Origin of the sequence: Streptomyces sp. NPDC001717, assembly GCF_042892775.1 — a bacterium.
GTDB lineage: Bacteria > Actinomycetota > Actinomycetes > Streptomycetales > Streptomycetaceae > Streptomyces.
On record NZ_JBIAUK010000005.1, the window covers coordinates 183301 to 240405 of the forward strand.

Here is a 57105-nt window from a genome sequence, read left to right on the forward strand (position 1 = left end):
GGCCCAGTCCGCTTCCGCGGCTGCGGCGACGAGTTCCTCGTAGCCGTGGGTGTGCTCGCGGATGAAGGTCTCGTCGGTGGCGCCCTCGGTCTCGATGACGAGCTTGTTGAGGAGGCGGAAGAGGGCCTGGTCGCCGCCGATGCGGATCTGGAGGAAGAGGTCGTTGAGGGCGGTGCCCTTGAGCATGCCGACGGGGGTCTGGGGGTTCTTGAACCGCTCCATGCCGGCCTCGGGCAGCGGGTTCACCGAGATGATCTTCGCGCCGGCCGTTTTGGCCTTCTCCAGGGCGGAGAGCATGCGCGGGTGGTTGGTGCCCGGGTTCTGTCCGGCGACGATGATCAGGTCGGCCTGGTGGAGGTCTTCGAGGGAGACGCTGCCCTTGCCGATCCCTATGGTCTCCGTCAGTGCGGAGCCCGAGGACTCGTGGCACATGTTGGAGCAGTCGGGCAGGTTGTTGGTGCCGAACTCGCGGGCGAAGAGCTGGAAGAGGAACGCGGCCTCGTTGCTGGTGCGGCCCGAGGTGTAGAAGAGGGCCTCGTCGGGGGAGTCGAGGGCGGTCAGCTCCTCCGCGATGATCGCGAAGGCCCGTTCCCAGGTGACGGCCTCGTACCGGTCGGAGCCCTCGGCGAGGTACACGGGTTCGGTGATGCGGCCCTGCTGGCCGAGCCAGTACCCGGAGCGCGTGGCGAGGTCGGGGAGGGGGTGCGCGGCGAAGAAGGCGGGGGTGACGCGGCGCAGCGTGGCTTCCTCGGCGACGGCCTTGGCGCCGTTCTCGCAGAATTCGGCGGTGTGGCGCTTGTCGCCCTCGGGCCAGGCGCAGCCGGGACAGTCGAAGCCGTCCTTCTGGTTGACCTTGAGCAGGGTGCGGGCGGTGCGGGCCAGGCCCATCTGCTGCTGCGCGATCTTCAGGGTGTGCCCGATGGCGGGCAGGCCTGCTGCCGCGTGCTTGGGCGGTGTGACCTGCGGTGCGTCCTGTACCGGATCACCTGTGGGCGGCTTGGTCGCCATCGCGCTCCCCTTCGAGCGTACGTACGGGCGCAGCACGTGTGGCCGCGTCCGTCGATCCTTGCACGCCGCACGGGGATCGGGGAGGGCGGTTCGGTGCTCGGCGGGCTCCGGTCGGGTGCGCCGGGGGCGTCCGGTGGGGCGGATGCGCCGGGGGAGGTTGCGGGCCGGAATTGTCGGTGGGGGCGCCTAGGATCGGGGGCGTGGCAGATTCAGCATCGAAGAAGACCGACCAGACGACCGCAGCGGACCGCCCCCGCCTGATGCTCATGGACGGGCACTCCCTGGCGTACCGGGCGTTCTTCGCGCTGCCCGCGGAGAACTTCACGACCGCGACGGGGCAGCCGACCAACGCCATCTACGGCTTCGCGTCGATGCTGGCGAACACGCTGCGCGACGAGGCGCCCACGCACTTCGCGGTGGCGTTCGACGTGTCCCGCAAGACGTGGCGTTCGACGGAGTTCCCCGAGTACAAGGCGAACCGTTCCAAGACGCCGGACGAGTTCAAGGGGCAGGTCGAGCTGATCGGCGAGCTCCTCGACGCGATGAAGGTGCCGCGGTTCGCGGTCGACGGCTTCGAGGCCGACGACGTGATCGCGACGCTGGCGACGCAGGCGGAGGCCCTCGGCTTCGACGTGCTGATCGTCACCGGCGACCGGGATTCCTTCCAGCTCGTCTCCGAGCACACCACCGTGCTGTACCCGACCAAGGGCGTCTCCGAGCTGACCCGGTTCACGCCGGAGAAGGTGGAGGAGAAGTACGGCCTCACCCCGCAGCAGTACCCGGACTTCGCGGCGCTGCGCGGTGACCCGTCCGACAACCTGCCGGGCATCCCCGGCGTCGGCGAGAAGACCGCCGCCAAGTGGATCACCCAGTTCGGGTCGTTCGCGGAGCTCGTGGAGCGTGCGGAGGAGGTCAAGGGCAAGGCCGGGCAGAACTTCCGGGACCACCTGGAGGCCGTCAAGCTGAACCGGGTCCTGACCGAGATGGTCAAGGACGTCGAGCTGCCCAAGACGCCGGCCGACCTGGCCCGCGCGCCCTACGACCGGTCCGCGGTGACCGGTGTGCTGGACGTGCTGGAGATCCGCAACGCCTCGCTGCGCGAGCGGCTGCTCGCGGTGGACCCGGGCGCGCAGGAGGAGCAGGCGCCGGCGCCGACGGCCGCGGGCGTGGAACTCGACGGCTCCGTGCTGGGCGCGGGCGAGCTGGCTCCGTGGCTGGAGGCGCACGCGGGCGGTCCGCTCGGTGTGGCGACGGTCGACAGCTGGGCGCTGGGCCAGGGCAACGTCGCCGAGATCGCGCTGGCCGCCGCCGGGGGCGCGGCCGCCTGGTTCGAGCCGTCCGGCCTGGACGAGGCGGACGAGCGGGCGTTCGCGGCCTGGGCCGCCGATGTGGCGAAGCCGAAGGTCGTGCACAACGCCAAGGGCCTGATGCGGGTGTTCCCCGAGCACGGCTGGTCGCTGGACGGCGTCACCATGGACACCGCGCTCGCCGCGTACCTGGTCAAGCCGGGCCGCCGGTCCTTCGCGCTGGACGTGCTGTCCAACGAGTACCTGCACCGCGAGCTGGCGCCGGCCGCCGCCGACGGGCAGTTGGCGTTCGGCGCCGACGACACGGCCGAGGCGGAGGCGCTGATGGCGCAGGCCCGCGCGGTCCTGGACCTCGGCGACGCCTTCACCGACAAGCTCGACGAGGTCGGCGCGGCGGAGCTGCTCCACGACATGGAGCTGCCGACGTCCGAGCTGCTGGCGCGGATGGAGCGGGCCGGCATCGCCGCCGACCGCGATCACCTGGAGGCCATGGAGCAGCAGTTCGCGGGCGCCGTGCAGCAGGCCGTGAAGGAGGCGCACGCGGCGGTCGGGCACGAGTTCAACCTCGGCTCGCCCAAGCAGCTCCAGGAGGTGTTCTTCGGCGAGCTGGACCTGCCGAAGACGAAGAAGACGAAGACCGGCTACACCACGGACGCGGACGCGCTGGCCTGGCTGGCCACGCAGACCGACCACGAACTGCCCGTGATCATGCTGCGGCACCGGGAGCAGGCCAAGCTGCGGGTCACCGTCGAGGGCCTGGTCAAGACGATCGCCGCCGACGGTCGGGTGCACACGAGCTTCAGCCAGACGGTCGCCGCGACCGGCCGGCTGTCGTCCACGGACCCGAACCTGCAGAACGTGCCGGTGCGCACGGACGAGGGCCGGGCGATCCGCCGAGGGTTCGTCGTCGGCGAGGGCTTCGAGACCCTCATGACGGCCGACTACAGCCAGATCGAGCTGCGCGTGATGGCGCACCTCTCCGAGGACGAGGGCCTGATCGAGGCGTTCGCCTCCGGTGAGGACCTGCACACCACCGTCGCCTCCCAGGTGTTCGGCGTGGAGCGCTCGCAGGTCGACGCCGAGATGCGCCGCAAGATCAAGGCGATGTCGTACGGTCTGGCGTACGGGCTGTCCGCGTTCGGTCTCGCGCAGCAGCTGAACATCGAGCCCGCCGAGGCGCGCGGTCTGATGGAGACCTTCTTCGAGCGGTTCGGCGGGGTCCGCGAGTACCTCCAGCGCGTGGTCGACGAGGCCCGTGCCACCGGCTACACGGCCACGATCTTCGGCCGTCGCCGGTACCTGCCGGACCTCAACAGCGACAACCGCCAGCGCCGAGAGGCCGCCGAGCGGATGGCGCTCAACGCCCCGATCCAGGGCACCGCGGCGGACATCGTCAAGGTCGCGATGCTGCGCGTGGACAAGGCGATCGTCGAGGCGGGGCTGGCGTCGCGGATGCTGCTCCAGGTCCACGACGAAATCGTGCTGGAGATCGCCCCGGGCGAGCGGGAGCGGGTGGAGGAGCTGGTGCGCCGCGAGATGGGCGCCGCCGTCGAGCTCCGGGCGCCGCTGGACGTGTCCGTGGGCGTCGGCTCCGACTGGGAGTCCGCCGCGCACTGATCGTCGTACGGCCCGCCGACGCCCGTCCCCGCCTACGCGGTGGGGACGGGCGTTCGCGTTTCCTCATCCGAGTCCGAGTCCGAGTCCGAGTCCGACCGGTCCCGGGTCGGGCGGTGGCGCAGCCGTACGAGGGTCCCGTACAGGAGCAGGCCCACGGTGAGGCCGCCGCCCGCGCCGAAGCAGATGGTGGGGATGATGTCGAGCGGGGTGTGGATCGCGTCGAAGAAGGTGAAGAAGCGCAGCACGCGCATCGTGATCCCGACGGCCGTGCACACGAGGACCAGCCCGAGCGCGCCCCACAGTTCGGCCCGGCCGAGCACGGGGACGGAAGCCGGCTGCGGGGAGGCCGGCAGCCGCCGCAGCGCCGTCGCCGTGAACCACAGCAGGACGCAGGCCGCGATCGCCGAACCTCCGTACTGCAGGTACAGGTAGAGGGGGAAGCCGAACGCGAGGGGCCTGCCCAGGTCCAGCGCGTTGGTGCCCCACCGGTCGAGGTGCGTGAAGCTGTCCCACACCACGTGCGTGCAGGAGCCGATGACCGCCGAGAGGTAGAACCACAGCGCCAGCGAGGGGAGTCGACGGCCGCGCCAGTCCTCACCCCGTACGAAGGCGTGGACCTGGCCGCGCCGGCCGCGCGGGAGCAGCGCGAGCAGCGGTTCGCGCAGCAGCAGCCAGCACGCCGCGAGGGCGGCGGTGAGCGCGGCGTCGACGGTCACGATCCCGGGCAGCGAGTGCGCGAAGACCCCGTACGGCTTGAGGCTCGCGACGAGGGTGGCCGCGAAGTAGAAGGTGTCCGGGGCGAAGGATCCGAGGACCAGCGCGGAGCCGACGAGGGGACCGCGCGCACGCCCGGTGCGGCGGACGGCCGGCAGCACGGCGGCCGCGTGGCTCAGGGTGAACGGCATGGCGCGTCTCCTCGGTGAGTAGTGCCCGGTCAGTATGCGGCGACCCGTCCGTGACATCGGAAAGGACGCGTACGCGGCCCCGCGGGCTCCCGGGAGCGTCATGGGCCACGTCACATTCGCGGCCCGTCCGGTCGGACGGTTCTCATCTCGCGCCCGCGTTGCTACGGTGCCTCCGCCCTGACGCCCTATCAGATTCCGGAGGCCCGGCATGCGCGCAGTCATCGCCGCCGCCAGCGGGCTCGTCCTCGCGGTGCTCCTCGTCCTCGCCGTCACGGCGTTCGGGGCGCCCGAAGGAAAGACCTCACCCAAACCCCTGCTCACCACCGCGCCCGCCGCGCCCGGAAAGTAAAGAGGAGGGCCCGGCCGTGCGACGCAGAGCGAGCCTTGTCCTGTTGGCCCTGGCGGTCTTCTTCGCGGCCCTCGCGCCGCTGCTGCGCTGGTACGCGTACCCGCGGCTCGCCAAGATCCCGCCCGAGCAGTACCAGGAGATGGTCCTGGAGGCGAAGGACGCCACCCTGCTCGACTACACGGGCGGGATGCAGCCGAAGAAGGTCGACAAGGTCACCATCGTCCAGACCCTCAAGGGCAACGTCGAGGCCTCCAAGGAGATCGAGGCCGGCGCGGGCAAGGACGTGGTCGTCTGGGACACGCTGTCCTACATCATCGGCCCGGACGGGAAGATGGTCTCCCAGATCCCCGAGCGCTACATCTTCGACGCGCACACCCAGGCCCCGGTGCACGCCACCGGCGAGATGGTCGACGGGGACCCCGTCAAGCGCGAGGGCATCGAGTTCAAGTGGCCGTTCTTCACCGAGCCGCGCGACTACCTGTACTTCGACGCGCAGACCCGCACCTCGTCGCCCATGCACTACGTCGGCCCCCGCACCTACCGGGGCATGGAGGTCTACCTCTTCGAGCAGACCGTCCCGTGGACCAAGGTCCCCATGCCCAAGAAGATGCCGATCGAGGGCATCGACCCCTCCACGATCGAGGCCGCCACCGGCACCACCCTCTGGTACACGGTCAAGGCCCGGTTCTGGGTGGACCCGGTCACCGGGGCGCCGGTCAACGCCGAGCAGGACATCCAGCAGGAGATGCGCGGCGGCATCGCCGCCAGTGGCCCCGACGGCAAGCTCACCGCCTTCGCCGGGCACGTGACCATGCGCGAGGACTACGCCGCGTACACGCTCGACCTGGTCGCCGCCAACCGCACGAAGGTCCTCGCGCTCCACACGTACGCGCCGATCGGCCTGGCGGCCGGCGGGCTCGTGCTGCTCGGCCTCGCCCTGTGGCTGGAGGCCCGCGGCCGGCGGCTGCGGGACCCGGCGCCCGGGCTCAGCGCCTGAGCCGGGCGTTGGTGTGGCGGGTGGGCTCGGCGGTCGCCGGGTCCTCCGGCCACGGGTGCTTGGGGTAGCGGCCGCGCAGCTCGGCGCGTACGGCCTTGTAGCCGCCCTGCCAGAACGAGGCCAGGTCGGCGGTGACGGCGGCGGGGCGTCCGGCGGGCGACAGCAGGTGCACGAGCACCGGCACGCCGGCCACCTTCGGGGTCTCGGCCAGCCCGAACAGCTCCTGGAGCTTCACCGCGAGCACCGGCTGCCCGTGCTCCGCCGCGTAGTCCAGCCGGATCCGGGACCCGCTGGGCACCTCCAGCCGCTCCGGGGCCAGCTCGTCGAGGCGGGCGGCCTCGCCGGTGGCCCAGGGCAGCAGCCGGTTCAGGGCCTGCCCGGCGTCGATCCGCCCCAGGTCGGCGCGGCGCCGGGCACGGGACAGCTCGGGCTCCAGCCAGTCGTCGGCCCGCTCCAGCAGGGCGTCGTCGTCCTGTACGTCGGGCCAGGCGCCGCCGAGCGTGCGGTGCAGGAAGGCCAGCCGGGCCCGCAGCGCGTGCGCGTCCGCGGACCAGCGCAGCAGCCCGAGCCCCTCGGCGCGCAGGCCGTCGAGCAGGGCGGCCCGGACGAGCGCCGGGTCGGGCTCGCGCAGCGGACGCACGGCCAGCTCGATCGCCCCGAGCCGCTCGGCGGCCCGCGCGACGAGCTCCCCTCCCTCCCACCGGACCTCCTCGCCCTCCGTCAGCAGATGCCCGGCCGCGGCCCGGGCGGTCGCCTCGTCGACGACGGCGGCGAGCCGGATCCGCGCGGAGGCGGCATGCGGGGGCCGGTCGGCGACGGCCACGGCCAGCCAGGGCATCGTGCGCAGCGCGGATCCCTCCGCGACCTCGGCGGCGGTGCCGTTGGCCATGAGGAAGGCCGTCTCGTTCTTGGCGCGGGCCACCCGCTCGGGGAACGCGAGCGCGGCGACGAGCCCGGCGACGAGGTCGTCGGCTGCGGCGCCGCTGCCGGGGCGCTGCCCCGGACCCCGCTCCTCGAACGCCGGAGGGGCTGGATCTTGCCCGCCGCCGTCGGCAAATCCAGCCCCGCCGGCGTTTGAGGAGCGGGGGTTCGGGGGCGGAGCCCCCGCCGGGTCCGGGGCGGCGCGCTCCAGGCGGCGGGCCTCCGCCCGCCAGCGCGGGGCGTAGCCGTCGCCGCCCCGACGGGCCGCGCGCCACGCGGCCGCCAGATCGTCCCCGTACTCCCGCGGCGGCTCCTCGCTCAGCAGCGCCACCACCTCCGCCGCCCGCCGCGCCCCCACCGCCTCGGCGCCGTCCAGCAGCGCACGCGCCAGCCGCGGGTGCAGCCCGAGCCGCGCCATCCGCAGCCCCCGCCCGGTCGGCCGCCCCGCGGGGTCCACCGCGCCGACGGCCACCAGAACCTCCCGCGCGGCCGCCATCGCCCCGGCCGGCGGCGGGTCGGGCAGTGCCAACCCCGAGGCGTCCGGGTCACCCCAGCACGCCGCCTGCAAGGCGAACTGCGCCAGGTCCGCGATCTGGATCTCCGGGGAGGGGAAGGCCGGCAGCCGCCCGTCCTCCGCCTCGGCCCAGCACCGGTACACCGCGCCCGGCGCCTCACGCCCCGCCCGCCCGGCCCGCTGGCGGCCCGCCGCGCGCGAAGCCCGTACGGTCGCCAGCGCGCCCAGCCCCCGCGCGTGGTCCACGCGGGGCTCGCGGGCCAGCCCGCAGTCCACGACCACCCGCACCCCCGGAACGGTCAGGCTCGACTCGGCCACCGCCGTGGAGAGGATCACCCGGCGCCGCTCCGAGGCGGTCAGCGCCGCCTCCTGCACCGCCGCCGGGGCCCGGCCGTGGAGCTGCAGCACCTCCGCGTCCACCCCGCCCAGCAGGCCGGCGACCCGGGAGATCTCCCCGACCCCGGGCAGGAAGCACAGCACGTCCCCGGAACGTTCCGCCAGCGCCCGCCGCACCACCGACGCCACGTGCGTCAGCAGCGCGGGATCCACCCGCATCCCGTGCGGCGGCCGCACCGGCCGGGCCGGCGGCGCCCACACGGTCTCCACCGGGTACGAGACCCCGGCCGCCTCCACCACCGGAGCCCCGCCGAGCACGCGCGCCCACCCGGCCGCGTCCGTGGTCGCCGACGCAGCCACGAGCCGCAGCTCAGGCCGCAGGGTCTCCCGTACGTCGACGAGGAACGCGGCGACGGTGTCGGCGTCCAGGTGCCGCTCGTGGCACTCGTCCAGGACGACCACGTCCACGCCGGCCAGCTCCTGGTCCCGCTGGAGCCGCTGGAGCAGCACACCGGTGGTGACCACCTCGACCACGGTGTCGCGGCCCACGACCCGCTCCCCGCGCACCGTGAAGCCCACGGACCCGCCGACGGACTCGCCCAGCAGCCACGCCATCCGCCGGGCCGCCGCCCGGGCGGCGATCCGCCGGGGTTCGGCGACCACGACCCGCCGCCGCGGCCCGTCGCCGGCCAGGCCCGCCAGCGCCAGCGGGACCAGCGTGGTCTTGCCGGTGCCGGGCGGGGCGCAGAGCACGGCCGCGCCGTGCCCGTCCAGGGCGGAGGCGAGCGCGGGCACGGCCTCCCGTACGGGAAGGGAGTCGAGCGCGGACCGGCGGAGCCGGGAGGGCCGGCGGGTCAAGGGATCAGGCCCTCTCGCACACGAAGATCGCCGTACCGGGGATCAGGTTCCCGCGCAGCGGGGACCAGCCGCCCCACTCCTGGCCGTTCCAGGCGGGCCACTCCGGCTCGACCAGGTCGAGGAGGCGGAAACCGCCCGCCACCACGTCGCGGACCCGGTCGCCGAGGGTGCGGTGGTGCTCCACGTACACGGCGCGGCCCTGCTCGTCCTGCTCGACGTAAGGGGTCCGGTCGAAGTAGGAGGCGGCGACGGACAGCCCCTCGGGCCCCGGCTCGTCGGGGAAGGCCCAGCGGATGGGATGGGTGACGGAGAAGACCCAGCGGCCCCCGGGGCGCAGGACGCGGTGGACCTCGCGCATGACGTTCACGGGGTCGGCGACGAAGGGGACGGCCCCGTACGCGGAGCAGGCGAGGTCGAAGGAGCCGTCGCGGAAGGGCAGGTTTCCGGCGTCGGCCTCCACGAGGGGGACGTCGTCGCCGATGCGCAGGGCGTGCTGGAGCTGGCGGTGGGAGAGGTCGAGGGCCACCGGGCGGGCGCCCTGGGCGGCGAGCCAGCGCGAGCACTGGGCCGCGCCGGCGCCGATCTCCAGGACGTCCTTGCCCTTGAGGGAGGCGGCCGGGCCGAGCAGGGCGGCGTCCGCCTCGTCCAGGCCCTCCGGCCCCCACACGAAGCGGTCGTCGCCGAGGAAGGCGCCGTGCTCGCTCTGGTACTCGTCCGCGTTGCGGTCCCACCAGCCCCGGCTGGCCCGGCTGCTCTCCGCTTCGCCTGCCTCACGGCGCGTGGCCTCGGCGTCGTCGAAAGCGTCGTCGAAGGCGTCGGCGGGGTCGGGGGCGGAGCCCGGATCGGCCTCGTACGCGTCTTCGGGGGCGTAGTCCTCTTGGTTCATGGGGCCCGTCGTCGTAGTGTGCGGATGTCGGTGCACGTCCGTGGTATGCGGCGGACGTCGCCGGGTGGCTGCTGCAAACGTGTCGGGAGAGTCATCACGCCCTCCCAGCACACGAATTGTGCCGGATATGCGGCGATCCGCCGGGGGTGTGCGCCTTCGCGCATTGACCCTGTCCGGCGGCCCCCGTATGCTACAAGTTGCGCTGCGAGCCTGTGCTCCTCAGACCTAGCAGGCTGCGCTTGCATCTGTTGATGTCCCCTCGGTTTTCGAGGCCCTCCCCGCTTCGCGCGGATCAAGGGCTTCCTTGGCTGTCCGGCTTCATCGGCAGATGCCGATAAGGGCTCCCGGCGTAGCAGTACCTACGACTTTCTGTCCGTAACCGGAGCCCTTTCCCACATGACGAGCAGCACCGAGACCACCTCTACCACCCCGCAGGTAGCGGTCAACGACATCGGTAACGAGGAAGCCTTCCTCGCCGCGATCGACGAGACGATCAAGTACTTCAACGACGGCGACATCGTCGACGGCGTCATCGTGAAGGTCGACCGGGACGAGGTCCTGCTCGACATCGGTTACAAGACCGAAGGCGTGATCCCGAGCCGCGAGCTCTCGATCAAGCACGACGTCGACCCGAACGAGGTCGTCAAGGTCGGCGACGAGATCGAGGCCCTGGTTCTCCAGAAGGAGGACAAGGAAGGCCGTCTGATCCTGTCCAAGAAGCGCGCTCAGTACGAGCGTGCCTGGGGCACGATCGAGAAGATCAAGGAAGAAGACGGCATCGTCACCGGTACCGTCATCGAGGTCGTCAAGGGTGGTCTCATCCTCGACATCGGCCTCCGCGGCTTCCTCCCGGCCTCTCTCGTCGAGATGCGCCGTGTCCGCGACCTCCAGCCCTACGTGGGCAAGGAGCTCGAGGCGAAGATCATCGAGCTGGACAAGAACCGCAACAACGTGGTCCTGTCCCGCCGTGCCTGGCTCGAGCAGACCCAGTCCGAGGTTCGCCAGACGTTCCTCACCACCCTGCAGAAGGGTCAGGTCCGCTCCGGCGTCGTTTCCTCGATCGTCAACTTCGGTGCCTTCGTGGACCTGGGTGGCGTCGACGGTCTCGTCCACGTCTCCGAGCTGTCCTGGAAGCACATCGACCACCCGTCCGAGGTTGTCGAGGTCGGCCAGGAAGTCACCGTCGAGGTCCTCGACGTCGACATGGACCGCGAGCGCGTCTCCCTGTCGCTGAAGGCGACGCAGGAAGACCCGTGGCAGCAGTTCGCCCGGACCCACCAGATCGGTCAGGTCGTCCCGGGTAAGGTCACCAAGCTGGTTCCGTTCGGTGCGTTCGTCCGCGTGGACGAGGGCATCGAGGGTCTGGTCCACATCTCCGAGCTGGCCGAGCGCCACGTGGAGATCCCGGAGCAGGTCGTCCAGGTCAACGACGAGATCTTCGTCAAGGTCATCGACATCGACCTCGAGCGTCGCCGGATCTCGCTGTCGCTGAAGCAGGCCAACGAGTCCTTCGGTGCCGACCCGGCGTCGGTCGAGTTCGACCCGACCCTGTACGGCATGGCCGCGTCCTACGACGACCAGGGCAACTACATCTACCCCGAGGGCTTCGACCCCGAGACCAACGACTGGCTCGAGGGCTACGAGAAGCAGCGCGAGGCCTGGGAGACCCAGTACGCCGAGGCGCAGCAGCGCTTCGAGCAGCACCAGGCCCAGGTCATCAAGAGCCGCGAGGCCGACGAGGCCGCTGCCGCCGAGGGCGCTGCCGCCCCGGCCGCCGGTGGCAACGCCGGTGCGGGCATCTCGGGTGGTTCGTACTCCTCGGAGTCGGACGAGACCTCCGGCGCCCTGGCGTCGGACGAGGCCCTGGCCGCGCTCCGCGAGAAGCTGGCCGGCGGCCAGAGCTGATCGCAGCGCGCACCACGCCCCCGGGCGTGAGCCGAGCTGGTTGAGTTGAAAGGTGAGGCCCGTCCCCTTCGGGGGGCGGGCCTCACTTCGTTGCCAACTGGGGAATGGCGGGGCCCTCTTGGACGTTCTTTCCAGAGAACGCAGCGAGGGAGGAGTGGTGACGGTGCTCGATCCACAGGGGTTGTACGAATGGGACGCCAAGGGCCTGGCGGTGGCCGACCTGGCGCTCGCCCAGGACTCGGCCGGGTTGGTCATGCTGTACCACTTCGAGGGGTACATCGACGCCGGTGAGACCGGCGAGCAGATCGTCGAGCGGCTCCTGGACACCCTGCCCCACCAGGTGGTGGCCCGCTTCGACGCCGACCGGCTGGTGGACTACCGGGCCCGCCGCCCCCTGCTGACCTTCAAGCGCGACCACTGGACCGAGTTCGAGGAGCCCCGGCTGGAGGTCCGGCTCGTCCAGGACGCCACCGGAGCCCCCTTCCTGCTGCTCTCCGGCCCGGAGCCGGACGTGGAGTGGGAGCGCTTCGCCGTCGCCGTCCGGCAGATCGTCGAGCGCCTCGGCGTGCGCCTCTCGGTCAACTTCCACGGCATCCCGATGGGCGTCCCGCACACCCGTCCCGTCGGCATCACCCCGCACGGCAACCGGACCGACCTCATGCCGGGCCACCGCAGCCCCTTCGACGAGGCGCAGGTCCCGGGCAGCGCCGAGTCGCTCGTCGAGTTCCGGCTGGCCCAGGCCGGGCACGACGTGCTGGGCGTCGCCGCGCACGTTCCGCACTACGTGGCCCGTTCCTCCTACCCGGACGCGGCGCTGACGGCGCTGGAGGCGATCACGGCGGCGACCGGGCTGGTCCTGCCGGCGGTGGCGCACGCGCTGCGGACCGAGGCGCACCGTACGCAGACGGAGATCGACCGGCAGATCCGCGAGGGCGACGAGGAGCTCGTCAACCTGGTGCAGGGGCTGGAGCACCAGTTCGACGCGGCCGCCGGCGCCGAGACCAGGGGCAACATGATCGCCGAACCGGCCGAGATCCCGTCGGCGGACGAGATCGGCCGCGAGTTCGAGCGGTTCCTGGCGGAGCGCGAGGGCGAGGGCTGAGCGGGCCGCCGAGGGGCGGCGGTGCAGGAGCCGGCGGTGCAGGGGGCTGTGGGCCCGGCACGGGCGGGGGCTAGGCTGCGGGCATGCTGAAGGTGGGCCTGACGGGCGGAATCGGTGCCGGCAAGAGCGAGGTCTCTCGACTGCTGGCGGGGTACGGGGCGGTCGTCGTGGACGCCGACCGCATCGCACGGGAGGTCGTGGAGCCGGGCACGCCCGGGCTCGCGGCCGTCGTGGCGGCGTTCGGGGAGTCGGTGTTGACCCCGGAGGGCACGCTGGACCGGCCGAAGCTCGGTTCCGTTGTCTTCGCGGACCCGGCGAAGCTCCAGACGCTGAACGCGATCGTGCACCCGCTGGTCGGGACCCGGTCGGCCGAGCTGGAGGCCGCCGCGGGAGCGGACGCGATCGTGGTGCACGACGTACCCCTGCTCACGGAGAACGGCCTGGCGCCGCTCTACGACCTGGTGATCGTGGTGGACGCGGCGCCGGAGACCCAGCTGGCGCGGCTCACCGCACTGCGCGGAATGCCGGAAGCCGAGGCGAAGGCCCGGATGGCCGCACAGGCCGGCCGAGAGCAGCGGTTGGCGGTGGCGACCCTCGTCATCGACAACGACGGGCCGCTGGAGGCGCTCGAACCGCAGGTGCGCAAGGTGTGGGAGGAACTCACGGAGCGGGCGGCGGCGACGAGGTAGGAGCCGCCCGAGTCGGCGCCGGCCCGCATCGGCTGACGTGTGCATGGAATAGCGGTCGGGGCGGGGGCGTTGAACGCGCCCGTAGAGGGAAGGATCCATCCGTGTCCGAGTCCACGCGCCCCACGCCGCCCAGCAGCCCCGAGACCCACGTCATCGACTACCGGGCCGCCGAGCAACTCCTCGCCGCCCGCGACCCGCGCGGCGCGGTCAAGCTGCTCGACTCGGTCATAGCCGCCCACCCGGAGAACACGGCGGCCCGACTGCTGCGGGCCCGCGCCTTCTTCGCGGCGGCCCAACTGAGGCCGGCGGAGCTGGAGTTCGAGCTCGTGCTGGAGCGGGAGCCGGACAACGCCTTCGCGCACTTCGCGCTGGCCCGCACCCATGAGCGCTCCGGCCGCCACGACCAGGCCCGCAAGCACTTCCGGCTGGCGGCGGCGCTCGACCCGCAGCCCGAGTACCTGGAAGCGGCCCGCTTCGAGGACTGAGCCTCCGCTTCGAAGGCCGCGCCCCGCTTCGAAGGTCGGGCCCCGCTTCGAAGGCCGCGCCCCGTTTCGAACGCCGCGCCCCGCTGCGAGGGTCGAGCCTCAGCGGCCGCTCGGCGGTTCGTACGGGGGGATGTTCCGGCCCGGCTGGTAGTGCGGGCCCTGGTGGATGTGCCGGATGACGACGATCATGTCCACCGCCGCCAGTACGAAGACCACCGCGCAGGCCGCCGCCCATCCGACACGGCCGACCAGCGAGAAGGCGGTGGCCCCGGCGGCGCTCCAGACCAGCCCCCACAGGCTCAGCCAGAACCGCAGCCGCAGCGGACTGCGGGCGGTCACCGGCTCGTTTCCGGAACGCACGACCATCGCTCATCGCCTCTCGGTTCCATGGTCCCACCAGAGGCGCGGCAGGTGCGGCGCCTCCCCTCCCCGACGCCTGCTCTCCCTCGGTGATCCGCAGGTCAGAGGCGTTGTCAGTGGTCTTGCCTAGACTCGACGGCAGAGGGTTTCCGTCAGACATCGACCGGGGGAGGGGGACGCATGACGTCACAGACGTCCGCGCAGGCTCTGCTGCGGCACGCCGCCGTCTTCCTGCCCGCCGCCGTCCCCCGCGAGGGCCGGGTCGCCTTCTGGGCACCCGACGGCGACCCCCTGCCCGCGATGGGTACGCCGACACCGCTCTGCGTCGTGCGTCCGCACGGTGACGGCGTCCGCGGTCGGACGGTGCCCGCGGTGACCTTCTCCGTGGCCTCGGCCCTGCCGTTGCTGGCGCGGGCGGCCCGGAGTCGGGCCGCGCATCCCGCCACGCGGGCCTGGGGCACCGCCGCCGTGCAGGCCCTCTCGCTGGCGGCGCGCGGCCGCCTGCTGCCCGGTCTCACCCCCGAGGGCGTCGACGCCTGGCGTGCCGGGCCGCTCGACGCCGCCGATGTCGACCACCTCCGCGCGGTCGCGGCAGCGCTGCCGTACGAGGGGTACGCGACACCGCTGGCGGGCAGCCGCCCGCTCCTGCTGCCCGAGCCGGAGGCGCTGGTCCGGGCCTTCCTCGACGCCGTCGCCGACAGCCTGCCCCGCACCCCGGCGGCCGCCGTGGCCGCCGGCCGGCCGTTCGCCGCCCGGGAGCCGCAGCAGGTGGCCGGGATGGAGGAATGGGCCGCCCAGGTCGCGGCCGGCGCCGACACGGGCGTCGGGATCTCGCTCCGGCTCGACCTGTCCTCCTTCGCCCTCTTCGACGAGGCGGCGGAAGAGGACGCGCGCCGCGCCGGAGCCGCCGTCGTGCAGGTGCACAGCCTCGCCGACCCGACCCTGGTCGCCGATGCCGCGCAGCTGTGGGCGGGCACCGCGGCCGCCGGGTTCGGACCGCGCGCCCGGATCGACGCCGTGCTCGCGCTGCGCCGGGCCGCCCGCGTCTGGCCGCCGCTGCTGCGCCTGCTGGACCAGCCCGTTCCCGATGCCCTCGCCCTGTCCGACCCGGAGCTCGAAGACCTCCTCGGGGTGGCCGCGAGCCGGCTGGCGGGCGCCGGGGTCCTGGTCCACTGGCCGCGCGAACTGGCTCGTACGTTGTCCGCGACCGCCGTCGTACGGTCCACGGCCCCCGGATCCGCCACCGACGGCACCGCATTCTTCGACGCCGACCACCTCTTCGACTTCTCCTGGGAACTGGCGCTGGGCGGCGACCGGCTGACCCCGGGCGAGATGGACGCCCTCGCCGAGGCGCACCGACCGGTCGTCCGCCTGCGGGACCAGTGGGTGCGGGTCGATCCGGAGCTGGTGCGCAAGGCCCGCAAACGACAGCTCGGCCTGCTCGACCCGGTCGACGCGCTGGCCACCGTGCTGACGGGGACGGCCGAGGTCGACGGAGAGCCGGTGGAGGCCGTCCCGGTGGGGGTGCTGGCCGCCCTGCGGGAGCGGCTGACGGGGGAGTCGGCCCTGCTGCCGCAGCCCGCCGCGCTCAAGGCCACCCTGCGCGACTACCAGGCGCGCGGCCTGGCCTGGCTGGACCTGATGACCTCCCTGGGGCTGGGCGGTTGCCTCGCCGACGACATGGGCCTGGGCAAGACCGTCACGCTGATCGCGCTGCACCTGCACCGCGGCCGTCCCGAGCCGACGCTCGTGGTGTGCCCGGCCTCGCTGCTCGGCAACTGGCAGCGGGAGATCGAGAAGTTCGCCCCCGGCACGCCCGTGCGCCGCTTCCACGGCGGCGGTCGCAGCCTCGACGACCTGACGGCGCCCGAGGGCGGGTTCGTGCTCACCACGTACGGGACGATGCGTGCCAGCGCACCGTTGCTGGCCGAGCAGAGCTGGGGCATGGTCGTCGCCGATGAGGCCCAGCACGTCAAGAACCCGCATTCGGCGACGGCGAAGGCGCTGCGCACCGTTCCGGCGCCGGCCCGGGTGGCGCTGACCGGTACCCCGGTGGAGAACAACCTGTCCGAGCTGTGGGCGCTGCTCGACTGGACGACGCCGGGGCTGCTGGGTCCGCTCACCACCTTCCGGGCGCGCCACGCCCGCCCGGTGGAGCACCAGCAGGAGGAGGACGGCGGGAACGAGGCGGCGGTCGCCCGGCTCGCGGCCCTGGTGCGTCCCTTCCTGCTGCGCCGCAAGAAGTCCGATCCGGGCATCGCCCCCGAGCTGCCGCCGAAGACGGAGACCGACCATCCGGTCTCCCTCACCCGCGAACAGGTCTCGCTGTACCGGGCCGCGGTGGACGAGGCGATGGCCGTGATCGAGGCGAGCGAGGGCATGGAACGCCGCGGCATGATCATGAAGTTGCTGGCCTCGCTCAAGCAGATCTGCAACCACCCCGCGCAGTACCTGCGGGAGGAGCAGCCCCGGATCCCGCACCGCTCGGGAAAGCTCGCCCTGCTGGACGAGTTGCTGGACACGATCCTCGCCGAGGGCGGGTCGGTGCTGGTCTTCACCCAGTACGTGACGATGGCCCGGCTCATCGAGCGGCACCTGACCGCCCGGGGGATCGCGCACCAACTGCTCCACGGCGGGACGCCGGTGGCGCGCCGCGAGGAGCTCGTGGACCGGTTCCAGGCGGGCGAGGTCCCCGTCTTCCTGCTCTCCCTCAAGGCGGCCGGCACCGGGCTGAACCTCACCCGCGCCGGGCACGTCATCCACTTCGACCGTTGGTGGAACCCGGCGGTGGAGGAACAGGCCACCGACCGCGCCTACCGGATCGGCCAGACGCAGCCCGTGCAGGTCCACCGGATCATCGCCGAAGGCACCGTCGAGGACCGGATCGCGGAAATGCTGGAGGCGAAGCGGGCGCTGGCCGAGGCCGTACTCGGTTCGGGCGAGGCGGCGTTGACCGAGCTGACCGACCGCGAGCTCGCCGACCTCGTGTCCCTCCGGAGGCCGGAATGATCACCGCGCGCGACGACCGCCGTCGCACCTTCGAGACCGTGCCGGCCGGGGTGGAAGCCGTCAGCTGGTGGGGGCGGGCCTGGGTGTCGGCCCTCGAAGGGACCTCCTCCGACGCGGCCCGCCTGGCCCGGGGCCGTTCGTACGCCGAGGACGGGCACGTCGAGGCGGTCACCGTCACCCCCGGCAGGATCGTGGCGTACGTGCGGGGCAGCAGGGCCCGCCCGTACCGCACCGAGCTGTCCCTGCCCGCCCTCGACGGCGCGCGGTGGAGGGAGCTCCTGGAGGCCGTGGCGGCCGATCCGGCGGCGCTCGCCGCGCTGTTGGAGCGGGAGGTACCGCAGTCGCTCGCGGATCGCGTGCTGCCCGGTGCGGGCGAGCTCGTCCCGCGCTGCTCCTGCCCGGACCACGGACGTCCGCCGTGCAAGCACGCGGCGGCGCTCTGCTACCGGGCGGCCCGCCTCCTCGACGCGGACCCGTTCGTGCTGCTGCTCCTGCGCGGCCGGGGAGAGCGGGAGCTGCTCGACGAGCTCGGCCGCCGCAGCGCCGCCCACGCCGCGCGTGAACAGCCCGACTCCGCCCCGGACTTCCCCGGCGTTCCGGCGCGGGAGGCGCTCGCGCGCACCGGCCTGCCGCCGCTGCCCGCGCCGCTCGCCACGCCCGCCGCCGTGGGGCTGCCGCCCGCCTACCCGGCCGAGCCCGGTGGCCCGGACCCACTCGCTCTGGACCAGCTCGCCTCCGATGCGGCCGCCCGCGCCCTGGCCCTGCTCACCACCGGGGAGGACCCGATCGAGGGGCTCACCCTGTGGCAGGACGCCGTCCGGCTGGCCTCCGTGCACCCCACGGCCGGCCTCACGGGGGCCGCGCGCACCCTCTACCGGGACCTGGCCCGCGCCACCGGCCGGACCACCACCGACCTCGCACGGGCCGCCGCGGCCTGGCGCCAGGGCGGCCGCCCCGCCCTCGCCGTCCTCGAAGAGCCCTGGGACCCTCCGGCGGGCCCCTTCGACCGCGCCCGCCCCGCCCTCCTCGCCGCGGACCAGGGCTCCTTCCGTCCCGAGCGCAACCGCCTCACCCGCGACGACCGCCAGCTCCGCCTCGGCCGCGACGCCCTCTGGTACCCCTACGAGTCCCGACTCGTGGGCGAGGACTGGTGGCCGATGGGCCCGCCGTCCCCGGACCCGGTCACCGCGCTGCTGGGCTGAGCCCCGCCGCCCAGCGGGTCAAGGTGGTGAAGTCGCGGTCGCGCAGGCCGTGGCGGGGGTGGATGCGCAGGAGGAGGGCCGGGGCGGGGTGGTGGGCGGCGACCCACTCGCGGTCGCGGGGGGTGATCATGTCGTCGACCCAGGCGAAGGGGCGACCGGCCGCCCAGTCGACGAGGGCCCGGGTCTTCCAGGAGAGGCCGTCCGGATCGTCCACGAAGAGTTCCGGCCATTCGACCACGGGCAGATCACCGGGCAGTCCGATGTGCGGTGCGATCAGCGTGTTGGCCTGGTGGGTCCAGGCGGTGGCCCAGGTGAGTTCGAAGGGCAGGGCCAGCAACCGGGCCCCGTGGGAGGGGTGGAGGCGGACGCGGGCGCCGCGGCGGGCCTTGCGGGAGTCGGGGTCGCGGTAGGCGAGCCAGACGTCCGGGCGCATCCGGTGGGTCGTGTAGCCGCGCAGGCCGGCGCTGAGCGAGCGGAACGGGTTGAGCGGGCCGTCCACATCGAGGAGGAGCACGGGTCGATCGGTCATGAAGTAGGCACTACCCAGTACACGATGGAGTGAAATGCCTACCGGCTCTATAACCCGTATGGGTTCGAAGCGTTGTCTCCGGTGTGGGTGCAGCGCCCGCGAACTCCTCCGGAAAGCAGGGAAATCTGATGCGTCACAGTCGTCGAAACGGTTTGATCGCGGCGGTGGTCGCGGGAGGTGGGCTGGCGGTCGCGGGTGTGAGCGGTTTCGCCCACGCCGATGCGGACGCGGCGGGCCGGGCCGAACGCTCGCCGGGGCTGCTGTCCGGGAACCTGGTGCAGTTGCCCGTGAACGTCCCGGTGAACGTGTGCGGGAACACCGTCAGCGTGGTCGGCGTACTCAACTCCGCGGCCGGCAACCGCTGTGCCAACGGCGCGCCCGGTGGCGGTGGCGGGAATCCGGAGCCACGGCCCTCGCACCCATCATCGAAAACGGGGGCAGGAGGGGGCGCGTCGGCCGATGGGCGTGGAAAGGATTCGCCCGGCGTGCTCTCGGGCAACGGCATCCAGCTGCCGATCGACCTCCCGCTGAACGTCAGCGGGAACTCCGTCAACGTCGTGGGCATCGGCAACCCCGTCCACGGGAACACCTCCGTCAACGGCGGGACGCCCGGCGAAGCCGTCCCCACCCCGCCGCCCGTGACGCAGCCGCCCGTGACCCCGCCGGCCCCGCAGGTTCCGCCCGCCCCGCAGGTCCCGCCGGTGTCGCAGGTCCCGCAGGGCCACAGCGGAGCGCTCGCCCACACCGGCTCCGACGGCGTCGGCTACCTGCTGCCCGGCGGCGGGGCCCTGCTCCTCGGAGGCGTGCTCCTCTACCGCCGCTTCCGCCTCAACCAGGCCTGATCCGCCAGCCGTCCAGGATCGCGTCGATCCGCGGGGCCAGTCGGGCCCGGGCCGCGAACCGCGGTACCCCCGCCATCAGCAGGGCGTCGTACTCGGTGTCGGTGTGCCGCACGGCGGCCCGCACCGCGACGGTGACCGCCAGTTCGTCGAGGGCCCGACCCGCCGCGGTGCGGCCCACCCGGCCGCTACCGCGCAGCGAGGCGTGCGTCGCGATCGCCACGGCCCGGTCGGCCGGGCAGCCGGGGAACAGCCGCACGATCTCGGCGGCGAAAGCCGCCGTGAACCGGGTGTCCTCGGCCGCACGCCGCACCCGGTCACGCTCCCGGCGCCGGGCCCGCGCCTCGGAGTCCACGAGGCAGGCGCGTTCCGCGCGCGCCAGCGCGGCGTCCTCGACGAACAGGCCCTGCCGTTCGTAGCGGCGGCGGCGCTTGTTGAAGCGGACGACGACGGCGGAGAGCGAACTGGCCTCGCGGGAGCGGCGGGTGAGCGCGGCGTCCCCGCGCGGCAGGTACACCAGGTGTCCGAGATCCGCGCAGTCCAGGCAGCGCGGCACGCCGGCCTCCCGGACGAGGTGCCGCAACGGCCCCTGCCGGCACTCCGCACAGTGGATCTGCTTCGCGGACTCGAACACCACCAGGCTCATGCAGGTGTGATACCGCCGTTGGGTCCTCATATCACCTGACGAGGGGCGGCGGTTGACGTTTCCGCAATCTCTCCTCGACTCCGTGGCTCCCTCCTACCGTGATGCGGTGGCCCACCAGCGGTCCACGGAGGAGGGGTACATGCGTGCACTGCAGGTGAGGGCCGCGAAGCCCCGTACGACCACCCCCAGACCGAAACCGAAGCCGCAGCCGAAGTCACAGGCGAGGGCACAGCCGAAGCCGAAGGCGAATCCGCGGTCGAAGGCCAGGGCGAAGAATCCGGGCCGGGCCCGGGAGGTCGTCATCCCGCCGGGCGGCTGCACCGGCTGGCACTTCCACCGGGTCCCGCTGGACGCCGTGGTCCTGGCGGGGACCCTGACCCGGGTCCTGTCCGACGGGACGGTCGAGATACACCCGGCGGGAACCGCCTTCGTGGAACCCGCCGGCATCGACCACATCCACCTGGGCCACAACCTCGGCTCCGAACCGGTCGTCCTCCACATCACCCCCGCACTCCCGGCGGGCGCCCCCTTCGCCATACCCACCCCGCCCCCACCGGGGGTCACCGGGGCGGCCTGCTGCCGTTGACAATGGACCGGTGCAGTTCGAAGCGATCACCTGGCAGCGGATGGCCGAGCGGCTCGCCGGTCACCTCGACGACACCCCCGCCCCGACGAGTTGGCAGCGGGTCGGCATCGACGGGGCGCCCGCCGCCGACACCGGAGTCCTCGCGGGGCACCTCGCGGAGGAACTGCGCCTGCGCAGCCGGCCCGCGCTGGTGGTGGCGGCCGAGGGGTTCCTGCGGCCGGCCTCGCTGCGCTTCGAGTTCGGGCGCGAGGACGTGGACTCGTACCTCGGCGGCTGGTACGACACCGCGGCGCTCTGGCGGGAGGTGTTCGGCCCGACGGACCCCGGGGGCACCGGGCGGGTGCTGCCCGACCTGTGGGACCCGGCGACCGACCGTGCGACCCGCAGCCCGTACGTCGAACTCCCGCCCGGCGGCGTGCTGATCGTGCACGGACCGCTGCTGCTGGGGCACTGGTTCCCCTTCGACCTCAGCGTCCACATCAGGCTGTCGGCCGGAGCGCTGGCCCGGCGCACCGAGGAGTCGGCGCGCTGGACGCTGCCCGCCTTCGCCCGCTACGAGGCGGAGACCGACCCCGGGTCCGGGGCCGACGCGGTGGTCCGGGCCGACGACCCCCGCCATCCCGCCTGGACCGGTCTGCCCCGCTCCGCTCGCTGACCTCCGCGCACCCCGCCCGCGCCGGACGTACGGGATCCGTAACAGAGCCGTCCGCGCGCGGCGACGAACCGGTTCCGGCCATGGTCCCGGCCGGAACCGAACGCTACGTTGACGCCGGACTTGGGCGGACGCCACCCGGTGGCGCCTTGGCGGAGGGGGACGGCGATGGACGCACGCGGCAGGGCGGTCACCGGTCCGAGACGGCGGTTGCGGCTGAGGGCGTGTGCCGCACTGGTGGTGTGCGGGGCCCTGGTCCTCACGGCGTGCAACGGCGACGACGGAAGCGGGGACGCGGGAGCCGTGGGTACGACCCCGGGCGCGAGCCCGGCGAACCCGTCGGCCACCGCCACGGTCACGCCTCCGGCCACGCCCACGGCCACCGCCGGCGCGGCGACACCGTCCGCCTCCGCGAGCCCGTCGAAGGGGCCGAAGCCGCCGGCCACCGCCGCCCCGACCGGCAAGCCGGAGCCGCCGGGCCCCGCTCCCGCCCCCACCTGCGGCAGGCCGCCGGTCGCGGACGACGAGATCGCCGTCTACCGCTGGACCCCGGAGGGCGGATCCGCCCACCTGGTCGTCAAGCACGGGAACTGGGGCTGCGCCGTCAAGGACGGCAGGACGCCCTTCGTGACGGTCGGCGCGGAAGTCGTGATCCCGATCGCCGAGGACGCGAGGATCACCGCCTTCAGTCCGATCACGTCCTCGTCCGTGAGCAGGCCGATCACCCTGCACGAGCTCACGTCATGGCTGGAGTCCCACCCGAACAGGGGCCTGGTCTTCCACTACAACGCGAACCACAGGGGCATCATCGACACCCTCGGCCAGGAGGAGTACCTGCTGTAGCCCGGCCGCTCGCCCGGCCGCTCGCCCGCAGGCCCGGCCGCGCAGTCGCCCGCCGCTGCCCGCTAAGGTCGCCCGCCCAGCCGGGCGACGGCCCGAGCGGCGGCACGGCACCCCGCCCGGGCCGCGTCCGCCGGGGTCGCGCCCGCGAGCCGGGCCGCCAGGAAGCCGCCGGTGAAGGCGTCCCCGGCGCCCGTGGAGTCCAGCGCCTCCGCCGGCTCCGCCGGGACCTCGGCGGTGATCCGGCCCCGCTCGGCGACCAGTGCTCCCGCCGCGCCCAGGGTCACCACCACCAGCGGAACCCGCCTGCTCAGCTCCACCGCCGCCCGGGCCACCCCCGCCGGTCCAGGGAGCCCCGCCAGCAGCCGGGCCTCGTCCTCGTTGGGCAGCAGTACGTCGACCCCCGCCACCGAGTCGAGGAAGCGCCGCGGCCCCAGCGCGACCAGGAACCCGGCCGAGGCCGGGTCCACGCTCACCGGCACCCCGCGCGCCCGGGCCGCGCGCAGCGCGACCAGTGCCAACTCCCGACTGCTGTCGGCGAAGAACAGGTACCCGGACAGGTGCAGGTGGGCCGCCCCGTCCAGCAGGGACGGGGTCCAGTCGGCGGGGCAGAGCCGCAGCGCGGCCCCGCTGTCGGTGAGGAAGGTCCGCTCGGCGTCCTTGCCGACCAGCGCGACCACCGTGCCGGTCGGCTCGTCCGGGTCGACCACCAGCCGCGGCCGCACCCCCGCCGCGCGCAGCGCGTCCTCGTGCCAGCGCGCCGAATCCGCGCCCACCCGCGCGAGCAGCCGGACCTCCGCCGCCCCGGTACGGGCGGCCCAGCAGGCCGCGTTGGCCCCGGCGCCGCCGGGCAGGGTCCGGATGCGGGCGGCCGTGTCGGTGGCCGGGGCCAGTGCCTCGGTGTGCACGGCGACCACGTCGGTCACCACGTCCCCGACTATCAGCAACGCGCCCGTCGCGCCCGTCGCGCCCGTCACGCCCGGGCCGCCCAGGCCCCCGCGATCCCGGCCCCGAGCCGTACGTTGCCCCGTACCGCCGCCAGGTTGGCCTCCAGCGAGGCCCCGTCCGTCGCCCGTACCAGGTACCCCAGCAGGAACGGCGTCACCGCCTGCCTCGTGATCCCCCGCTCCCGGCACTCCGCGAGGGCCTCCGCCAGCACCCGGTCGTGCAGCTCCGGATCCAGCTGCTGCGCCTCCGCCACCGGGTTGGCCACCAGCAGCGCCGACTCCGGCCCGCCCAGCGCGTCCTGGGCGGCCATCACCGCCGCCACCTCCTCCGGCCGCTCCACGGTCCAGTCCACCGGTTCGCCCGAATCGGCCAGGTAGAAGCCGGGGAAGCGGTCCGTCCCGTACCCGAGGACCCCCACCCCCAGCGTCTCCAGCCGCTGCAGCGTGGCCGGCACGTCCAGGATCGACTTCACGCCCGCGCACACCACCGTGATCCGCGTCCGCGCCAGCAGCGACAGGTCCGCGGACTCGTCCTGGGTCTGCGCCCATTCGCGGTGCACGCCGCCGAGCCCGCCCGTGGCGAAGACCCGCAGGCCCGCCCGGGCGGCCAGGAAGGCCGTGGCGGACACCGTCGTCGCCCCGGTCGCACCCGCGGCCAGGGCCGGTGCCAGATCCCGGTGGCCGAGCTTGCGGACCCCTTCCCCGCCGGCGATCCGCTCCAACTGAGCCTTGTCCAGGCCCGCGTACGCCACTCCGTCCACGACCGCGATGGTCGCCGGAACGGCGCCCTCCGATCGGACCAGAGCCTCCAGTTCCAGGCCCACCGCCAGATTGCGCGGGCGGGGCAGACCGTGCGCGAGGATCGTCGACTCCAGGGCCACGACGGGCCTGCGCCGGGCGAGTGCCTCACGTACCTCTTCCGACAGGACCGGGAGCTCATCCGCTGTGTGCTGTGACATGTCCCCATCCATGGCACGCGATCGGCGCGCCCAAACGCGCTCCCGCCCCTCGCGCCGCAAGCTGTCCGAACAGCGTCCCCACTGGACAGGGTGACTCGTCGGCGGGGTCGTTCCTGGACGCTCCGCTCACCGTGTCGTGCCGGTGGCCCGGACTACGCTGGCGCGCCATGAGCACCAGTGACCACTCCGCAGCCCCCGCCTCCTTCGCCGTCTCCGTTCCCGACGTACCGGACGCCGAACTGGAGGCCGATGACCTCGACCCCGACCAGATCGTCTCCGGGGACCCCGTCGTGACGGGCAAGGTGCTGTGGGAGTCGCCGGACGGCAAGCAGCTGCGCGGGATCTGGCAGATCACCCCCGGCGTGGTCACCGACGTCGAGGCCAACGAGCTGTTCGTGGTGGTCAGCGGCCGCGCCACCATCGAGGTCGAGGGCGGCGCGACCCTGGAGGTGGGCCCTGGGTCGGCCTGCGTCCTGCGGGAGGGTGACAAGACCACCTGGACCGTGCACGAGACGCTCCGCAAGGCCTACCACATCAGCTACTGAGGCTGCCGAACGCCCTTCGCGGGAACGGGGTGGCGGCGCGCGGTGAACAGGGCGAGCGCCGCCAACGGCAGCAACAGCGCGGCCCCGATGGCGTTCAGCCAGCCGTAGCCGGCCTGAGACATGACCAGGCCGGCGGCCGCGCCGCCCAGGCCCGCGGAGGCGTTCATCGTGAGGTCGCTCAGGCCCTGTACGGCGGCCCGCGCGGGCTGCGGGACCGAGTCGGTCAGCAGCGCCGAGCCGGACACCATGCCGGCGGACCAGCCCAGGCCGAGCAGGAAGAGGCCGAGCGCGCTCTGGGCGTGACTGGGCCCGGCGGTACCGGCGAGCAGTGCGGCGGTCGACAGGAGCCCGGCCGCGAGGCCGATCACGGCGAGCCGGCCGAGGCGGTCGGCGAGCCAGCCCATGACGGGCGAGAAGGCGAACATGCCGGCGATGTGGCCGCTGATCACCAGCCCGACGAGCTCCAGGCCGGCGCCGTGGTGACCCAGGTCCATCGGGGTCATCACCATGATCGAGACCATGACGGTGTGCGACACCGCGACGGTGACGAGCGCGAGCCGCGCCCGCGGGGAGGCCTTGACGGCAGCGAACCCGGCACGCAGCGAGCGACCCTCGCGGGACCGCTCCTCCGGCGAGGCCAGCTCCCGGGCCGTCAGCAGCGGATCGGGTCGCAGGAGCACGGCTATCAGCGCGGCGGTCAGTACGAAGACGGCGCCGGCCCACACGAAGGGGCCCGCCGTCTCGGGTATGGAGGTGCCGGCGAAGCTGCGGCTGGCGGGGGCGGAGAGGTTCGGGCCGAGCACCGCGCCGAGGGTGGAGGACCACACGACGACCGAGATCGCCCGGGCCCGGTGGTCCGGGGCGGCGAGGTCGGCGGCGGCGAACCGGGCCCCGAGATTGGCGGAGGAGGCGGCGCCGAAGGCGGCCATGCCGATCATGAGCAGCGGGAAGCTCTCGACGACGGCGGCGAGGACGACGAGGGCCGCGCCGACCGCACCGATCCCGTAGCCCAGCACCAGCCCGGGACGGCGCCCCCGCGCGGTCATCAGGGCGGCGAGCGGGAGCGAGACCACGGCGGTGCCGATCACCGCGGCGGTGGAGGCGAAACCGGACAGCGCCTCGGTGCCGCTGATCCGCGTCGCCAGCACGGGGGCCAGGGCGATGCTGATGGGCACGCCGAGGCCGCCGAGCACCTGGCTGGCCATGAGCACCCCGGACGTGCGCCGCTGCAGCCGGGCGAGCTCCGCCTCGGTCCGCACGAGCGGCACGGCCGACCGGTCGGTGCCGGAGGAGGCGGTCACGCGGTACACCCCCCTCGCGACGGCGGGACGGGGGACGGGATCCGGCCGGGTGCGGCGGCAGAAGTAGTCACCGCCGCAGTTTCCCACCCCTTACCCGCCGGCGGTACCGGGAATACCGCACCGGTCAGAACGACCGCACCGGTCAGAACAGGGGCTGCGGCAGGACGCCCTCCAGTTCGAGCAGCCGCCGCTTCGTCTCCACGCCGCCCCCGAAGCCGCCGATGCCCCCGTCGTTCTCCACGACCCGGTGGCACGGCACGACCACCGGCAGCGGATTCGACCCCATCGCGTTGCCCACGGCCTGCGCGGCCCCCGGCTGGCCGGCGCGGGCGGCCAGCTCCCCGTAGCCGACGACCGCGCCGTACGGGACGGAGCGGTCCAGCTCCCGGAGCACCTGCCGGTTGAAGCCGGAGCTGAGGCGCCAGTCCAGCGGCAGCTCGAACCGCCGCAGCGAACCGGCGAAGTACGCGGACAGCTGGCGTATCGCCTCGGCCAGCAGCACCTCCTCGCCCGGCGCGGGCCGTCGGGCGTCCGCTCCGAGCCGGGAGACGAGCGAGTCGATCATCGCGTCGACCCGCTCCGGCGCGGCATGGAACTCGACCCGGACCAGGCCCACCGGGGTCGCGGCCAGGAGGAGGGGCCCGATGCCGGTGCCGCCGCTCGTGACGACGGTCCATTCGAGGTGCGGCCCGCGGGGCCGCTCGGTGCTGTCCACGCCTCCACCGTACGGGCCCCCACCGACAGTGCCGCTCTCAGAAGCCGCCCACCGCGTCGCGGACCACGTCCGGGGCGTTGGTGATGATCCCGTCCACCCCCATCGCCTGCACCTTCCGGGCGGTCGCCGCGTCGTCGACGGTCCAGGTGTCCACCTCCATCGCCTTGCCGTGGGGTCCCCGCAGGCCGTGCACCGCGGCGACCCAGTCGGCCGAGATCGTGGTGTGCCACGGGTTGATCCGGTCCGTGAACTCGGCGTACGCGGGCAGGTCCGCCACGGTCGGGGTGCCCAGGAAGGCCGTCACCAGGTCCGGGCGCAGACCGTGCACGACGCGCACGGAGTCGGCGCTGAAGCTCTGCACCACCAGCCGTTGCGACACGTGGCGCTCGTCGAGCCAGCCGGCCTCGCCGAGCACCTTGAGGGTCTGCTCCTCGATCCCCGGGTAGAGCCCCGGATTCTTGATCTCCAGCAGCAGTCGCTGCCGGTTGCGCTGCACCCGGTCGAGGTACTCCCGCAGGGTCGGCACGAAGGCGCCCGCGTACTCCTCGCCGAACCAGCTGCCCGCGTCCAGCCGGGAGATCTCCGCCGCCGTGAAGTCCTTGACCCTCCAGGGCTTGCGGTCGGGGAAGACCTGTTCGACGTCGGTGGTCCGGGCGAGGGTGTCGTCGTGGATCACCACGAGCTCCCCGTCCTTGGTGCGCTGCACGTCGTTCTCGACCCAGTCGAAGCCCAGCCGCCTCGCCAGGTCGATCGAGTCGAGGGTGTTCTCCGGGGCGTACGCCGCGGCCCCCCGGTGGGCGTACACGACGGGTTCTCCCACTTCCGCCCGGCGGGTGGCGGGGCCGGTGGGGGAGCCGGTGCCGGGGCCGGGGGCGGCGGCCTGGGCCGTACCGCCCAGCAGGGTGAGGGTGAAGCCCAGGAATGCGGCGGCGGTCGCGGCGGCGGGTCGGACGTACATGTGCGTTCTCCTCGGGTCGTGAGCCCTGTTCCTGCGTCAAACGGGTGCGGAGCGGCAGACGTTGTGGGATGCACTTCACGGCGGTTGGCGGCGGTTCACGGCGGTGCCTCCACCGCGATCATGGGGTTGAAGATCACCGAGCCGCCACCGAACTACGACAAACGGACCAGAACGGGTGAGGTCGGCCGTGGCCCCGCGCCGCCCGCGCGCGGCGCGTCCCCTGTACGGGCGCGTGAGTGTCAGTGGCGGGTCGTACGGTTGACTCATGCGGCCCGTATCGAAGATCGAACGCACGGTGGCGCCTTTCGAGGTCGTCAGCCCCTACCAGCCCAGCGGCGACCAGCCGACGGCCATCGCCGAGCTGGAGAAGCGCATCCGTGCAGGTGAGAAGGATGTCGTCCTGCTGGGTGCGACCGGCACCGGAAAGTCGGCGACCACCGCCTGGATGATTGAGAAGCTCCAGCGCCCCACCCTGGTGATGGCGCCGAACAAGACGCTCGCCGCCCAGCTGGCGAACGAGTTCCGCGAGCTCCTGCCGAACAACGCGGTCGAGTACTTCGTCTCGTACTACGACTACTACCAGCCCGAGGCGTACGTACCGCAGTCCGACACCTACATCGAGAAGGACTCCTCGATCAACGAGGAGGTGGAGCGGCTGCGCCACTCCGCGACCAACTCGCTGCTCACCCGGCGCGACGTGATCGTCGTCGCCTCCGTGTCCTGCATCTACGGCCTGGGTACCCCACAGGAGTACGTGGACCGCATGGTCTCCCTCAAGGTCGGCGAGGAGATCGACCGGGACCGGCTGCTGCGCCGCTTCGTCGACATCCAGTACACGCGCAACGACCTGGCCTTCACGCGCGGCACCTTCCGCGTGCGCGGCGACACGATCGAGATCTTCCCGGTCTACGAGGAACTGGCCGTCCGCATCGAGATGTTCGGCGACGAGATCGAGGCCCTCTCCACGCTGCACCCGCTGACGGGCGAGGTCATCAGCGAGGACCGCGAGCTCTACGTCTTCCCCGCCAGCCACTACGTCGCCGGACCCGAGCGCATGGAGAAGGCCGTCCGCGGCATCGAGGCGGAGCTGGCCGAGCGCCTCGCCGAGTTGGAGAAGCAGGGCAAGATGCTGGAGGCCCAGCGGCTGCGCATGCGCACCACCTACGACCTGGAGATGATGCGCCAGATCGGGTCCTGTTCCGGCATCGAGAACTACTCGCTGCACATGGACGACCGCGAGCCCGGGTCCGCGCCCAACACCCTCATCGACTACTTCCCCGAGGACTTCCTCCTCGTCATCGACGAGTCGCACGTCACGGTGCCGCAGATCGGCGCGATGTACGAGGGCGACGCCTCGCGCAAGCGGACCCTGGTCGACCACGGCTTCCGGCTGCCGTCCGCGCTCGACAACCGGCCGCTGAAGTGGGAGGAGTTCCTGGAGCGCGTCGGCCAGACCGTCTACCTGTCGGCCACCCCGGGCAAGTACGAGCTCTCGCGCGGCGACGGCTTCGTCGAGCAGATCATCCGACCCACCGGCCTCATCGACCCCGAGGTCGTCGTCAAGCCCACCGAGGGACAGATCGACGACCTGGTCCACGAGATCCGGCAGCGGGTGGAGAAGGACGAGCGCGTCCTGGTCACCACCCTCACCAAGAAGATGGCCGAGGACCTCACCGACTACTTCCTGGAGCTCGGCATCCAGGTCCGCTACCTGCACAGCGACGTGGACACCCTGCGCCGCATCGAGCTGCTGCGCGAGCTGCGCGCCGGCGAGTACGACGTCCTCGTCGGCATCAACCTGCTCCGCGAGGGCCTCGACCTTCCCGAGGTCTCGCTCGTGGCGATCCTGGACGCCGACAAGCAGGGCTTCCTGCGCTCCGGCACCTCGCTCATCCAGACCATCGGCCGCGCGGCGCGCAACGTCTCCGGCCAGGTCCACATGTACGCGGACAGCATCACCCCGGCGATGGCGCAGGCCATCGACGAGACCAACCGGCGCCGAGAGAAGCAGGTCGCCTACAACACGGCCAACGGGATCGACCCGCAGCCGCTGCGCAAGAAGATCAACGACATCGTCGCCACCATCGCCCGCGAGGAACTCGACACCGAGGAGCTCCTCGGTACCGGCTACCGGCAGACGAAGGACGGCAAGGCCCTCAAGGCGCCGGTGCCCGCCCTCGGCGGAAAGGCCGGCCAGGCCGCCAAGGCCGGCAAGGGTGCGAAGGGGGCCAAGGGCGGCAAGGCCGGCGAGGTGCTCACCGACCGCCCGGCCGCCGAACTGGCCGCGCTGATCGAGCAGATGACCGAGCGCATGCGCGGTGCGGCCGCCGAGCTCCAGTTCGAGGTCGCGGCCCGGATCCGCGACGAGGTGGGCGAGTTGAAGAAGGAGCTGCGGCAGATGAAGGAAGCGGGCCTCGCCTGACCCGGAGGGTGTCAGTAGGGTTGGGTCACAGCCGCAGGTACATGCTGCGCGCCCGTCCAATGGGACGGGCCATGGGAGAGGGGACGACGCGTGACGGTCAACATGACCAAGGGACAGGCCATCAGTCTGCAGAAGTCGGACGGAGGGACGCTGACCGCGGTCCGGATGGGCCTCGGCTGGCAGGCGGCGAAGCGCCGCGGGCTCTTCGGTTCGCGGACCCGGGAGATCGACCTGGATGCCTCGGCGGTGCTCTTCGCCGACAAGCAGCCGGTGGACGTCGTCTTCTTCCGGCACCTGCAGAGCGACGACGGCTCGGTCCGGCACACCGGTGACAACCTCGTCGGCGGCGCCGGCCAGGGCGGGGACGACGAGTGCATCCTCGTCGACCTGCAGCGCGTGCCGGTCCACATCGACCAGATCGTCTTCACGGTGAACTCCTTCACCGGCCAGACGTTCCAGGAGGTGGAGAACGCGTTCTGCCGCATCGTCGACGAGACCAACGGCCAGGAACTGGCCCGCTACACGCTCAACGGCGGCGGTCAGTACACCGCGCAGATCATGGCGAAGGTGTCGCGCGTGGGCGGCGGCTGGCAGATGACGGCCCTGGGCACCCCGGCCAACGGCCGCACCTTCCAGGACCTGATGCCGGCGATCCTGCCGCACCTGTAAGCGAAGGAAGAGGAACGGGGGGAGACGGGACGATGGCGGCCGAACTGGTCCGAGGGCAGAACCATGCCCTGTCCGAACACCAGGTGCGGATCACGGTCTCGGCGGGCACACCGGTGCTCGCGCTGGCCTCGCTCGGGAACGAGCAGGGCGCGGTGACCGGTCCGGACGGGATCGCGCACCCCGGTGCGCGCGCCCTGCCGGGGGTGGAGGCGCCCGAAGGGTCCGCCTCCTCGCACCGGTTCGCCGTCGACCTCGACGCGGTGGCCGCCGAGGTGCACCGGGTCGGCGTCCTGCTCTCCCTCCCTCCGGGCGGCCCGGCCCGCTTCGGCGCCGTCGCCGCCTCGCACATCGGCGTCGCGGGCGCGGACGGCACCGAGCTGGCCGAGTACACCCTGACCGGGCTCGACGCGGAGAGCGCCGTGGTGGCCCTGGAGCTCTACCGGCGCCAGGGCGCCTGGAAGGTCCGCGCCGTCGGCCAGGGGTACGCGGACGGGCTCGCCGCCCTGTTCGCCGACCACGGGCTCGCCGCCCCCGCCGCCGCCGAGCTGGCCGCGCGGGTGAACGCGAGCGTCGCGGCCCCGGTGGCCTCCGACCCGGTCCCCGTCGCACCCGACCCGGTCCCGGTCTCCGCAGTGCCCTACCCGGGTACGCCGGGCCCCGCGCCCGCGCAGACGCCGCCCCCGGCGGACGGCACCGGCGCCGCGGCCGGCACCGGCGACGCCACGATCAACTACGCCCACCCGCGCCGCCGCACCACCACCCAGCCGCCCGAGCCCGCCCCGCAGGCGGCCCCGCCGCAGCAGCCCGGCGAGTTCCCGACGCCCGTCGCGGGGGACGCCGGCGGCTGGTCCATGGACGAGCGGCTGTACAACCAGGTCTGGGGCATGTTCGAGGACCTGGCCCGCGCGGTCGCGGCCTACCGCGGCGCCGTGGACTTCGCCGACTCCCGCCTGGACCGCGAGCTCGACGAGGCCCTGTCCGACCCCCGCCACCGCATCGGCGGCTCCGGCAACGCCGCCCGCGACACCGCGCGGGCCCGTCGCGACGAGCTCGTCGCCCAGGCGCAGGCCGTCCTCGACCGGGACCTCACGCAGCTGGTCGCCGAGTCCGAGGTGGTCGAGCCGGCCCTCCCGGCGGCGTACGCGCGCTGGGACAACCCCGTCTGGCACACCGGCCGCTCCGCCGGGCTGCCCGAGGAGCCGCCGCTGGCCCTGCGCCTGGGCGACCTCCACCTGCCCGAGCGGCCCGCCCTGCGGATCCCCATGCTGGTCCGGGTCCCGCTGGAGCGCGGGCTGTGGATCGACAACGGCCGCACCGGCTCCGAGGCCGCCATGGCCATGGACGCCGACAAGCTGCGCCGGGCCGCCATGGACATGGCCGTCGCCTACGCCGTACGGCTGCTCGCGGTGCATCCCGCGGACCGGTACTCCGTCCACGTCATCGACGCGGCCGGAGCCGGGTCCGCCTCCCTGGCGCCGCTCGTGCGCGCCGGAGTGCTGGCCGGGCCGCCCGCCGCCGGGGCCGCGGGGGTCACCGAGACCCTGGCGAAGCTGACCCGGCGGGTGGACCTCGTACAGATGGCCCTGCGGGCCGGTGCCCCCGAGGACCTGCCGCCGGACGTGGACACGGCCGAGCAGCTGCTGATCGTGCACGACTTCCCGCACGGCTTCGACGACCGGGCCGTCACCCAGCTGCGCTACCTCGCCGACGAGGGCGCGGCGGTCGGCGTCCACCTGCTGATGGTCGCGGACCGTGACGAGGCCTCGGCCTACGGACCGCTGCTCGACCCGCTGTGGCGTTCGCTGATGCGGCTGTCGCCCGTCGCGGACGACCACCTCGCCGACCCGTGGGTGCACCACCAGTGGACCTTCGAGCCGAACCTGCCGCCGCAGGGCAGCAGGGTCATCGACGACGTGCTGGAGCGGGTGGCGGCCGCCCGTCGGCGCGGCCGATGACCCTTCGCTGACCAGTCCTTGGCATTCCCTTTACCAAAACCGCCCTCCGCGGGTACCCTGGTGTCTGCGGAGGGGAGTATTCCTGCTTTCCTGCTACGGCGTGCCCGTCAATACGGACAGTGACCTGTCCCGGGGCGTCGGCCCACGGCCTCCAGGTCGCCCGGGTGGAAGAGACCTCCGGCAGCGATGACGCTGACGAAGTGCTGAGCCATCCGCCGGAGGCGTGTTTACCGTGGAAGTTTCCTGGACCCTGTGGGCGCTGACCATCCTTGGTCTGTCCCTCCTCATCGGCGCCGATTTCTTCATCGGCCGCAAACCGCACGACGTATCGATCAAGGAAGCGGGCACCTGGACGGTCGTCTGGATCGCCCTCGCCGGACTCTTCGGCCTCGGCCTGTGGTTCTTCGGCAACGGCCAGGCCTCCCAGGAGTTCTTCGCCGGCTTCATCACCGAGAAGTCCCTGAGCGTCGACAACCTCTTCGTCTTCGTCCTGATCATGGCGAAGTTCGCGGTGCCCTCCCACCTCCAGCAGCGCGTCCTGCTCGTCGGCGTACTGATCGCCCTGGTGCTCCGCGCGATCTTCATCGCCGCCGGCGCCGCGATCATCGCGAGCTTCTCCTGGGTCTTCTACCTCTTCGGCGCGTTCCTGATCTACACCGCGTGGAAGCTCATCCAGGAAGCGCGCAAGGACGAGGAGGACGAGGAGTTCGAGGAGAACCGTCTCCTCAAGTCCGTCGAGAAGAAGTTCGGTGTCGCCGACAGGTACCACGGCACCAAGCTCTTCATCGAGAAGAACGGCAAGCGGATCCTGACCCCGCTGATGGTCGTCATGCTCGCCATCGGCACCACCGACGTCCTGTTCGCCCTGGACTCGATCCCCGCGATCTTCGGCCTGACCCAGGACCCGTACATCGTCTTCACGGCCAACGCCTTCGCGCTGATGGGTCTGCGCCAGCTGTACTTCCTCATCGGCGGCCTGCTCGAGAAGCTGGTCCACCTCAGCTACGGCCTGTCGATCATCCTGGGCTTCATCGGGGTCAAGCTGGTGCTGCACGCCCTGCACGAGTCCGGCGTACACGTCCCGGTGATCTCGATCCCGGTCTCCCTGGGCGTCATCTGCGGTGTCCTGGTCATCACCACGATCACCAGCCTCATCGCCTCCAGGAAGCAGGCGGCGGCCGAAGCCGCCGCCCGCCCGGAGAGCATCGACGCCTGACCCTCCCGAGGGCTACGCGGGGGCGGCCGCTTCGGCCGCCCCCGTTTCCGTACCCGCGCTCGCCCGCTTCCGCACGAGCACCGGGTTGGTCTCCGGCAGCAACGCGAAGCAGCCCAGGCTGACCAGGGCGATCCCGCTCAGGTACACCGCGACGCCCCAGGGCGGGCCGGAGCCGTCCGCCAGCGCCGTCGCCACGATCGGGGTCAGCGCCCCGCCCAGCACACCGCCCAGGTTGTACCCGACGGCCGCGCCCGTGCAGCGGATCCGAGGGCTGTACAACTCCGGCAGGTACGCGCCCACCACCGCGAACATCGTCACCATGCCCAGCAGCGCCCCGAGGAGGCCCAGCGTCATCAGCAGCGGATCGGCCGTGCGCAGGAGCGCCACCAGCGGGAACATCCACAGCGCGCAGACCGTACAGCCGACCAGGCACAGCGGCCGCCGCCCGAAGCGGTCGCCGGCCACCGCCGCCAGCGGGGTCACCAGACCCTTGAGCGCGACCGCGGCCATGACGCAGGCCAGCATCACCGTGCGGCTCACACCCAGGTGCTCGGTGGCGTAGGCGAGGGACCAGGTGGTGACCGCGTAGAAGACGGCGTACCCCACGGCGAGCGCCCCACCGGTCAGCAGGAGCAGCCGCCAGTGGCCGCGCACCACCTCCCCGAGCGGGGCCTCGGCCCGCCGGCCGGTCTCGGCCAGCGCCCGGAACTGCGGGGTCTCCTCCACAGAGCGGCGCAGCCACAGCCCGGCCAGCGCCAGCAGCCCGGCCGCCCAGAACGGCATCCGCCAACCCCAGGCCGTGAACTGCGCTTCGCTGAGCGAGGCCGACAGCACCAGGATCATGCCGTTGGCCAGCAGGAACCCCACCGCCGGGCCGATCTGCGGGAAGCTCGACCACAGGCCGCGCCGCGCCTCGGGCGCGTGCTCGGCCGTCAGCAGCACCGCGCCGCCCCACTCGCCGCCGAGCCCGAGGCCCTGCAGGAAGCGCAGCAGGAGCAGGAGGACCGGCGCGGCCGTGCCGATCGAGGCGTACGTCGGCACGCAGCCCACCGCCACCGTCGCGAGGCCCGTGAGCAGCAGGGAGCCGAGCAGCACCGGGCGCCGGCCGTGGCGGTCGCCGATGTGGCCGAAGACCGCGGAGCCGAGGGGGCGCGCCAGGAAGCCGACGCCGAAGGTGCCGAAGGCGGCGAGCGTTCCGGCGAGCGGGGAGAAGGAGGGGAAGAAGAGCGGGCCGAGCACGAGGGCGGCGGCCGTTCCGTACACGAAGAAGTCGTAGAACTCGATCGCGGTGCCGGCCAGGGAGGCCGAGGCGAGCCGCAGCATGCCGGGCCTGCCGGGAGCGGCGGTTCGAGGAGGGGGCGTGGGGGAGGTGGGGGAGGGGTCTTGTTGCATGGTGCAGCAAATACCCCTTCCCCAACGCCCGGGACGTGCGTTCGGTCGGGTACGACCGGAAGGAGTGCACCGCGGCGGGAAGTTGACGCGATGCGGGGCGGACCGGCCGGGCCTACCAGCCGCGCTCGCGCCATTCGGCGAGATGCGGCCGCTCGGCGCCGAGGGTGGTGTCGTTGCCGTGGCCGGGGTAGACCCACGTCTCGTCCGGCAGTTGCTCGAAGAGCTTGTGCTGCACGTCGTCGATCAGGGTGGCGAAGGCCTTCGGGTCACCCCAGGTGTTGCCGACCCCGCCGGGGAACAGGCAGTCGCCGGTGAACACGTGGGCGTGCCCGTGCGGGTCGTCGTAGACCAGGGCGATCGAGCCGGGCGTGTGCCCGACCAGGTGGCGCGCGGTCAGGGACACCCGCCCGACGGTGATCACGTCCCCGTCCTGGACCGGGACGTCCGTGGCGACGGGGATGCCCTCCGCGTCGTAGGCGCCCGCGTAGGTGCGCGCGCCGGTGGCGTCCACGACGGCCTGGAGCGCGCCCCAGTGGTCGCCGTGCCGGTGGGTGGTGACGACGGACGCGATGCCGTCGTCGCCGATCAGGTTCAGCAGCGTCTCCGCCTCGGCGGCCGCGTCGATGAGCAGCTGCTCGTCGGTGGCCCGGCAGCGCAGCAGGTAGGCGTTGTTGTTCATCGAGCCCACCGCGACCTTGGAAATCATCAGGTCAGCGAGCTCGTGCACGTCGGCCGGACCGCCGACCTTGACCTCTCCGGTGTACGTCATGTGTTGATCCTAGAGCGGGGGGAGCTCGGGAAGGCCGTCGCCCGCCTCGACGGTGAGGTGCGCGCCCTTGAGGCCGCGGCCGGCCAGCCAGCCGAGCAGTTCGTCGGCGGGACCGCTGAGGGTCACCGGGGTGCCCTCGGAGCCGCCCGTGTGCCAGACCCGGTCGCCGTGGGCGGCCTTCAGGGTCACCGGAGGCACCTCCGGACGGCCGGACCAGCGATCGGCGAGGAAGGTGATCTCGCGCTCGGTGAACTCGTCCGGGAGGTCCGCGAGCTCGTAGCCGATGTTCAGGTCGACGTGGTGCAGCGCGACCTCGACCCAGCGGCGGAACGGGACGTTCGAGGCCAGGTCGGTGACCCCGTTGCGCAGCTCGACCGTACGGGACCAGTCCTGGTCGGGCTCGGTGGTGGCGAGGAAGCGTGCCCCGGAATCGCGGACGTCCGCCAGTTGTTCTTCCAGGGGCCGGACGGCGTCGCGCTCGATGTCCGCCTCGCGGGCGGTGGCGCTCTCGTACATGGGGCGGCCCTCGAAGACGTTGACGAGGGCGTCGGCGTTGCGCGCGAGGTGGGCCAGGATGTGGCCGCGGCTCCAGCCGGGGAGGTGTGACTCCTCGGCCAGTGCGGCGTTGTCCAGCTTCGCGACAGCGGTCAGCAGTCGGTCCGTGGCTTCACGTACAGATCGCAGGTCGTGCACATGATCAGTCATGACGGCGAGCCTAGTGGTTGAGGGGCTCCCGCCACACGATCGGGTGAAGAGGTCGGAGGAGTGCCGTAAATCGAATGTGCGTGCTATACGCTCGAAGTCCAAGACTCCATCTCCATCGCAGAGGCGCCCCCCATACCCTGGGACGGGGACCTGTGCCCCCGCTCTCTCAAGAAAGGTGCGGACCGGCGTGACCGACCGTCTCATCGTTCGTGGCGCTCGCGAGCACAACCTCAAGAACGTTTCGCTCGACCTGCCCCGCGACTCACTGATCGTCTTCACCGGACTCTCCGGGTCGGGCAAGTCCTCCCTGGCCTTCGACACGATCTTCGCCGAGGGCCAGCGCCGCTACGTCGAGTCGCTCTCGTCGTACGCCCGCCAGTTCCTCGGGCAGATGGACAAGCCCGACGTCGACTTCATCGAGGGCCTCTCCCCGGCCGTCTCGATCGACCAGAAGTCCACCTCGCGCAACCCGCGCTCGACGGTGGGCACCATCACCGAGGTCTACGACTACCTCCGCCTGCTCTTCGCCCGCATCGGCAAGCCGCACTGCCCCGAGTGCCGGCGCCCGATCTCCCGCCAGTCACCGCAGGCCATCGTCGACAAGGTGCTCGCGCTCCCCGAGGGCAGCCGCTTCCAGGTGCTCTCGCCGCTGGTGCGCGAGCGCAAGGGCGAGTTCGTCGACCTCTTCTCCGACCTCCAGACCAAGGGCTACAGCCGCGCTCGGGTGGACGGCGAGACCATCCAGCTCTCCGAGCCGCCCACCCTGAAGAAGCAGGAGAAGCACACGATCGAGGTGGTCATCGACCGCCTCACCGTCAAGGACAGCGCCAAGCGCCGGCTCACCGACTCGGTGGAGACCGCCCTCGGCCTCTCGGGCGGCATGGTCATCCTGGACTTCGTCGACCTCGCCGAGGACGACCCCGAGCGTGAGCGGATGTACTCCGAGCACCTCTACTGCCCGTACGACGACCTGTCCTTCGAGGAGCTGGAGCCGCGCTCCTTCTCCTTCAACTCGCCCTTCGGCGCCTGCCCCGAATGCACCGGCATCGGCACGCGCATGGAGGTGGACCCGGAGCTGATCGTCCCGGACGAGGACAAGTCCCTGGACGAGGGCGCGGTCTCGCCGTGGTCCCTCGGCCACACCAAGGACTACTTCCAGCGGCTCGTCGGCGCGCTCGCCGGGGAGCTCGGCTTCCGCACGGACATCCCCTGGGCGGGGCTGCCGGCCCGGGCCAAGAAGGCCCTGCTGTACGGCCACAAGACGCAGATCGAGGTCCGCTACCGCAACCGGTACGGGCGCGAGCGCGCCTACACGACGGCCTTCGAGGGCGCCGTGCCGTTCGTCAAGCGGCGGCACTCCGAGTCCGAGAGCGACGCCAGCCGCGAGCGCTTCGAGGGCTACATGCGCGAGGTGCCCTGCCCGACCTGTGAGGGCACCCGCCTCAAGCCGATCGTGCTCGCCGTGACGGTGATGGAGAAGTCCATCGCCGAGGTCGCCGCGATGTCGATCAGCGAGTGCGCGGACTTCCTCGGTCGGATGCGGCTCGACGCCCGCGACAAGAAGATCGCCGAGCGGGTCCTGAAGGAGGTCAACGAGCGGCTCCGCTTCCTCGTCGACGTCGGCCTGGACTACCTCTCGCTGAACCGCGCCGCCGGCACCCTGTCGGGCGGCGAGGCCCAGCGCATCCGGCTGGCCACGCAGATCGGCTCCGGCCTGGTCGGCGTGCTCTACGTACTGGACGAGCCCTCCATCGGCCTGCACCAGCGCGACAACCACCGGCTGATCGAGACGCTGGTGCGACTGCGGGACATGGGCAACACGCTCATCGTCGTCGAGCACGACGAGGACACCATCAAGGTGGCCGACTGGGTCGTGGACATCGGCCCGGGCGCGGGCGAGCACGGTGGCAAGGTGGTGCACAGCGGTTCGCTGAAGGAGCTGCTGAAGAACACCGAGTCGATGACCGGGCAGTACCTGTCCGGCAAGAAGTCCATCGAGATCCCCGACATCCGCCGGCCGGTGAACGGGCAGCGCAGGCTGACCGTCCACGGCGCGCGCGAGAACAACCTGCGGGACATCGACGTGTCCTTCCCGTTGGGCGTGCTAACGGCCGTCACCGGTGTGTCGGGCTCGGGCAAGTCGACGCTGGTCAACGACATCCTCTACACGCACCTGGCGCGCGAGCTGAACGGCGCCCGCTCGGTCCCGGGTCGGCACACGCGGGTCGACGGGGACGAGCTCGTCGACAAGGTCGTGCACGTGGACCAGTCGCCGATCGGCCGGACCCCGCGATCCAACCCGGCCACCTACACCGGTGTCTTCGACCACGTGCGCAAGCTCTTCGCGGAGACGATGGAGGCGAAGGTGCGCGGCTACCTGCCGGGCCGCTTCTCCTTCAACGTGAAGGGCGGCCGGTGCGAGAACTGCTCCGGCGACGGCACGATCAAGATCGAGATGAACTTCCTGCCGGACGTCTACGTCCCCTGCGAGGTCTGCCACGGCGACCGGTACAACCGGGAGACGCTGGAGGTCCACTACAAGGGCAAGTCCATCGCGGAAGTCCTGAACATGCCGATCGAGGAGGCGCTGGACTTCTTCGAGGCGGTCCCGACGATCGCCCGCCACCTGCGGACGCTGACCGAGGTCGGGCTGGGGTACGTGCGGCTCGGCCAGTCCGCGCCGACGCTGTCGGGTGGTGAGGCGCAGCGCGTGAAGCTGGCGTCCGAGCTGCAGAAGCGGTCGACGGGCCGGACAGTGTACGTGCTGGACGAGCCGACGACGGGTCTGCACTTCGAGGACATCTCGAAGCTGATCAAGGTCCTGTCGGGGCTGGTGGACAAGGGCAACTCGGTGATCGTCATCGAGCACAACCTGGACGTCATCAAGACCGCGGACTGGGTCATCGACATGGGCCCGGAGGGCGGCTACGGCGGCGGCCTCGTCGTCGCCGAGGGCACGCCGGAGCAGGTCGCGTCGGTGGGCGCGAGCCACACCGGCAAGTTCCTGCGGGACATCCTGGGGGCGGACCGCATCTCCGACGCCGGGTCGCCTCCGGCGCGGGTCACGGCGAAGAAGGCCCCGGCCAAGAAGGCCCCTGCCAAGAAGGCGGCCGCGAAGAAGGCCGCCGCCCCGGCGAAGAAGACGACGGCGCGGGCCCGCAAGGCGTAGCGCCGAGCGGAGCCGAGCTTGGCGGAAGGGGTCTGGCGGGCCGGTCGGGCCCCTTCGGCATACGCGGCACCGTTGCGTGGGGCCGCCCCCGCACCCTGTCCGGGTGCGGGGCCGCTGCCGGGGGGCCGGCTCCGGACTCCCGGTCCTCGATCGCCGGACGGGCTGATCTTGCCTCCTGCGGCGCCTCGAACGCCGGCGGGGCTGGTTTTCGTCCGGCGGCCCGGAGGTGTGGCGCCGCGCGGCAACTCGGCCGCGAAAACCAGCCCCGCCGGCGTTCGAGGCGCGGGGGCTGGAGCGCAGCCGGCCACTGTCTCGCCGGGGTCAGGGGAGGTGCCCCGGGGGTGGCGCCTCAGGCTGTCGCCTTGGCGGGGTCAGGGGTGGAAGCGGGGTCGGGCCTACGAGGCCACCCCCACCGCGTGGCACGCGGTGGCGGGGTCCGTCAGGGACACCAGCAGCGCGTCCGCGACGTCCGCGCGGGGGATGACCCGGCCGCCGGGGACGTTGCCGTCGATCGCCCGCCGGTAGGTCCCCGTGTGCGGCTTGTTCCGGAGCATCGGCGGGCGGACGACCGTCCATCGCGTACCGCTCGCCCCCATCGCCGCCTCCATGTCCGCGAGGTCCGCGTACAGGTCCCGCAGCAGCCTGCGCAGCAGCGGGTAGACCACGGCCCGGGTGAACACCCCCTCGCCCTCGGGCAGCGACCCGACCGGCGCGGCGCTGACGGCGGACAGTCGCCGTACGCCCGCCCGGTCCATGGCGGCGGTGATCGCCTCCAGGGCCGGGCCCGCGATCGGGGTCTCCTTGGCCTGCTTGTTGCTCGCGGCCCCCAGCGCGGAGACCACCGCGTCCTGGCCGCTCACCACCGCCAGCAGCGCTTCCTCGTCCGTCACATCGGACACCGTGGCCACACGGAGCCGCTCGTGGGCGGGAACCGGCAGGCGGGCCGGGTCGCGGACCACCGCAGTCACCTCGTGCCCCGCGTCGAGGGCCTGCCGGACGACCTCGCGGCCGACGCCGCCCGTGGCACCGAACACCGTGATCTTCATGGATTCCCCCATGCTCTAAGAGGGTGGAACAGGTGGTGTGGCAGGTGATGCACACAGGGTGGGTGAGTACTCACTCACCCCTCCTTCCGATATGGTGAGTGAATGCTCACCTCCAAGTCAAGCCGCCCCACCCCGGAGCGGCTGCTCGACGCCGCCGAGAAGCTGATGCGCACCAGCGGCCTCGCCAGCGCGACCACGAAGGCCATCGCCCGGGAGGCCGGATGCTCGGAGGCCGCGCTGTACAAGCACTTCGCGAACAAGGAAGAGCTCTTCGTGCGCGTGCTGATGGAGCGGACCCCCAACGCGGGACCGCTCATGGCCGCCCTCGGGTCTGATCCGAGCGAGCAGGGCGTCGAGGAGGGGCTCGTCGACATCGCCCGGCACGCCTCGCTCTTCTACGCCGACGCCATGCCGATGGCGGGCTCGCTGTTCGCCGAACCCACACTGCTGAGCCGCCACCGCGAGGGCATCCGGAAGATCGGCTCCGGGCCGCACGTGGTCCTCGCCGCGCTCGCCGGGCGACTGCGCAGGGAGCTCGACGCGGGCCGGCTGCGCCCCGACGCCGATCCCGAGGCGGCGGCGGCGCTGCTGCTCGGGGCCTGCTTCCAGCGGGCCTTCTTCCTGCACTTCTCGGGAGCCGAAGTGGTGCAGCCCGTCGAGGAGTTCGCCCCTGCGGTGGCGTCGACCCTCTGGGCCGCTATCCGGTGAGCTCGGCGGCGTACGGGGGTTCCGCCCCGGCCCGGGTACAGGTCAGGGCCGCCGCGTGCGCGGCGTACGCGAGGGCGGCGGGCCAGTCCACGGGCTCGCCCGGCGGCGCGGCCGAAAGCCGCTGCAGCAGCGCGGCGTTGACGGTGTCGCCCGCCCCGATGGTGTCCACCACCGCCATCCGGCGAGCCGGGACGGAGTGCTCGGCGCCCTCCCGCGTCCAGACCGTCAGGCCCGCCGCGCCCCGGGTCAGCACCACCGCTTCCGGCCCCGCCGCCAGCCAGTCGCCGACCCGGCCGCCGAGCCAGGCCGCGTCGTCCTCCGACAGCTTGAGGACGCCCGTGTACGGCAGCAGCCGCGTCAGGAAGCGGGCCCGGTAGGCCGCCGGGTCGGGGATCAGCGCGGGCCGGATGTTGGGGTCCAGCAGGGTCAGCAGACCGCGCCGCGACTCCCGACGCAGGAGGGCCTCGTACGCGCTCGCGCCCGGCTCCAGCACCAGCGAGCAGGTGCCGAGCGCGAGGGCGCGGGCGGCATCGGGGAGCGCGGGCGGCAGGGTGAACAGCCGGTCCGCGGTGCCCTCGACGTAGAAGCCGTAGGAGGCGGAGCCGTCCGGGGCCAGGGAGGGCACGGCGAGCGTGGTCGGCTCGGGCCCGCGCCGCACCAGCGACAGATCGACGCCGGCCGCCCGCAGCCCGGCCAGCAGGAACTCGCCGAAGCCGTCCGTGGAGACCCGCGAGCAGAACGCCACCTCGGCGCCGAGCCGGCCGAGGGCGAGCGCGGTGTTGTACGGGCCCCCGCCCGGCCGGGGCAGCAGCGCGCCCGGCGGCTGCCCGGTGGGCACCAGGTCGATGAGGGCTTCTCCGCCGACGACGATCACCCGGGGGAAGCTACCCCATCGGGCGGAGGTATCGTCGGTGGGCCGGTGCCCGGCCGGTCCCACACCCCAGGAGAAGCGCATGTCCGCGTCGCAGTCCGCAGCTCGCCGTACCGTCCTCAAGGGCGCCGCCGCGCTCGCCGGGGCCGTCGGCGCCGGCGCGACGCTCACGGCCTGCTCCACGGAGTCCGGCAGCGGCAACGGCACCCCCGCGGTTCCGTCCCAGCCGGTGGAGCTCGGCGCCGCGTCCGAGGTCCCGGTGGGCGGCGCGAAGCTGTACCGGGAGAAGAAGCTGATCGTCAGCTGCCAGGCGGAGGGGCAGTACAAGGCCTTCAGCGCCCAGTGCACGCACGCGGGCTGCGTCCTCGACAAGATCGAGAAGAGCGAGGGCAACTGCCCCTGCCACGGCAGCCGCTTCGACGTGAACACCGGCAAGGTCGTGCAGGGCCCGGCCACCGACCCGCTGCCGGCCGTCCCGGTCAAGGCGGAGAACGGCAAGCTGATCGCGGGCTGACCCCTCGGCCGGGCGCACCCCTCAGGGCGCGGTCAGCCTGCGCGACCACCAGGGGTCGCCGGGTGCGGCGAACGGGTCGTTCAGCGTGCGGGCGAGGAAGCGGGCGTGGACCGGGGCGAGCAGTGCGCGCAGTTCGGCTGCCGCACGGCGCGGGAGCGCACGGCACACGGCCTCCAGGACGGCGCGGACCTCCGCTCCCGCGAAGGGGTCGCAGCAGTCGCAGACGTCGTCCACGGGGTACGCGCCGCCGCGTGGCTAGTCCCAGTCCCAGGCGATGCCCAGGAGACCGCGGCGTACCGACTGTTCGACCAGGTGGACGGCCCGGTGGCGGCCGTTCGGGGTCAGGTCAGTGAGGGCGGTGCGCGGGGATTCGGGGCCCGAGCGGGCGAAGCGGCGGCAGCGGACCGGGAGGGCCGCCTCGTCGAAGCGGACCTGGAGCATGTACTGGCCGCCCGCGTAGCTGAAGCCGCGCACGTACTCGTCGCTGCGCGCGCCCGTGCCGTCCTCGATCCCGTAGCCGAAGACGTACGTGTCCCCGCGCCGCAGCCGCGCGTCGAAGAGCAGCTCCGCGACCAGCAGCCCGGCCTCGGAGTGACGGCGGACCCGGCCCGTGCGGCAGTTCTCGTGGGCCGTCACGCGCATCCGGGACACGTCGCAGCCCGGGTCGCCGTGGTGGATGGCCAGGTAGCGGTCGACGCCGTCGCGGTGCGCCCGGACGATCTGCTGCGAATCGCGGGCCCGCAGCTCGCCCGCGGGCCCTATGCGGACCCTCTCGTGGTGGCCGAGCGAGTGCAGTCCGCCGTCGGAGGGGAGTTCCATCGCGTCCAGCATCCGCTCCACCGCGCCGCCCATGCCCAGCAGGGCCCGGTAGGAGCGGGCGGCCGGGCGGGTGGGGCCGGGGGCCGGCTCCGGGGCGGTCAGCAGGCGGACGAGGGAGCCGTCCGGCAGCTCCAGGATCTGCTCCAGCGCGGTGACCGCCCGCAGGGACTCCGGGTGGCGCGGGCGCCGGGCGCCCTGCTGCCAGTAACTGAGGCTGGTGACACCGACCTTGATGCCCCGGGCCGCCAGCCGGTGCTGCACCCGGTGGAGGGGAAGTCCGCGCGCGGCGAGGGCGGCGCGCAGGGCGAGGTGGAAGGGGCCGCCGCGCAGTAATCGGCCGAGTTCGGGAGTGTCCGCAGTATCCGGGGTGTCCGGCGTGTTCGCGGTCGGCCGCATCGCCACTCCTCTGTGAACGTTCACACGCGCCGGCGTGGGGGGCCGGGCCGGTGGTACCGGGGGAGCAGGTGACACCACAGTCACCGTTCACACCGCAGTCCCACCGTTCACACTGCAATGTCACGGCGTATTGAAGCGTGTTGACCTGATCGCGACAACACCCCGATGCTCCTCCACAGCGTCCGGACGCGCTCCTCCACCCCCACTCTCCCCACCTCGGGAGGAACGCGATGCGCAACAGAAACCGGCGGCATTCCCCGGCCGCCCTCCTCACCGCCCTGCTCACGGCCCTGCTCCTCACCCTGTCCCTCGGCGCCGGTACCGCCACCGCCGCCGAAACCGACACCCAGTTCGCCACCCGGTCCGCCCTGGGGTACAAGCGCCTGGGCATCACCATGCAGGCGCAGCAGAAGACCAACTGGTGCTGGGCCGCGAGCGGCAACACCATCGCCACCTGGTTCGGCCGCACCTACACCCAGAACCAGTTCTGCAACGCCGCCTTCAACCGCCAACAGGGCTATGACTGCCCCAACAACCAGGCCACCCTCGCCAACGTCCAGACCGGACTGCGCTGGGCCGGCATCAACCCCGGTTCGTACGTGAACGGCTGGCTGCTCTACTCGACCGTCCAGACCGAGATCAACGCGGACCGCCCGATCGAGACCCGCATCCAGTGGGCCTCCGGCGGCGGCCACATGCACGTCGTCTACGGCTACGACACCGCGAGCAGCTGGGTCTACTGGGGCGATCCGTGGCCCTCCAGCGACCGCTACAACTGGGCCTCGCACGCCTGGTACGTGGACAACAGCTCCTTCTCCTGGACCCACTCCCTCTACCGGATCGGGGCGTGACCGCCATGACCCTGCGCGCCGGCGCCGCCGCGGTCCTCGCGGCCACCGCCCTCCTCGGGATCGCCACCGCCACGGCCACGGAGGCCTCCGCGACCCCCGTACCGCAACCGCAGTCCGTCACCGCCGAGACCAGGGCCGCCGCCGCGCGGGCGGCATCGGCGCCGGACACCCTCGCCACGCTGTCCCGCTTCTTCGCGCGGGAGGGCAGGATCACGGCGGCCGCCGCGCGGCCCCGCATCGAGGGCGAGCCGATACCGGTGAACCACCTCTCCCCGGACTTCGTCGCCGGCAAGGCGGGGGCGTCCGTGGCGCGCCTGGAGTTCCTCGCGGGCAAGGCGGTCTCCTCCGACGGTCAGCAGGCCGTGCTGTGGACGGCCAGGACGGGGGAGGGGTGGCAGGTCGTGAACATCGCCACCGGCGACGACGAGTTCCGCTACGCGCGCTTGGGCGAGGAGAAACTGCCCGGCGGGACGGTGTTCCGCGAACCGCAGATCGACGCGTGGTACGTGGCCGGGGGCGGGAGGGTGCTGCCGCTGGACGAGGACGCGGTGGCCGCCGTGGGCGGCGGGGGGACCAGCCTCGCCGCGTACCGCGCCCGGGTGGCGCGGGCCTACGGGGACAAGTTGCCGGGTTCGGCGTACGCCGAGGCCGGTGCGGCGGGTGGCTTCTCGGAGCCGTCCGCGGGGACGGGCGGCGTGCCGGTCGCCGCGGGCGCCGTCGCCGGGGGCCTGGCCCTCGCCGCGGCGGCGGCCCTGACACTGGCCCGCCGCCGCATCCCCACGAGGGCGTAGCCGCACCCCGGCCCCCGCCCCGCCACCGGGGGCCGGGCCCTGTGCGCCCGTCGCCTCAAACGCCGGCGGGGCTGGAAGATCCAGCCCCGCCGGCGTTTGAGGCGCGGGGGTCCGGGGGGCGGAGCCCCTGCGGGGTCTCGGGGCGGAGCCCCGAGTTTCGGGAAGGGGCGGGGCGGGGGTACAGGACGTACGGGACGCGTACCGCAGGTTGTCGGCGGCCGCCAGTAGGGTGTTGGCATGGCCGACCCTTCCAGTTACCGACCCAAGCCGGGACAGATCCCCGACTCCCCGGGGGTGTACAAGTTCCGCGACGAGCACCGCCGGGTGATCTACGTCGGGAAGGCCAAGAGCCTGCGCCAGCGCCTGGCCAATTACTTCCAGGACGTGGCCGGGCTCCACCCGCGTACCGCGACCATGGTGACCACCGCCGCCTCCGTCGAGTGGACCGTGGTGTCCACCGAGGTCGAGGCGCTGCAGCTGGAGTACTCCTGGATCAAGGAGTTCGACCCCCGGTTCAACGTCAAGTACCGGGACGACAAGAGCTACCCCTCCCTCGCCGTCACCATGAACGAGGAGTACCCGCGCGTGCAGGTCATGCGCGGCCCCAAGAAGAAGGGCGTGCGCTACTTCGGCCCCTACGGGCACGCCTGGGCGATCCGCGAGACCGTCGACCTGATGCTCCGGGTGTTCCCGGTGCGGACCTGCTCCGCGGGTGTGTTCAAGCGCTCCGCCCAGATCGGCCGACCCTGCCTGCTCGGCTACATCGGCAAGTGCTCCGCGCCCTGCGTGGGCCGCGTCACCCCCGAGGAGCACCGCGAACTGGCCGAGGACTTCTGCGACTTCATGGCGGGCCGGACGGGGACGTACCTCTCCCGGCTGGAGAAGGACATGCACGAGGCCGCCGAGGAGATGGAGTACGAGAAGGCCGCCCGGCTGCGCGACGACATAGGGGCGCTGCGCCGGGCGATGGAGAAGAACGCCGTGGTGCTCGCCGACGCCACCGACGCCGACCTGATCGCCGTCGCCGAGGACGAGCTCGAAGCCGCCGTGCAGATCTTCCACGTACGCGGCGGCCGGGTCCGCGGCCAGCGCGGCTGGGTCACCGACAAGGTCGAGGCCGTCGACACCGCAGGGCTCGTGGAGCACGCCCTCCAGCAGCTCTACGGGGAGGAGAGCGGCGAGAGCGTGCCCAAGGAGGTGCTGGTCCCGGCGCTCCCGGAGGACACCCTCGCGCTGGGGCAGTGGCTCGCCGAGCGGCGCGGGTCCCAGGTCAGCCTGCGGATCCCGCAGCGCGGCGACAAGAAGTCGCTGATGGAGACCGTCCACCGCAACGCGCAGCAGTCCCTCGCCCTGCACAAGACCAAGCGTGCGAGCGACCTCACCACCCGGTCCCGGGCGCTGGAGGAGATCGCCGAGGCCCTGGACCTGGACAGCGCGCCCCTGCGCATCGAGTGCTTCGACATCTCGCACCTCCAGGGCGACGACGTCGTCGCGTCGATGGTCGTCTTCGAGGACGGCCTGGCCCGCAAGAGCGAGTACCGACGCTTCCAGATCAAGTCCTTCGAGGGGCAGGACGACGTCCGCTCCATGCACGAGGTGGTCTCCCGGCGCTTCCGCCGCTACCTCCAGGAGAAGCTGAAGACGGGGGAGTGGGACGCCGAGGAGGAGGGCGGCGAGGTCGCTGAGGACGACGGGCGACCCAAGCGGTTCGCCTACCCGCCCCAGCTCGTCGTGGTCGACGGCGGGCAGCTGCAGGTCGCCGCGGCCAAGCGGGCCCTGGAGGAGCTCGGCGTCGACGACGTCGCCGTGTGCGGGCTGGCCAAGCGGCTGGAGGAGGTCTGGCTGCCCGGCGAGGACGACCCGGTGGTCCTGCCCCGCACCAGCGAGGGCCTGTACCTGCTCCAGCGGGTCCGTGACGAAGCCCACCGCTTCGCCATCCAGTACCAGCGCAACAAGCGCGGGAAGCGCCTGAAATCCGGGCCGCTGGACGAGGTGCCCGGGCTCGGGGAGAGCCGCAAGCAGGCCCTGGTCAAGCACTTCGGTTCGGTGAAGAAGCTGAGACAGGCGACAATCGACCAGATCTGCGAGGTCCCGGGCATAGGCCGCAAGACGGCCGAGACCGTGGCCGCGGCCCTCGCCGGCGCGGTCCCCGCCGGTCCTGCCGTCAACACGGCCACAGGAGAGATCATTGAGGACGAGACCCCCGCGCCAGCGGGAACGTCGTCCGAACGGGGGACCGAGCAATGACCGAGCACGAGACCACGCACGAGACCACGCACCACACCGAACCCGAGAACACGCACGAAGCCATGCACGACCGAGACGGAGCACAGGTGAGTACGGGCACGACAGCGGAGCCCGGCGAGACCGCCGAGGCGGCCATCCCCGAGCTGGTGATCATCTCCGGCATGTCCGGGGCCGGGCGCAGTACGGCGGCGAAGTGTCTGGAGGACCTCGGCTGGTTCGTCGTCGACAACCTGCCGCCGGCGCTGATCCCCACCATGGTGGAGCTGGGCGCCCGCTCCCAGGGCAACGTGGCGCGCATCGCCGTCGTCGTCGACGTCCGGGGCCGCCAGTTCTTCGACGCCCTGCGCGAGTCCCTCGCCGACCTCGACAGCCGCGGCGTCACCCGCCGCGTCGTCTTCCTGGAGTCCTCCGACGACGCGCTGGTCCGCCGCTTCGAGTCGGTGCGCCGCCCGCACCCCCTCCAGGGCGACGGACGCATCACCGACGGCATCGCCGCCGAGCGCGACCTGCTGCGCGAGCTGCGCGGCGACGCCGACCTGGTGATCGACACCTCCAGCCTGAACGTGCACGAGCTGCGCGCCAAGATGGACGCCCAGTTCGCCGGGGACGAGGAACCCGAGCTGCGGGCCACCGTCATGTCCTTCGGCTTCAAGTACGGCCTGCCCGTCGACGCCGACCTCGTCGTGGACTGCCGGTTCATCCCCAACCCGCACTGGGTCCCCGAGCTGCGCCCCTTCACCGGGCTCAACGAGGAGGTGTCGGGGTACGTCTTCAGCCAGCCCGGCGCCAAGGAGTTCCTCGACCGCTACACCGAGCTGCTCCAGCTCATCGCCACCGGCTACCGCCGCGAGGGCAAGAGGTACGTGACGATCGCGGTCGGCTGCACGGGCGGTAAGCACCGCAGTGTCGCCATGTCCGAGAAGCTCGCCGCCCGCCTCGCCTCCGAGGGAGTCGAGACCGTCGTCGTACACCGGGACATGGGGCGCGAGTGATTGCACGGACCCCGCGGCTGAGCCGCCTGCGCCGCCTCGCCCCCACCCGGGACGAAGGCGGCGCACGCCGCTCCGGCCGCCGGCGCGGCGCCACCCCCAAGGTGGTGGCCCTCGGAGGCGGACAGGGCCTGTCGGCCTCCCTCGCCGCGCTGCGCCGCATCACCGGTGACCTCACCGCCGTGGTCACCGTCGCCGACGACGGCGGATCCAGCGGCCGGCTCCGGGAGGAGCTCGGCGTGCTGCCGCCCGGCGACCTGCGCAAGGCGCTCGCCGCGCTGTGCGGGGACGACGACTGGGGCCAGACCTGGTCCCGCGTCATCCAGCACCGTTTCCAGTCCGAGGGCGACCTGCACGGGCACGCCGTCGGCAACCTGCTGATCGTCGCCCTGTGGGAACAGCTCGGCGACCCCGTCCAGGCCCTCGACCTCGTCGGCAGGCTGCTCGGGGCGCAGGGCCGGGTACTGCCGATGTCGGCGGTGCCGCTGGAGCTCCAGGCGCTGGTCAGGGGGCACGATCCGGCGCGCCCGGAGGACGTGGACACCGTCCGCGGGCAGGCCACGGTGGCCCTCACCCCGGGCGAGGTGCTCTCCGTACAGGTCGTGCCCGGCGACCCGCCGGCCGTGCCGGAGGCCGTCGCGGCGGTGCTGGACGCCGACTGGGTGGTGCTCGGTCCGGGGTCCTGGTTCTCCTCCGTGATCCCGCACCTGCTGGTACCGGAACTGCTCGACGCGCTGATCGAGACGAAGGCGCGGCGGGTCCTCTCGCTGAACCTCGCACCGCAGCCCGGCGAAACAGAGGGCTTCTCTCCGCAACGTCATTTGGAGGTTTTGGCCCGACACGCCCCTAAACTCGCCCTGGACGTGGTGCTGGCCGACGAGGCCGCCGTGCCCGATCGCGAGTCCCTCGCCGATGCCGCAAAACGGTTCGGCGCCGCGGTCGAGCTGGCGCCGGTGGCCAGGCAGGACGGCTCTCCGAAGCACGATCCGGAGCTGCTGGCCGCCGCGTACGACCGTATTTTTCGGATGCATGGAAGGATCGGCCCATGGCGATGACGCCCGCGGTGAAGGACGAGATCTCTCGCCTGCCCGTCACCCGGACCTGCTGCAGGAAGGCGGAGGTCTCGGCGATCCTTCGGTTCGCCGGCGGTCTCCACCTGGTGAGCGGCCGCATCGTCATCGAGGCGGAGCTGGACACCGGGATCGCCGCGCGGCGCCTGCGCAAGGACATCCTGGAGATCTTCGGGCACTCCTCGGACCTCGTGGTCATGGCACCCGGCGGACTGCGCCGCGGCAGCCGCTACGTGGTCCGCGTGGTGGCCGGCGGTGACCAGCTGGCACGCCAGACGGGCCTCGTGGACGGTCGCGGGCGGCCGATCCGGGGTCTGCCCCCGCAGGTGGTCTCCGGGGCCACCTGTGACGCCGAGGCGGCCTGGCGCGGCGCGTTCCTGGCCCACGGCTCGCTCACCGAGCCGGGCAGGTCCTCCTCGCTGGAGGTCACCTGCCCCGGCCCGGAGGCCGCCCTGGCCCTGGTGGGCGCCGCCCGCAGGCTCTCGATCGCCGCCAAGGCGCGCGAGGTGCGCGGCGTGGACCGGGTCGTGGTCCGCGACGGCGACGCGATCGGCGCCCTGCTGACCAGGCTCGGCGCGCACGAATCGGTGCTGGCCTGGGAGGAGCGGCGGATGCGGCGCGAGGTGCGCGCCACCGCCAACCGCCTCGCCAACTTCGACGACGCCAACCTGCGGCGCTCGGCGCGGGCCGCGGTGGCGGCCGGGGCCCGGGTGCAGCGCGCGCTGGAGATCCTCGGCGAGGAGGTGCCCGAGCACCTCGCCGCGGCCGGTCGGCTGCGGATGGAGCACAAGCAGGCCTCCCTGGAGGAGCTGGGTGCGCTCGCCGACCCGCCGCTGACCAAGGACGCGGTCGCGGGCCGGATCCGTCGTCTGCTGGCGATGGCGGACAAGCGGGCGCAGGATCTGGGGATCCCGGGGACCGAGTCGAACCTCGACCTCAGCGAGGAGCTGGCCGACAACATGGCGGGCTGAGTCGGGCCGGGCCGGGTCCGTCGGGCCGGGCTCTGGGGGCGGGTGCGGGTGGTGTGCCGCTGCGCGGTGCCGGTCCCCTACCCGCCCTTCCTCCGTTCCCCGGGGCTCCGCCCCGGACCCCGCCTCCCGGGGGCTGCGCCCCCGGACCCCCGCGCCTCAAACGCCGGCCTGGCTGGAGTGCCTCAAGCGCCGGCGGGGCCGGAAGTCCCCCAAACGCCAGTGGGGCTGAAAGAGGCTCAGATGCCGGCGGGCCGAATCGCCAGTGGGGCTGAAATTGCCGAGCGCGCCGGTACGCCCCATTGACAGGGGCGTCGGCTGATCGTGAGCCTGGCTCCCAACGCTTTCGTGGCTGACGACGCCCAGGGGGGCATATGAGGCACCGCGCGAGATCGATCCTCGCGGCAAGCGCACTCGTCTTGGGAACCACACTCGCCGCGCTGCCCGCGGCCGCTCAGGGCCGGACCGGCTCCGCGCCCGCAGCCGACGAGGTACGGGTCTACGACGCCGACATCACCCGGGAACAGGTCCCGCTCGTCCTCGCCGCCGGCCAGGACGCCCACGAGCTCTCCGAGCGCGCCCCGGAGACCGGGACCGCCCGCGTCGAGCTCTTCCTCACCGGCGCCCAGGCCCGGAAACTCGGCGCCCAGGGCGTCAAGCTGGCCGAGCGCAAGGTGAGCGCCGCGGGTCTGGCCCGCGCCAAGGCCGCCGGGGACGGGGTGTTCCGCCCCTACAGCGGCAAGGGCGGTCTCCAGGAGGAGATCCTGCGCACGGCCCAGGAGAACCCGGGGCTCACCAAGGTCGTCTCCATCGGCAAAACCGTCCAGGGCAAGGACATCCTCGCCCTCAAGGTCACCAAGAACGCCGGGAAGACCAAGGACGGCGACAAGCCCTCCGTGCTCTACATGTCCAACCAGCACGCCCGTGAGTGGATCACCCCCGAGATGACCCGGCGGCTGATGCACCACACCATCGACAACTACGGCAAGGACCCGCGGATCACCAAGCTGGTGGACTCCACCGAGCTGTGGTTCCTGCTCTCCGCCAACCCGGACGGGTACGACTTCACGCACGCGCCCGACGGCGAGCGGCTGTGGCGCAAGAACATGCACGACAACAACGGGGACGGGAAGATCACCTCCGGCGACGGGGTCGACCTCAACCGCAACTTCGCCTACAAGTGGGGCTACGACAACGAGGGTTCCTCGCCGGACCAGGCCAGCGAGACCTACCGCGGGCCGAGCGCCTCCTCCGAGCCCGAGACCGTCGCCCTCGACGCCTTCGAGAAGCGCATCGGCTTCGAGTACGCCGTCAACTACCACTCCGCGGCCGAGCTGCTGCTCTACGGGGTGGGCTGGCAGGTGGGCACCCCCACCCCCGACGACATCGCGTACAAGACGCTCGCCGGAACCCCGCAGAACCCCGCGATCCCCGGCTACCACCCGGAGCTCTCCGCGGAGCTCTACACCACCAACGGCGAGGCCGACGGCCAGGCGGCCAACGCCAACGGCGTCATGATGTTCACGCCGGAGATGACCACCTGCCAGACGGCCTCCGAGAGCGACCCGAACGACCGGTGGAAGCCCGAGGACTGCGCGTCCGGCTTCAACTTCCCGGACGACGAGAAGCTCATCCAGGCCGAGTTCGCCAAGAACCTCGCCTTCGCCCTGACGGTCGGCGAGAGCGCCGCGCACCCCGACCGCCCGGCGTCCGCCGTGGGCCTGAGCGCGGCGGACTTCACCGTGGACGCCTTCACCACCTCCTACGCGGCCCGAGGCCAGGACCAGAAGGTCTCCGTCACGGCCCGCAAGGCGCTGAAGGACAAGGAGCTCAACTACCGCGTCAACGGCGGCCGTACGCACGACGAGGACCTGGAGCCCTGGAAGGGCGGCGAGGTCTACGGCGGCGACGACAACAACTGGTACGACGAGTACCGGGCCGAGGTGGAGGGCACGAAGCCCGGCGACAAGGTCGAGGTCTGGTTCACCGGCCGCGACCGCGCCTCCGGCAAGCAGGTCTCCAGCGAGCACTTCACGTACACGGTGGCCGAGCGACCGCGCGCCGACGTACTGGTGATCGCCGAGGAGGGCGCGAAGGCCACGCACGCCAAGGAGTACGTCGACGCCCTGCGCGCCAACGGCAGGTCCGCGGCGGTCTGGGACGTCGCCGTCCAGGGCGTCCCGCACCCCCTCGGAGTGCTCTCCCACTTCCGTACGGCCGTCCACTACACCGGGGCCAAGACCCCGGGCGGCGACACCCAACTCGCCGTGCGCGACTTCCTGAACGAGGGCGGCAAGCTGGTCGAGGCCGGTGAGCTGGCGGGCGGGAACGTCCGGATCGGCGACACCGTGACCAACGACTTCAGCCAGTACTGGCTCGGCGCCTACGGGCGTACGAGCGTCAGCGGCGCGACGGCCTTCACCGGCGCCGGCGCCCTCGGCGGCGCGCAGGGCGCCCTCGGTGACGCCGCCGACAACCCGCTGAACGCCCCCGGCTCCTACTCGGTCACCTCCGAGACCCTGGCGCCCGCGCAGTTCCCGCAGTTCAAGAGCGCGCAGGCGGGCCAGTTCGCCGGGGTGGTCAATCCGTACGCCCCCTACGCGGGCACGCAGATGGCCTCGGCCCTGCACGCCGACAACGACTGGAAGCGCCTCGTGCGCACCATCGACCTGACCCGTGTCACCGCGACAGACCAGCCCCGGTTGAAGCTCGCGCTGAACTGGAACGTCGAGGAGGGCTACGACCACGCCGCGCTGGAGGCGCGCACGGCGGGAGGCGAGGACTGGACCACGCTTCCGGACCTCGGCGGCCTGAGCGGGACGGCCGTTCCGGAGGAGTGCGGGGCCGGGTTCTTCATCAACGGCCACCCCTTCCTGCGCCACTACCTCACGCTCGAGGGCGGCGGCTGCACCCCGCAGGGCACGAGTGGCGCGTGGAACACCTTCACCGGTTCCTCCGGCGGCTGGAAGCAGGTCGCCTTCGACCTGAGCCCCTACGCCGGAAAGACCGTCGAGGTGTCGCTCTCCTACATCACCGACCCGGGGTCGGGCGGCCGGGGCGTCTTCGCGGACGAGGCACGGCTGTCCCTGGGCGGAGTGGACCAGACCACTGAAGGTTTCGAGACCTCCTTCGGAGCCTGGAGCGCGCAGGGCGCGCCCGCCGGAAGCCCTGAAGTTCCGGGCGATTGGTCCCGGTCCGGAGAGCTGTTCAAGTCCTACGCGGCGGTCACTACGCGTGACACCGTCCTGTTCGGTTTCGGCCTGGAGCACCTGCCGGCCGCCGCCGACCGCTCCCTACTCATCGGTAAGGCGCTCCGCGCACTGAACCGCTGACCAGCACCCCCGCGCCGCAATCACCCTGAGTGACGGGGGTCGAAGTCCTCGGGGTCCCGTTCCCGCAGCTCCGGTACGGGTCCCCGAGGCGTGTCAGCCCTCCATCGATGTCACTCGGAAGCTCACGGAGAGGTAGGGTCGTAAGCGGTCGGGGACATCCCATACAGCTCGCCGGCGGGACAGGCCGGCGTACCACGAGGAGATCGGTTTCGTGACGATCCGCGTAGGCATCAATGGTTTTGGCCGAATTGGCCGCAACTACTTCCGGGCGCTTCTGGAGCAGGGAGCGGACATCGAGATCGTCGGTGTCAACGACCTGACCGACAACGCCACTCTGGTGCACCTTCTCAAGTACGACACCATCCTGGGCCGCCTCAAGGCCGAGGTCTCCCACACCGACGACACGATCACCGTCGGGGGCAACACCTTCAAGACCTTCGCCGAGCGCGACCCCGCGAACCTCCCCTGGGGCGAGCTGGGCGCCGACATCGTCATCGAGTCCACGGGCATCTTCACGAAGAAGGCGGACGCGGCGAAGCACCTTGCGGCGGGTGCGAAGAAGGTCCTCATCTCGGCTCCGGCCAAGGACGAGGACATCACCATTGTGATGGGCGTCAACCAGGACAAGTACGACGCGGCCAACCACCACGTCATCTCCAACGCCTCCTGCACCACCAACTGCGTGGCGCCGATGGCCAAGGTCCTCCTGGAGAACTTCGGCATCGTCAAGGGCATGATGACGACGGTCCACGCCTACACGAACGACCAGCGCATCCTCGACTTCCCGCACTCGGACCTGCGCCGGGCGCGCGCGGCCGCCGAGAACATCATCCCGACCACCACCGGTGCCGCCAAGGCGACCGCCCTGGTCATCCCGGAGCTGGCGGGCAAGCTCGACGGCATCGCCATGCGCGTCCCGGTGCCCACCGGCTCCGTGACCGACCTGGTCATCGAGCTGGAGCGCGAGGTGACCAAGGACGAGGTCAACACCGCCTTCCAGAAGGCCGCCGAGGGCCAGCTGAAGGGCATCCTGGACTACACGGAGGACGCGATCGTCTCCTCCGACATCGTGAACTGGCCCGCCTCCTGCACCTTCGACTCCTCCCTGACCATGGTCCAGGGCAAGAGCGTCAAGGTCGTCGGCTGGTACGACAACGAGTGGGGCTACTCCAACCGTCTCGTCGACCTCACCGTCTTCGTCGGCGGTCAGCTCTAAGAACGTAGGGCAAGGCAGCACGATGTGAGCACAGGGTCCGTGACAGCGCGATGGTGCGCCGCACGGGCCCTGTTGCTTGCCCCGTACCCTCTTCGCCCGGTGGGCCCTACGCCCCGCAGGGAACAAGGAGTAGAAACACATGAAGACGATCGACGAACTTCTCGCCGACGGCGTCGCCGGAAAGCGGGTCTTCGTCCGCGCGGACCTGAACGTGCCGCTGGCGGTAAAGGAGGGGCTCACCGTGATTTCGGACGACGGCCGCATCCGCGCCGTTCAGCCGACCATCGCGAAGCTCGCCGAAGCCGGCGCCCGCGTGGTCGTCGCCTCGCACCTGGGCCGCCCCAAGGGCGCCCCGGACCCGGCCTTCTCGCTCGCCCCCGCCGCCAAGCGCCTCGGCGAACTGCTCGGCACCGAGGTCGCGTTCGCCGGCGACACCGTCGGCGACTCCGCCAAGGCGACCGTCGCCGCCCTCGCCGACGGCCAGGTCGCCGTCATCGAGAACCTGCGCTTCAACGCGGGCGAGACCTCGAAGGACGACGCCGAGCGCGGCGCCTTCGCGGACCGGCTCGCCGAGCTGGCCGACGTCTACGTCGGTGACGGCTTCGGCGCCGTCCACCGCAAGCACGCCTCGGTCTTCGACCTGCCCGCGCGCCTCCCGCACGCGGCCGGCTACCTCATCGCCACCGAGGTCGGCGTCCTCAAGAAGCTGACCGACGAGGTCAAGCGCCCGTACGTGGTCATCCTCGGCGGCGCCAAGGTCTCCGACAAGCTGGCCGTCATCGACCAGCTGCTCGGCAAGGCCGACCGCATCCTCATCGGCGGTGGCATGGCGTACACCTTCCTCTACGCCAAGGGCCACGAGGTCGGCATCTCCCTGCTCCAGAAGGACCAGGTGGACGTCGTCAAGGAGTACATGGAGCGTGCCGCGAAGAGCGGCGTCGAGCTGGTCCTCCCCGTGGACGTGCTGGTCTCCGCGGACTTCCCCGACCTGAAGACCAAGGCCCCGGCCGACTTCGAGACGGT

49 protein-coding genes (2 of these 49 cut by a window edge) are annotated in these 57105 nt (G+C 72.5%); 30 read left to right on the forward strand and 19 right to left on the reverse strand.

The annotated features are described in order from the left end of the window. A protein-coding gene (locus ACFYZL_RS12165) for an FdhF/YdeP family oxidoreductase (RefSeq protein WP_384746516.1) crosses the window boundary here: on the reverse strand, positions 1-1008 show its beginning. It extends 1284 nt beyond the left edge of the window; 1008 of the gene's 2292 nt are visible here — the first part of the coding sequence; it begins with the start codon at positions 1006-1008; its stop codon lies beyond the left edge, outside the window. 200 nt (positions 1009-1208) lie between these two features. Here ACFYZL_RS12165 and polA point away from each other — a divergent pair, with 200 nt between their 5' ends. Continuing rightward, entirely contained in the window at positions 1209-3932 is a 2724-nt protein-coding gene (polA, locus tag ACFYZL_RS12170; RefSeq protein WP_384746515.1) for a DNA polymerase I, read from the forward strand. A gap of 32 nt (positions 3933-3964) precedes the next feature. Here the strand turns inward: polA and ACFYZL_RS12175 are convergent, their stop codons facing one another. Next, entirely contained in the window at positions 3965-4837 is an 873-nt protein-coding gene (locus tag ACFYZL_RS12175) for a DUF4184 family protein (protein WP_388678403.1), read from the reverse strand. Between the two features lie 208 nt (positions 4838-5045). On the opposite strand from ACFYZL_RS12175, the gene ACFYZL_RS12180 reads away from it, so the two are divergent. Continuing rightward, positions 5046-5186 carry an SPW_0924 family protein gene (locus tag ACFYZL_RS12180; RefSeq protein WP_384590499.1) on the forward strand — a complete coding sequence of 47 codons (141 nt, stop codon included), beginning with the start codon at positions 5046-5048 and terminating at the stop codon, positions 5184-5186. A 16-nt stretch (positions 5187-5202) separates the two neighbouring features. Then, complete coding sequence (locus tag ACFYZL_RS12185; RefSeq protein ID WP_384746513.1) at positions 5203-6183, forward strand: DUF3068 domain-containing protein; 981 nt, start codon at positions 5203-5205, stop codon at positions 6181-6183. On the opposite strand, the gene ACFYZL_RS12190 is transcribed toward ACFYZL_RS12185, so the two are convergent. Then, on the reverse strand, positions 6173-8812 hold the full coding sequence (locus ACFYZL_RS12190) for an ATP-dependent RNA helicase (RefSeq protein ID WP_388678407.1): 2640 nt from the start codon (positions 8810-8812) through the stop codon (positions 6173-6175). The two genes, ACFYZL_RS12185 and ACFYZL_RS12190, sit on opposite strands and share 11 nt — an antisense overlap. A 4-nt stretch (positions 8813-8816) precedes the next feature. Next, the gene (locus ACFYZL_RS12195) at positions 8817-9698 is read right to left on the reverse strand and encodes a class I SAM-dependent methyltransferase (protein WP_384747635.1); all 882 of its coding nucleotides are present in this window, start codon (positions 9696-9698) and stop codon (positions 8817-8819) included. A gap of 396 nt (positions 9699-10094) precedes the next feature. Here ACFYZL_RS12195 and rpsA point away from each other — a divergent pair, with 396 nt between their 5' ends. The 4 genes from rpsA (at position 10095) to ACFYZL_RS12215 (ending at position 13879) form a co-directional block, all read left to right on the forward strand. Then, the gene (rpsA, locus tag ACFYZL_RS12200) at positions 10095-11603 is read left to right on the forward strand and encodes a 30S ribosomal protein S1 (protein ID WP_327413389.1); all 1509 of its coding nucleotides are present in this window, start codon (positions 10095-10097) and stop codon (positions 11601-11603) included. Positions 11604-11766: 163 nt separating this feature from the next. Continuing rightward, complete coding sequence (locus tag ACFYZL_RS12205) at positions 11767-12705, forward strand: PAC2 family protein (protein ID WP_384747638.1); 939 nt, start codon at positions 11767-11769, stop codon at positions 12703-12705. 83 nt (positions 12706-12788) lie between these two features. Further along, positions 12789-13394, forward strand: a complete 606-nt coding sequence (gene coaE / locus ACFYZL_RS12210) for a dephospho-CoA kinase (RefSeq protein WP_384747641.1) — start codon at positions 12789-12791, stop codon at positions 13392-13394. A 101-nt stretch (positions 13395-13495) separates the two neighbouring features. After that, positions 13496-13879: a tetratricopeptide repeat protein gene (locus tag ACFYZL_RS12215; protein WP_384747644.1), complete on the forward strand. Its 384-nt coding sequence runs from the start codon at positions 13496-13498 to the stop codon at positions 13877-13879. Positions 13880-13978: 99 nt separating this feature from the next. On the opposite strand, the gene ACFYZL_RS12220 is transcribed toward ACFYZL_RS12215, so the two are convergent. Then, entirely contained in the window at positions 13979-14245 is a 267-nt protein-coding gene (locus ACFYZL_RS12220) for a DUF6343 family protein (RefSeq protein ID WP_384747647.1), read from the reverse strand. A 174-nt stretch (positions 14246-14419) separates the two neighbouring features. On the opposite strand from ACFYZL_RS12220, the gene ACFYZL_RS12225 reads away from it, so the two are divergent. Then, positions 14420-17248, forward strand: a complete 2829-nt coding sequence (locus ACFYZL_RS12225) for a DEAD/DEAH box helicase (RefSeq protein ID WP_388678413.1) — start codon at positions 14420-14422, stop codon at positions 17246-17248. Continuing rightward, entirely contained in the window at positions 17245-18450 is a 1206-nt protein-coding gene (locus ACFYZL_RS12230) for an SWIM zinc finger family protein (protein WP_384747653.1), read from the forward strand. Before ACFYZL_RS12225 ends, ACFYZL_RS12230 begins: the two co-directional genes overlap by 4 nt. Here ACFYZL_RS12230 and ACFYZL_RS12235 read toward each other — a convergent pair. Next, positions 18431-18979, reverse strand: a complete 549-nt coding sequence (locus ACFYZL_RS12235; protein WP_384747656.1) for a hypothetical protein — start codon at positions 18977-18979, stop codon at positions 18431-18433. The two genes, ACFYZL_RS12230 and ACFYZL_RS12235, sit on opposite strands and share 20 nt — an antisense overlap. Positions 18980-19107: 128 nt before the next feature. On the opposite strand from ACFYZL_RS12235, the gene ACFYZL_RS12240 reads away from it, so the two are divergent. After that, positions 19108-19821, forward strand: a complete 714-nt coding sequence (locus ACFYZL_RS12240; RefSeq protein WP_384747659.1) for a chaplin — start codon at positions 19108-19110, stop codon at positions 19819-19821. Here ACFYZL_RS12240 and ACFYZL_RS12245 read toward each other — a convergent pair. Beyond that, a complete protein-coding gene (locus ACFYZL_RS12245; RefSeq protein ID WP_384747661.1) occupies positions 19808-20464 on the reverse strand; it encodes a DUF2293 domain-containing protein in 657 nt (218 codons plus the stop codon). The genes ACFYZL_RS12240 and ACFYZL_RS12245 overlap by 14 nt on opposite strands. 139 nt (positions 20465-20603) lie before the next feature. On the opposite strand from ACFYZL_RS12245, the gene ACFYZL_RS12250 reads away from it, so the two are divergent. The 3 genes from ACFYZL_RS12250 (at position 20604) to ACFYZL_RS12260 (ending at position 22545) form a co-directional block, all read left to right on the forward strand. Further along, the gene (locus ACFYZL_RS12250; protein ID WP_384747664.1) at positions 20604-21050 is read left to right on the forward strand and encodes a cupin domain-containing protein; all 447 of its coding nucleotides are present in this window, start codon (positions 20604-20606) and stop codon (positions 21048-21050) included. A gap of 10 nt (positions 21051-21060) precedes the next feature. Beyond that, positions 21061-21705: a uridine kinase gene (locus tag ACFYZL_RS12255; RefSeq protein ID WP_384747667.1), complete on the forward strand. Its 645-nt coding sequence runs from the start codon at positions 21061-21063 to the stop codon at positions 21703-21705. Positions 21706-21870: 165 nt separating this feature from the next. Continuing rightward, positions 21871-22545 (forward strand): hypothetical protein, encoded by a 675-nt coding sequence (locus ACFYZL_RS12260; protein WP_388678421.1) that lies wholly within the window; start codon positions 21871-21873, stop codon positions 22543-22545. A 62-nt stretch (positions 22546-22607) separates the two neighbouring features. Here ACFYZL_RS12260 and ACFYZL_RS12265 read toward each other — a convergent pair whose 3' ends face one another. Together ACFYZL_RS12265 and ACFYZL_RS12270 are read right to left on the reverse strand one after the other, a co-directional pair. Beyond that, complete coding sequence (locus ACFYZL_RS12265; protein WP_388678424.1) at positions 22608-23519, reverse strand: carbohydrate kinase family protein; 912 nt, start codon at positions 23517-23519, stop codon at positions 22608-22610. Next, entirely contained in the window at positions 23516-24448 is a 933-nt protein-coding gene (locus ACFYZL_RS12270) for a pseudouridine-5'-phosphate glycosidase (protein WP_388678427.1), read from the reverse strand. The genes ACFYZL_RS12265 and ACFYZL_RS12270 overlap by 4 nt, the downstream gene beginning before the upstream one ends. A gap of 167 nt (positions 24449-24615) precedes the next feature. Here ACFYZL_RS12270 and ACFYZL_RS12275 point away from each other — a divergent pair, with 167 nt between their 5' ends. Continuing rightward, complete coding sequence (locus tag ACFYZL_RS12275; protein WP_376658761.1) at positions 24616-24993, forward strand: cupin domain-containing protein; 378 nt, start codon at positions 24616-24618, stop codon at positions 24991-24993. Here the strand turns inward: ACFYZL_RS12275 and ACFYZL_RS12280 are convergent. From ACFYZL_RS12280 to ACFYZL_RS12290, 3 genes are all read right to left on the reverse strand, one after another. Next, on the reverse strand, positions 24987-26198 hold the full coding sequence (locus tag ACFYZL_RS12280) for an MFS transporter (RefSeq protein WP_388678608.1): 1212 nt from the start codon (positions 26196-26198) through the stop codon (positions 24987-24989). The genes ACFYZL_RS12275 and ACFYZL_RS12280 overlap by 7 nt on opposite strands. A gap of 238 nt (positions 26199-26436) precedes the next feature. Continuing rightward, on the reverse strand, positions 26437-27009 hold the full coding sequence (locus ACFYZL_RS12285) for a methylated-DNA--[protein]-cysteine S-methyltransferase (protein WP_384747679.1): 573 nt from the start codon (positions 27007-27009) through the stop codon (positions 26437-26439). 37 nt (positions 27010-27046) lie between these two features. Further along, positions 27047-27967, reverse strand: a complete 921-nt coding sequence (locus ACFYZL_RS12290; protein ID WP_384747682.1) for a glycerophosphodiester phosphodiesterase — start codon at positions 27965-27967, stop codon at positions 27047-27049. 265 nt (positions 27968-28232) lie between these two features. On the opposite strand from ACFYZL_RS12290, the gene uvrB reads away from it, so the two are divergent. The 4 genes from uvrB to ACFYZL_RS12310 all read left to right on the forward strand — a co-directional run bounded on the left by uvrB (position 28233) and on the right by ACFYZL_RS12310 (position 34229). Further along, entirely contained in the window at positions 28233-30389 is a 2157-nt protein-coding gene (uvrB, locus tag ACFYZL_RS12295) for an excinuclease ABC subunit UvrB (protein ID WP_384747685.1), read from the forward strand. Between the two features lie 90 nt (positions 30390-30479). Further along, a complete protein-coding gene (locus ACFYZL_RS12300; RefSeq protein WP_384587249.1) occupies positions 30480-31058 on the forward strand; it encodes a TerD family protein in 579 nt (192 codons plus the stop codon). A 32-nt stretch (positions 31059-31090) separates the two neighbouring features. Continuing rightward, entirely contained in the window at positions 31091-33013 is a 1923-nt protein-coding gene (locus ACFYZL_RS12305; protein WP_388678433.1) for a TerD family protein, read from the forward strand. 232 nt (positions 33014-33245) lie between these two features. Continuing rightward, positions 33246-34229, forward strand: coding sequence for a TerC family protein (locus ACFYZL_RS12310; RefSeq protein WP_384747691.1), 984 nt, complete (start codon positions 33246-33248; stop codon positions 34227-34229). Between the two features lie 12 nt (positions 34230-34241). Here ACFYZL_RS12310 and ACFYZL_RS12315 read toward each other — a convergent pair whose 3' ends face one another. The 3 genes from ACFYZL_RS12315 to ACFYZL_RS12325 all read right to left on the reverse strand — a co-directional run bounded on the left by ACFYZL_RS12315 (position 34242) and on the right by ACFYZL_RS12325 (position 37095). Next, positions 34242-35552, reverse strand: coding sequence for an MFS transporter (locus tag ACFYZL_RS12315; protein WP_388678611.1), 1311 nt, complete (start codon positions 35550-35552; stop codon positions 34242-34244). 181 nt (positions 35553-35733) lie between these two features. Next, positions 35734-36390: an MBL fold metallo-hydrolase gene (locus tag ACFYZL_RS12320; RefSeq protein WP_388678437.1), complete on the reverse strand. Its 657-nt coding sequence runs from the start codon at positions 36388-36390 to the stop codon at positions 35734-35736. A gap of 9 nt (positions 36391-36399) precedes the next feature. Beyond that, entirely contained in the window at positions 36400-37095 is a 696-nt protein-coding gene (locus ACFYZL_RS12325) for a maleylpyruvate isomerase family mycothiol-dependent enzyme (RefSeq protein WP_384747697.1), read from the reverse strand. A 187-nt stretch (positions 37096-37282) separates the two neighbouring features. Between ACFYZL_RS12325 and uvrA the strand changes: the two genes are divergently transcribed. Continuing rightward, positions 37283-40264, forward strand: coding sequence for an excinuclease ABC subunit UvrA (uvrA, locus tag ACFYZL_RS12330; protein WP_384747699.1), 2982 nt, complete (start codon positions 37283-37285; stop codon positions 40262-40264). Positions 40265-40659: 395 nt separating this feature from the next. On the opposite strand, the gene ACFYZL_RS12335 is transcribed toward uvrA, so the two are convergent. Further along, on the reverse strand, positions 40660-41310 hold the full coding sequence (locus ACFYZL_RS12335) for an NAD(P)-dependent oxidoreductase (RefSeq protein WP_384747702.1): 651 nt from the start codon (positions 41308-41310) through the stop codon (positions 40660-40662). Positions 41311-41412: 102 nt separating this feature from the next. On the opposite strand from ACFYZL_RS12335, the gene ACFYZL_RS12340 reads away from it, so the two are divergent. Continuing rightward, positions 41413-42018, forward strand: coding sequence for a TetR/AcrR family transcriptional regulator (locus ACFYZL_RS12340; protein WP_384747705.1), 606 nt, complete (start codon positions 41413-41415; stop codon positions 42016-42018). Here the strand turns inward: ACFYZL_RS12340 and ACFYZL_RS12345 are convergent. Beyond that, positions 42008-42892 carry a carbohydrate kinase gene (locus ACFYZL_RS12345; protein ID WP_388678442.1) on the reverse strand — a complete coding sequence of 295 codons (885 nt, stop codon included), beginning with the start codon at positions 42890-42892 and terminating at the stop codon, positions 42008-42010. The two genes, ACFYZL_RS12340 and ACFYZL_RS12345, sit on opposite strands and share 11 nt — an antisense overlap. A 79-nt stretch (positions 42893-42971) precedes the next feature. On the opposite strand from ACFYZL_RS12345, the gene ACFYZL_RS12350 reads away from it, so the two are divergent. Then, complete coding sequence (locus tag ACFYZL_RS12350; protein WP_384747711.1) at positions 42972-43403, forward strand: Rieske (2Fe-2S) protein; 432 nt, start codon at positions 42972-42974, stop codon at positions 43401-43403. Positions 43404-43424: 21 nt separating this feature from the next. On the opposite strand, the gene ACFYZL_RS12355 is transcribed toward ACFYZL_RS12350, so the two are convergent. Together ACFYZL_RS12355 and ACFYZL_RS12360 are read right to left on the reverse strand one after the other, a co-directional pair. Then, positions 43425-43637 carry a hypothetical protein gene (locus ACFYZL_RS12355; protein WP_384747714.1) on the reverse strand — a complete coding sequence of 71 codons (213 nt, stop codon included), beginning with the start codon at positions 43635-43637 and terminating at the stop codon, positions 43425-43427. A 21-nt stretch (positions 43638-43658) separates the two neighbouring features. Continuing rightward, positions 43659-44618 (reverse strand): hypothetical protein, encoded by a 960-nt coding sequence (locus ACFYZL_RS12360; protein WP_388678446.1) that lies wholly within the window; start codon positions 44616-44618, stop codon positions 43659-43661. A gap of 230 nt (positions 44619-44848) precedes the next feature. On the opposite strand from ACFYZL_RS12360, the gene ACFYZL_RS12365 reads away from it, so the two are divergent. The 9 genes from ACFYZL_RS12365 to ACFYZL_RS12405 all read left to right on the forward strand — a co-directional run. Continuing rightward, the gene (locus ACFYZL_RS12365; protein WP_384747719.1) at positions 44849-45469 is read left to right on the forward strand and encodes a papain-like cysteine protease family protein; all 621 of its coding nucleotides are present in this window, start codon (positions 44849-44851) and stop codon (positions 45467-45469) included. 5 nt (positions 45470-45474) lie between these two features. Further along, the gene (locus ACFYZL_RS12370) at positions 45475-46260 is read left to right on the forward strand and encodes a hypothetical protein (protein ID WP_388678614.1); all 786 of its coding nucleotides are present in this window, start codon (positions 45475-45477) and stop codon (positions 46258-46260) included. A gap of 237 nt (positions 46261-46497) precedes the next feature. Continuing rightward, the gene (uvrC, locus tag ACFYZL_RS12375) at positions 46498-48507 is read left to right on the forward strand and encodes an excinuclease ABC subunit UvrC (protein ID WP_388678449.1); all 2010 of its coding nucleotides are present in this window, start codon (positions 46498-46500) and stop codon (positions 48505-48507) included. Between the two features lie 62 nt (positions 48508-48569). Beyond that, entirely contained in the window at positions 48570-49499 is a 930-nt protein-coding gene (gene rapZ / locus ACFYZL_RS12380) for an RNase adapter RapZ (protein ID WP_384596259.1), read from the forward strand. Next, a complete protein-coding gene (gene yvcK / locus ACFYZL_RS12385) occupies positions 49496-50551 on the forward strand; it encodes a uridine diphosphate-N-acetylglucosamine-binding protein YvcK (protein WP_384758641.1) in 1056 nt (351 codons plus the stop codon). Before rapZ ends, yvcK begins: the two co-directional genes overlap by 4 nt. Then, complete coding sequence (gene whiA / locus ACFYZL_RS12390; RefSeq protein ID WP_037792880.1) at positions 50542-51537, forward strand: DNA-binding protein WhiA; 996 nt, start codon at positions 50542-50544, stop codon at positions 51535-51537. The genes yvcK and whiA overlap by 10 nt, the downstream gene beginning before the upstream one ends. A 371-nt stretch (positions 51538-51908) precedes the next feature. Further along, positions 51909-54866, forward strand: a complete 2958-nt coding sequence (locus tag ACFYZL_RS12395; protein WP_388678454.1) for a M14 family zinc carboxypeptidase — start codon at positions 51909-51911, stop codon at positions 54864-54866. Positions 54867-55077: 211 nt separating this feature from the next. Further along, a complete protein-coding gene (gene gap / locus ACFYZL_RS12400; protein ID WP_384757935.1) occupies positions 55078-56082 on the forward strand; it encodes a type I glyceraldehyde-3-phosphate dehydrogenase in 1005 nt (334 codons plus the stop codon). Between the two features lie 139 nt (positions 56083-56221). Then, positions 56222-57105: the 5' portion of a phosphoglycerate kinase gene (locus ACFYZL_RS12405; protein WP_384757938.1), read on the forward strand. Its footprint extends 340 nt past the window's final position; the window shows 884 of its 1224 coding nt (coding positions 1-884); the start codon lies at positions 56222-56224; its stop codon lies beyond the right edge, outside the window.

Coding starts and splice junctions, on each gene's coding strand:
- ACFYZL_RS12175 (WP_388678403.1), bottom strand. CDS start 4,837: ATGCCGTTCACCCTGAGCCACGCGGCCGCCGTGCTGCCGGCCGTCCGC.
- ACFYZL_RS12180 (WP_384590499.1), top strand. CDS start 5,046: ATGCGCGCAGTCATCGCCGCCGCCAGCGGGCTCGTCCTCGCGGTGCTC.
- ACFYZL_RS12195 (WP_384747635.1), bottom strand. CDS start 9,698: ATGAACCAAGAGGACTACGCCCCCGAAGACGCGTACGAGGCCGATCCG.
- rpsA (WP_327413389.1), top strand. CDS start 10,095: ATGACGAGCAGCACCGAGACCACCTCTACCACCCCGCAGGTAGCGGTC.
- coaE (WP_384747641.1), top strand. CDS start 12,789: ATGCTGAAGGTGGGCCTGACGGGCGGAATCGGTGCCGGCAAGAGCGAG.
- ACFYZL_RS12220 (WP_384747647.1), bottom strand. CDS start 14,245: ATGGTCGTGCGTTCCGGAAACGAGCCGGTGACCGCCCGCAGTCCGCTG.
- ACFYZL_RS12225 (WP_388678413.1), top strand. CDS start 14,420: ATGACGTCACAGACGTCCGCGCAGGCTCTGCTGCGGCACGCCGCCGTC.
- ACFYZL_RS12230 (WP_384747653.1), top strand. CDS start 17,245: ATGATCACCGCGCGCGACGACCGCCGTCGCACCTTCGAGACCGTGCCG.
- ACFYZL_RS12235 (WP_384747656.1), bottom strand. CDS start 18,979: ATGACCGATCGACCCGTGCTCCTCCTCGATGTGGACGGCCCGCTCAAC.
- ACFYZL_RS12240 (WP_384747659.1), top strand. CDS start 19,108: ATGCGTCACAGTCGTCGAAACGGTTTGATCGCGGCGGTGGTCGCGGGA.
- ACFYZL_RS12245 (WP_384747661.1), bottom strand. CDS start 20,464: ATGAGCCTGGTGGTGTTCGAGTCCGCGAAGCAGATCCACTGTGCGGAG.
- ACFYZL_RS12250 (WP_384747664.1), top strand. CDS start 20,604: ATGCGTGCACTGCAGGTGAGGGCCGCGAAGCCCCGTACGACCACCCCC.
- ACFYZL_RS12260 (WP_388678421.1), top strand. CDS start 21,871: ATGGACGCACGCGGCAGGGCGGTCACCGGTCCGAGACGGCGGTTGCGG.
- ACFYZL_RS12270 (WP_388678427.1), bottom strand. CDS start 24,448: ATGTCACAGCACACAGCGGATGAGCTCCCGGTCCTGTCGGAAGAGGTA.
- ACFYZL_RS12275 (WP_376658761.1), top strand. CDS start 24,616: ATGAGCACCAGTGACCACTCCGCAGCCCCCGCCTCCTTCGCCGTCTCC.
- ACFYZL_RS12280 (WP_388678608.1), bottom strand. CDS start 26,198: ATGGCCAGCCAGGTGCTCGGCGGCCTCGGCGTGCCCATCAGCATCGCC.
- ACFYZL_RS12290 (WP_384747682.1), bottom strand. CDS start 27,967: ATGTACGTCCGACCCGCCGCCGCGACCGCCGCCGCATTCCTGGGCTTC.
- uvrB (WP_384747685.1), top strand. CDS start 28,233: ATGCGGCCCGTATCGAAGATCGAACGCACGGTGGCGCCTTTCGAGGTC.
- ACFYZL_RS12305 (WP_388678433.1), top strand. CDS start 31,091: ATGGCGGCCGAACTGGTCCGAGGGCAGAACCATGCCCTGTCCGAACAC.
- ACFYZL_RS12315 (WP_388678611.1), bottom strand. CDS start 35,552: ATGCTGCGGCTCGCCTCGGCCTCCCTGGCCGGCACCGCGATCGAGTTC.
- ACFYZL_RS12320 (WP_388678437.1), bottom strand. CDS start 36,390: ATGACGTACACCGGAGAGGTCAAGGTCGGCGGTCCGGCCGACGTGCAC.
- ACFYZL_RS12325 (WP_384747697.1), bottom strand. CDS start 37,095: ATGACTGATCATGTGCACGACCTGCGATCTGTACGTGAAGCCACGGAC.
- ACFYZL_RS12335 (WP_384747702.1), bottom strand. CDS start 41,310: ATGAAGATCACGGTGTTCGGTGCCACGGGCGGCGTCGGCCGCGAGGTC.
- ACFYZL_RS12340 (WP_384747705.1), top strand. CDS start 41,413: ATGCTCACCTCCAAGTCAAGCCGCCCCACCCCGGAGCGGCTGCTCGAC.
- ACFYZL_RS12350 (WP_384747711.1), top strand. CDS start 42,972: ATGTCCGCGTCGCAGTCCGCAGCTCGCCGTACCGTCCTCAAGGGCGCC.
- ACFYZL_RS12360 (WP_388678446.1), bottom strand. CDS start 44,618: ATGCGGCCGACCGCGAACACGCCGGACACCCCGGATACTGCGGACACT.
- ACFYZL_RS12365 (WP_384747719.1), top strand. CDS start 44,849: ATGCGCAACAGAAACCGGCGGCATTCCCCGGCCGCCCTCCTCACCGCC.
- ACFYZL_RS12370 (WP_388678614.1), top strand. CDS start 45,475: ATGACCCTGCGCGCCGGCGCCGCCGCGGTCCTCGCGGCCACCGCCCTC.
- uvrC (WP_388678449.1), top strand. CDS start 46,498: ATGGCCGACCCTTCCAGTTACCGACCCAAGCCGGGACAGATCCCCGAC.
- rapZ (WP_384596259.1), top strand. CDS start 48,570: ATGCACGACCGAGACGGAGCACAGGTGAGTACGGGCACGACAGCGGAG.
- whiA (WP_037792880.1), top strand. CDS start 50,542: ATGGCGATGACGCCCGCGGTGAAGGACGAGATCTCTCGCCTGCCCGTC.
- ACFYZL_RS12395 (WP_388678454.1), top strand. CDS start 51,909: ATGAGGCACCGCGCGAGATCGATCCTCGCGGCAAGCGCACTCGTCTTG.